42 protein-coding genes and 1 tRNA gene (1 of these 43 cut by a window edge) are annotated in these 43329 nt (G+C 62.0%); 15 read left to right on the top strand and 28 right to left on the bottom strand.

Translation table 11 applies throughout. The features are described from left to right. Nucleotides 1–127: 127 nt before the first annotated feature. The 6 genes from BerOc1_RS18625 to BerOc1_RS18600 form a co-directional block, all read right to left on the bottom strand. Entirely contained in the window at nt 128–793 is a 666-nt protein-coding gene (locus BerOc1_RS18625; protein ID WP_071547413.1) for an adenylate kinase, read from the bottom strand. Between the two features lie 95 nt (nt 794–888). Next, nucleotides 889–1899 (bottom strand): tRNA lysidine(34) synthetase TilS, encoded by a 1011-nt coding sequence (gene tilS / locus BerOc1_RS18620; protein ID WP_071547412.1) that lies wholly within the window; start codon nt 1897–1899, stop codon nt 889–891. A gap of 1 nt (nt 1900) precedes the next feature. After that, a complete protein-coding gene (locus tag BerOc1_RS18615) occupies nt 1901–2248 on the bottom strand; it encodes a hypothetical protein (RefSeq protein ID WP_071547411.1) in 348 nt (115 codons plus the stop codon). After that, nucleotides 2248–3618: a glutamyl-tRNA reductase gene (hemA, locus tag BerOc1_RS18610; protein ID WP_071547410.1), complete on the bottom strand. Its 1371-nt coding sequence runs from the start codon at nt 3616–3618 to the stop codon at nt 2248–2250. The genes BerOc1_RS18615 and hemA overlap by 1 nt, the downstream gene beginning before the upstream one ends. Next, complete coding sequence (locus BerOc1_RS18605; RefSeq protein WP_071547409.1) at nt 3615–4427, bottom strand: cytochrome C assembly family protein; 813 nt, start codon at nt 4425–4427, stop codon at nt 3615–3617. The genes hemA and BerOc1_RS18605 overlap by 4 nt, the downstream gene beginning before the upstream one ends. Further along, a complete protein-coding gene (locus BerOc1_RS18600; protein ID WP_071547408.1) occupies nt 4414–5091 on the bottom strand; it encodes a precorrin-2 dehydrogenase/sirohydrochlorin ferrochelatase family protein in 678 nt (225 codons plus the stop codon). The genes BerOc1_RS18605 and BerOc1_RS18600 overlap by 14 nt, the downstream gene beginning before the upstream one ends. A gap of 103 nt (nt 5092–5194) precedes the next feature. Between BerOc1_RS18600 and BerOc1_RS18595 the strand changes: the two genes are divergently transcribed. Together BerOc1_RS18595 and BerOc1_RS18590 are read left to right on the top strand one after the other, a co-directional pair. After that, the gene (locus tag BerOc1_RS18595; RefSeq protein ID WP_071547407.1) at nt 5195–6445 is read left to right on the top strand and encodes a glycosyltransferase family 9 protein; all 1251 of its coding nucleotides are present in this window, start codon (nt 5195–5197) and stop codon (nt 6443–6445) included. Between the two features lie 4 nt (nt 6446–6449). Further along, the gene (locus BerOc1_RS18590; protein ID WP_071547406.1) at nt 6450–7721 is read left to right on the top strand and encodes a CgeB family protein; all 1272 of its coding nucleotides are present in this window, start codon (nt 6450–6452) and stop codon (nt 7719–7721) included. Between the two features lie 68 nt (nt 7722–7789). On the opposite strand, the gene BerOc1_RS18585 is transcribed toward BerOc1_RS18590, so the two are convergent. From BerOc1_RS18585 to xerD, 10 genes are all read right to left on the bottom strand, one after another. Continuing rightward, nucleotides 7790–9013, bottom strand: a complete 1224-nt coding sequence (locus BerOc1_RS18585) for a replication-associated recombination protein A (protein WP_071547405.1) — start codon at nt 9011–9013, stop codon at nt 7790–7792. After that, nucleotides 9010–9750, bottom strand: coding sequence for an RsmE family RNA methyltransferase (locus BerOc1_RS18580; protein ID WP_071547404.1), 741 nt, complete (start codon nt 9748–9750; stop codon nt 9010–9012). The genes BerOc1_RS18585 and BerOc1_RS18580 overlap by 4 nt, the downstream gene beginning before the upstream one ends. Before the next feature lie 47 nt (nt 9751–9797). Next, complete coding sequence (gene lysA / locus BerOc1_RS18575) at nt 9798–11036, bottom strand: diaminopimelate decarboxylase (RefSeq protein WP_071547403.1); 1239 nt, start codon at nt 11034–11036, stop codon at nt 9798–9800. Between the two features lie 89 nt (nt 11037–11125). Continuing rightward, nucleotides 11126–11572, bottom strand: coding sequence for a hypothetical protein (locus BerOc1_RS18570; RefSeq protein WP_071547402.1), 447 nt, complete (start codon nt 11570–11572; stop codon nt 11126–11128). A 3-nt stretch (nt 11573–11575) separates the two neighbouring features. Next, complete coding sequence (gene mutS, locus BerOc1_RS18565; RefSeq protein WP_084641780.1) at nt 11576–14182, bottom strand: DNA mismatch repair protein MutS; 2607 nt, start codon at nt 14180–14182, stop codon at nt 11576–11578. 45 nt (nt 14183–14227) lie between these two features. Continuing rightward, nucleotides 14228–15373, bottom strand: a complete 1146-nt coding sequence (locus BerOc1_RS18560; RefSeq protein ID WP_071547400.1) for a tetratricopeptide repeat protein — start codon at nt 15371–15373, stop codon at nt 14228–14230. Between the two features lie 10 nt (nt 15374–15383). After that, nucleotides 15384–15746, bottom strand: coding sequence for a LapA family protein (locus BerOc1_RS18555; protein ID WP_071547399.1), 363 nt, complete (start codon nt 15744–15746; stop codon nt 15384–15386). Nucleotides 15747–15756: 10 nt separating this feature from the next. Beyond that, on the bottom strand, nt 15757–16245 hold the full coding sequence (locus tag BerOc1_RS18550) for an HIT family protein (protein ID WP_071547398.1): 489 nt from the start codon (nt 16243–16245) through the stop codon (nt 15757–15759). A gap of 128 nt (nt 16246–16373) precedes the next feature. After that, nucleotides 16374–19061, bottom strand: coding sequence for a CBS domain-containing protein (locus tag BerOc1_RS18545; protein WP_071547397.1), 2688 nt, complete (start codon nt 19059–19061; stop codon nt 16374–16376). A 25-nt stretch (nt 19062–19086) separates the two neighbouring features. Then, entirely contained in the window at nt 19087–20010 is a 924-nt protein-coding gene (gene xerD, locus BerOc1_RS18540) for a site-specific tyrosine recombinase XerD (RefSeq protein ID WP_071547396.1), read from the bottom strand. 206 nt (nt 20011–20216) lie between these two features. Between xerD and BerOc1_RS18535 the strand changes: the two genes are divergently transcribed. The 7 genes from BerOc1_RS18535 to BerOc1_RS18505 all read left to right on the top strand — a co-directional run bounded on the left by BerOc1_RS18535 (nt 20217) and on the right by BerOc1_RS18505 (nt 26330). Further along, nucleotides 20217–21383: an LL-diaminopimelate aminotransferase gene (locus BerOc1_RS18535; protein WP_071547395.1), complete on the top strand. Its 1167-nt coding sequence runs from the start codon at nt 20217–20219 to the stop codon at nt 21381–21383. Continuing rightward, on the top strand, nt 21380–21883 hold the full coding sequence (gene folK, locus BerOc1_RS18530; RefSeq protein ID WP_084641777.1) for a 2-amino-4-hydroxy-6-hydroxymethyldihydropteridine diphosphokinase: 504 nt from the start codon (nt 21380–21382) through the stop codon (nt 21881–21883). Before BerOc1_RS18535 ends, folK begins: the two co-directional genes overlap by 4 nt. 24 nt (nt 21884–21907) lie before the next feature. After that, nucleotides 21908–22186 (top strand): transcriptional regulator, encoded by a 279-nt coding sequence (locus BerOc1_RS18525; protein WP_071547394.1) that lies wholly within the window; start codon nt 21908–21910, stop codon nt 22184–22186. A 480-nt stretch (nt 22187–22666) separates the two neighbouring features. Then, nucleotides 22667–24754 carry a tetratricopeptide repeat protein gene (locus tag BerOc1_RS18520; protein WP_071547393.1) on the top strand — a complete coding sequence of 696 codons (2088 nt, stop codon included), beginning with the start codon at nt 22667–22669 and terminating at the stop codon, nt 24752–24754. A 3-nt stretch (nt 24755–24757) separates the two neighbouring features. After that, complete coding sequence (locus BerOc1_RS18515) at nt 24758–25450, top strand: AzlC family ABC transporter permease (protein ID WP_071547392.1); 693 nt, start codon at nt 24758–24760, stop codon at nt 25448–25450. Then, entirely contained in the window at nt 25437–25733 is a 297-nt protein-coding gene (locus BerOc1_RS18510; RefSeq protein WP_071547391.1) for an AzlD family protein, read from the top strand. The genes BerOc1_RS18515 and BerOc1_RS18510 overlap by 14 nt, the downstream gene beginning before the upstream one ends. 162 nt (nt 25734–25895) lie before the next feature. Next, on the top strand, nt 25896–26330 hold the full coding sequence (locus tag BerOc1_RS18505; RefSeq protein ID WP_071547390.1) for a GNAT family N-acetyltransferase: 435 nt from the start codon (nt 25896–25898) through the stop codon (nt 26328–26330). A gap of 105 nt (nt 26331–26435) precedes the next feature. Here the strand turns inward: BerOc1_RS18505 and BerOc1_RS18500 are convergent, their stop codons facing one another. Together BerOc1_RS18500 and BerOc1_RS18495 are read right to left on the bottom strand one after the other, a co-directional pair. After that, a complete protein-coding gene (locus tag BerOc1_RS18500) occupies nt 26436–28091 on the bottom strand; it encodes a SulP family inorganic anion transporter (RefSeq protein WP_071547389.1) in 1656 nt (551 codons plus the stop codon). A 182-nt stretch (nt 28092–28273) separates the two neighbouring features. Continuing rightward, complete coding sequence (locus BerOc1_RS18495; RefSeq protein WP_071547388.1) at nt 28274–29788, bottom strand: response regulator; 1515 nt, start codon at nt 29786–29788, stop codon at nt 28274–28276. Between the two features lie 400 nt (nt 29789–30188). Here BerOc1_RS18495 and BerOc1_RS18490 point away from each other — a divergent pair, with 400 nt between their 5' ends. Next, nucleotides 30189–30857 carry a nucleotidyltransferase domain-containing protein gene (locus BerOc1_RS18490; protein ID WP_071547387.1) on the top strand — a complete coding sequence of 223 codons (669 nt, stop codon included), beginning with the start codon at nt 30189–30191 and terminating at the stop codon, nt 30855–30857. A 70-nt stretch (nt 30858–30927) separates the two neighbouring features. Here the strand turns inward: BerOc1_RS18490 and BerOc1_RS18485 are convergent. The 5 genes from BerOc1_RS18485 to rimI all read right to left on the bottom strand — a co-directional run bounded on the left by BerOc1_RS18485 (nt 30928) and on the right by rimI (nt 33844). Next, nucleotides 30928–31014, bottom strand: a tRNA-Leu gene (locus tag BerOc1_RS18485). A 16-nt stretch (nt 31015–31030) separates the two neighbouring features. Further along, a complete protein-coding gene (gene secG, locus BerOc1_RS18480) occupies nt 31031–31381 on the bottom strand; it encodes a preprotein translocase subunit SecG (RefSeq protein ID WP_071547386.1) in 351 nt (116 codons plus the stop codon). Between the two features lie 41 nt (nt 31382–31422). Next, nucleotides 31423–32178: a triose-phosphate isomerase gene (tpiA, locus tag BerOc1_RS18475; RefSeq protein ID WP_071547385.1), complete on the bottom strand. Its 756-nt coding sequence runs from the start codon at nt 32176–32178 to the stop codon at nt 31423–31425. Then, complete coding sequence (locus BerOc1_RS18470; protein WP_071547384.1) at nt 32178–33377, bottom strand: phosphoglycerate kinase; 1200 nt, start codon at nt 33375–33377, stop codon at nt 32178–32180. The genes tpiA and BerOc1_RS18470 overlap by 1 nt, the downstream gene beginning before the upstream one ends. A gap of 11 nt (nt 33378–33388) precedes the next feature. Then, nucleotides 33389–33844: a ribosomal protein S18-alanine N-acetyltransferase gene (gene rimI / locus BerOc1_RS18465; protein WP_071547383.1), complete on the bottom strand. Its 456-nt coding sequence runs from the start codon at nt 33842–33844 to the stop codon at nt 33389–33391. Between the two features lie 86 nt (nt 33845–33930). Between rimI and BerOc1_RS18460 the strand changes: the two genes are divergently transcribed. Continuing rightward, nucleotides 33931–34467, top strand: a complete 537-nt coding sequence (locus tag BerOc1_RS18460) for an NUDIX hydrolase (protein WP_071547382.1) — start codon at nt 33931–33933, stop codon at nt 34465–34467. Here BerOc1_RS18460 and BerOc1_RS18455 read toward each other — a convergent pair. Both BerOc1_RS18455 and BerOc1_RS19390 read right to left on the bottom strand, forming a co-directional pair. Then, nucleotides 34464–35258 carry an inositol monophosphatase family protein gene (locus tag BerOc1_RS18455; protein ID WP_071547381.1) on the bottom strand — a complete coding sequence of 265 codons (795 nt, stop codon included), beginning with the start codon at nt 35256–35258 and terminating at the stop codon, nt 34464–34466. The genes BerOc1_RS18460 and BerOc1_RS18455 overlap by 4 nt on opposite strands. Before the next feature lie 66 nt (nt 35259–35324). Beyond that, nucleotides 35325–35528 carry a DUF6485 family protein gene (locus tag BerOc1_RS19390; protein ID WP_071547380.1) on the bottom strand — a complete coding sequence of 68 codons (204 nt, stop codon included), beginning with the start codon at nt 35526–35528 and terminating at the stop codon, nt 35325–35327. A gap of 277 nt (nt 35529–35805) precedes the next feature. On the opposite strand from BerOc1_RS19390, the gene BerOc1_RS18445 reads away from it, so the two are divergent. Beyond that, complete coding sequence (locus BerOc1_RS18445) at nt 35806–37542, top strand: hypothetical protein (RefSeq protein ID WP_071547379.1); 1737 nt, start codon at nt 35806–35808, stop codon at nt 37540–37542. A 21-nt stretch (nt 37543–37563) separates the two neighbouring features. Then, a complete protein-coding gene (gene gcvT, locus BerOc1_RS18440) occupies nt 37564–38649 on the top strand; it encodes a glycine cleavage system aminomethyltransferase GcvT (RefSeq protein ID WP_071547378.1) in 1086 nt (361 codons plus the stop codon). Between the two features lie 132 nt (nt 38650–38781). Here gcvT and BerOc1_RS18435 read toward each other — a convergent pair whose 3' ends face one another. Then, on the bottom strand, nt 38782–39429 hold the full coding sequence (locus tag BerOc1_RS18435) for a lysophospholipid acyltransferase family protein (RefSeq protein ID WP_071547377.1): 648 nt from the start codon (nt 39427–39429) through the stop codon (nt 38782–38784). 165 nt (nt 39430–39594) lie between these two features. On the opposite strand from BerOc1_RS18435, the gene yedF reads away from it, so the two are divergent. Beyond that, nucleotides 39595–40209, top strand: coding sequence for a sulfurtransferase-like selenium metabolism protein YedF (yedF, locus tag BerOc1_RS18430; protein ID WP_071547376.1), 615 nt, complete (start codon nt 39595–39597; stop codon nt 40207–40209). Nucleotides 40210–40219: 10 nt separating this feature from the next. Beyond that, complete coding sequence (locus tag BerOc1_RS18425) at nt 40220–40975, top strand: pseudouridine synthase (protein ID WP_071547375.1); 756 nt, start codon at nt 40220–40222, stop codon at nt 40973–40975. On the opposite strand, the gene lolA is transcribed toward BerOc1_RS18425, so the two are convergent. Together lolA and BerOc1_RS18415 are read right to left on the bottom strand one after the other, a co-directional pair. Continuing rightward, nucleotides 40972–41664 carry an outer membrane lipoprotein periplasmic chaperone LolA gene (lolA, locus tag BerOc1_RS18420; protein ID WP_071547374.1) on the bottom strand — a complete coding sequence of 231 codons (693 nt, stop codon included), beginning with the start codon at nt 41662–41664 and terminating at the stop codon, nt 40972–40974. The two genes, BerOc1_RS18425 and lolA, sit on opposite strands and share 4 nt — an antisense overlap. 14 nt (nt 41665–41678) lie before the next feature. Continuing rightward, nucleotides 41679–43329, bottom strand: partial view of a DNA translocase FtsK gene (locus BerOc1_RS18415; protein WP_071547373.1) — the 3' portion only. Its footprint extends 602 nt past the window's final position; the window shows 1651 of its 2253 coding nt (coding positions 603–2253); its start codon lies off the right edge, out of view; the stop codon is at nt 41679–41681.

The following is a 43329-nucleotide window of genomic DNA, read 5'->3' as shown; positions in this document are numbered from 1 at the left end:
GAAGGGGGAAAGGGAAGCCCTTTACAAAGGGTTCCCTTTCCCCCTTCCCCCGGCCGCCGGAGGCGGGTGACAAAAAAAGCCCCTCCGGATCGGCCGGAGGGGCTTTTTAGAGTCGATCAATCAGCGGCTAGTCGAGCTGGCTGATGAGGTATTCCTTGATCTCGTTGATGGACTTCTCGCCGTCGAGTTCGATGTACTTGAAGTCGGCGTCCTTGAGATTCTTGAAGTAGTTGCAGGCGGCCATGGTGCCTGTCTTGTCATCGTAGTAGATGTTGTGGCGCACGTCGATGGCGCCCTCGTCCTGGTCGTCCTGGCGGGCGGTCAGGGCACCGCCGCAGACGCGGCACTTGTCGCCGTCGGGAGCGATGGCCGGGATGCCGACGTTGTTGGGGTGGTTCGGGTTGTTCTCACAGAGACGGCGGCCCATGATGCGGCCCTTGGCGATCTCGCGGGGCAGCTTGATCTCGATGACGTAGTCCAGCTTCACGCCGTCCTTCTGCAGGGCTTCCCAGAGCTTTTCGCCCTGAACCAGGGAGCGGGGGAAACCGTCCAGGAGCCAGCCGCTCTTGGAGTTGGAAAGCACATCCAGGACCATGGGAATGGTGATATCATCAGGAACCAGTTCGCCCTTGTTGATGTACTCCTTGGCCTTCATGCCCAGCTCGGTGCCGCCGCCGATGTGCTTGCGGAAGATGGCGCCGGACTCGATGTGGTCCAGTTTGTACTTGTCCTTGGCGATGTCGCCCTGGGTGCCTTTACCGGAGCCGTTGGGGCCGAAAATCAGAATATTCATAGTTCCTCCTGATGATAAAAAAGCGAAATGCCGACTGGCCATTCCGACACATTGTGCAAAAGATCACATGCTCTTATACCGGGCCAGCCAGGAAGTCAATGCTTGGGGGAGAAAACCACGCCCGATGCGGTGATGGTGGCGGTCTTGTCGCCCGGAAACTGGAAGACGGCGGAGTTGCGCTTTTCTCGCCAGGCCTCGTCCAGCTTGAACAAAGTGTCGGCCAGGGCCTGACCTGGTCCGAGGCGGTCCAGGCACGCCTTGTACAGGTGCAGGCGCTCGGCCTTGTGCAGGGACTTAAGGCGGGTATTATCCAGATTTTCACAAGCGCCGGACTCAAGACCGTCCCAGAAATCCTGTTCCACGCGGCCGATGCGCCACAGCCGGGCCACGGACTGCCAGAAGGCCGGGTTCTCCTTCTCGATGAGCGGCAGAATTTCGTTGCGCACGCGGTTGCGGGTCATGGTCGGATCGGCGTTGGACGCGTCCTCGCGCCAGCCCGTGCCCACGTGGGTGACGAACGCCCTGAGCGTGGACTTGGGGATGAGCAGCAGGGGGCGGATCAGGGCGCGCAAAGGATCGTAGCCGGGCATGCCGGACAGGCCGGGCCAGCCCGCGCCCCGGATCAGACGCATGAGCACGTCCTCGCTCAGGTCGTCCAGCTGGTGGCCCAGAGCCACATAGTCGTAGCCGCCGGATTCGCGCAGCGCGGCGTAAAGGCGGTAGCGCGCCTCGCGGCCGGCCTCCTCGAGTCCCACGCCGCGCTCCTCGGCCAGCCGGGCCACGTCGCATGATTCGACCACACAGTCGATGCCGAGGTTCTCGCACAGGGAGCGGGCAAAGGCGGCGTCTCCGGCGGATTCCGGGCGCAATTGATGGTCGAGATGGGCCGCGCCGACCGTGAAGTCCACGCGTTTGGAAAGATAGTGCAGGACCAGCAACAGGGCGGTGGAATCCACGCCGCCGGACAGGCCGACCAGGACACGGCGTCCATCCAGGTCGATACCAAGTTCCTCTTCGACGAACCGGCCCGCGTACAGGCAGAAATGCGCCCACTTGGGCAGGAGGTCCTGCAGGGTCTGAGGGATGTCGGCGGGCGCGCTGGTCATGCTACACGGAGACTTCCAGCTCCTCGATAAACTGGTCGAGGTATTCGATCATGTGCCTGCGCTGGGCCGAGTCGGCGTAGGACACGCAGGAGCAGCGGATCTTGTTCCGGGCCCGGACGAGCAATTCCATGCGCAGACTGTTCTGGTCCGGCGACTCCACGGCCTCCAGGGCCATGAAATAGGGGCCGCATTCGCCCAGGTGAGCCTTCTGTTCGCCCTGGAGCAGGTCCTCGGGCAGGGGCAGGTAGTAGATGCCGTCGATGGAGCCGCGCAGGCCGAGTTCGTCAAATGCGGCGAGGACGGTCTTGTAGTCCTTGTCGTTCAGGTCGTCGATGAGATAGGTGCGCATTATTGCTCCTTTTTCGAAATCTCGATGTACTGCTCGATGTCCTCGGGGGCGCAGGACGCCGGCTTGCGGTCCAGGTGGGCGTTGTCCGGCACGGACTCGTCGTCCAGGTTGAACATGCGCCGCGCCAGGTCGATGAACCGCTCGGCCGAACCTTCTTCCTGGGTGCGGCGCTTCAGGAAACAGATGGGCTCGTGCAGGGACTTGTGGGCGATGGACAGGACCAGGCGCTCCAGGGCGTTGCGGGTCTTGTCGTCCACCGGGCCGATCTTCTTGAGCGTCTTGGCCAGCTCACGCATGGCCACGTCCTCGGCATTGCCGACCAGATCCACGATGGTGGGCTGGATGTTCAACGAGTTGAGCCAGTTGCCGAACGTCTCGGTCTCAAGGTCCACCACTGTGCGGGCCTTGGAGGCCTCTTCCTGGCGCTGGGCCATGTTCTCGTCCACCACTTCCTTGAGGTCGTCGATGTCGTAGAGATAGACGTTGTCCAGGGTGTTGACGTCAGGGTCGATATCGCGCGGCACCGCGATGTCGATGAAGAACATGGGCTTGTTCTTGCGCTTGCGGAGCACGGCCTTGACGTCTTTCGCCTTGATGACGGACACCGGGGAGCCGGTGGAGGAGATGACGATGTCCACCTCGTGCAGCCGGTCCGGCATGGCCTCGATCTGGATGGGCTCGCCCCCCAGGCTGGCGGCCAGGGCCTTGGCCCGGGACAGGGTGCGGTTGGCGATGATGATTTCCTGGACCCCGTTACGCAGCAGGTGCATGGCGGCCAGCTCGGCCATCTCGCCCGCGCCGACCAGCATGGCCCTGGTGGGCTTGAGGTCCCCGAATATCTTGCGGGCCAATTCCACGGCCGCATAGCTGATGGACACCGCGCTCGAGGCGATGGCCGTCTCGGTGCGGATGCGCTTGGCCACGGAAAAGGACTTGTGCAGCAGCCGGTTGACGATGGTCTTGGCCGTGCCCTTGTCCACGGCGGCCCGGTAGGCGTCCTTGAGTTGGCCGAGAATCTGCGGCTCGCCCATAACCATGGAGTCCAGGGACGAGGCCACGGTGAAGATGTGCCTGACCGCTTCCAGGTCGGCGTACTGGTAGATGTTGTCCATCAGCTGCTCGGGCCGGCCGTTGCACGCCCCGGCCCAGTACTGGACCACGGCGGCCATGGCTTCGGCCACCGGCCCTTTTTTGACCACGGCCACGATCTCCACCCGGTTGCAGGTGGACAGGGCCATACACTCCTGCACGGGACAGTGGACCATGAGGCCCTGTTCGAAATTCTCGACGTCGGTCAGGGCGAATTTCTCACGCACTTCCACGCCCGCCGTGCGGTGGTTCAGGCCAATAAGGATTATCTGCTTGTTCATGGTGCCGCCCTGAAGGTGATGGCGTGGTGAATGAGAGAGACGCACATCCCGGCAAAGACCCAGATGGCCAGGATGGCCGGTTTACGTCCACGCCAGCCGAGCACCACACGCTGATGAAAGAGGAAGGCGTAGAGGAACCAGACCGCCAGGGAGCCGATCTTCATGATGTCCCAGGCGAAGGGCTTGAACGGGGCGATCAGGTACCAACTGAAGGTGGAGAAGATGCCCAGGGTGTAGAGCGGGAACCCGATCAGCACGGCCCAGCGGTTGACGGTGTCGAACTTGTCCAGGGACGGGACGGCGTTGCCCATGGCCGACAGCCCTTCCTTGGTCTTGAGCTTGCGGTTGTAGTAGAGGAAGGCGAGGCCCGCGCCGAAGGCCATCATCAATGCGCCGAGCGTGAGCACGAGCGAGCCGATGTGCAGGCCGAAGAACAAGGCGGTCAGCCTCGGCGGCCAGACGACCCGGATGCCGCCCATGGCCAGCGAGGCGATGAACAGCAGCAGAGCGAAGGGCAGGGCGGTGATGGCCAGGTATTCGAGGCGCAGCCGCCACCAAAGGAAGAAATACAGGGCCAGGGCGCACCAGCCGATGATGTTGAAGTAGAAATTGCCGCCGCCCAGAACGGCCGGATCATGGCTCAGGGTCAGCCCCAGGTCCACGGTATTGAAGGTGAAGCCGAGGACGGCCAGCCAGATGGCGATGCGCTTGAGCCTGTCGTTCTCCGTGAACACGGAGGTCAGGAACAGCACGGTGCCGAGCGCGTAGAGCGCCGCGATAACGATGTGGAGCGATTCAAACAAGCCCATCAAGCAACTCCGGAATGTTGTCGTGCAACGGGTCGGGCAACGATTCTTTAAGAATTTCCGTGGCCGCGTCAAGGTCGTGACCCTTCAGGGCGTCGAGCAGAGCGGAATTGACCAGGGAGCGGAAGACCGCCGTGTTGTCGGCCGTGGTCAGGCCCAACGAGAGCATGAGCGGCCGGATGCGGCCCATGGCGGTCAGCAGGTTGGCGTACTCGTCACCGAAACTCTCCTGCAATTCCTTGCGGATGCGCTTGGCCATGGCCGGGCTGCGGCCCGCCGTGGAGATGGCCACCGTCAAATCCCCGCGCTTGACCGTGGCGGGCACGATGAAGCTGCACTTCTCGGGCTGGTCCACGATGTTGCACAGGATGCCCCTGTCACGGCACAGATTGCTGATGCGCCAGTTGACTTCCTCGGAGGAGGTACAGGCGATGACCAGAAATTTCCCGTCCAGGTCCGTGTCCGCGAACTCGCGGCAGAGGAAATCCACGTTGGGCAGGGCCGTGACCGAGTCGAATTCCGGCCCCGGCTCGCGGGTGTCGATGATGGTCACGCGACCGGCCCCGGAATCGATCAGGGACTGGATCTTGCGCTTGCCGACCTCGCCCGCGCCGACCACCAGGCAGCCCTTGTTTTCCAGGTTCACGAAGATGGGGTAATATCGCATGGGTCTTGATAACCAATGCGCGCAATCATGTAAAATGGGAAATTGTCCGGTTCTTGCAAGAATCACAGGAATTACGCTAGTGTTTTGACGCGCGCGACACAACATGAAGAATTACCTCGTCATACAACTCGCCCGGTTCGGGGACCTGATCCAGACCAAGCGGCTGCTGGGGACCCTTGCGGCACGCCCCGGGGCCACGGTCCACCTGTGCCTGGACGCCTCCCTGGCACCCCTGGCCCGGCTGGTCTATCCCGACGTGGTCCTGCACCCGATCACGGCCCACGGCACGGGACTGAGCGACGGCCAGGCCTCGCTCAAGATGCTCCTGGACAACCGGCAGGTCTTCGCCGACCTGGCGGCCATGGACTTCGAGACCATCTACAACCTGAATTTCTCGGGCCTGAACTTCCGCCTGGCCGCCATGTTCGATCCGGAAAGGGTGGAGGGGTACGCCTGGCGCAGCGGCCAGGAGATCATCGGCCGGTGGCCCGCCATGGCCATGCGCTGGTCCGGTTTCCGCCGACTGGGCATGAACCTGGTGGACTTCTGGGGCGCGTACTGCCCGGACATGCTCCCCGCGTCCGCGATCAACCCCGAGGCCACGCCCAAGGGCGGCGGCATCGGCGTGGTCCTGGCCGGACGCGAGTCCCGACGCTCCCTGCCCGCGCCGCTGCTCGCCCGGATCGCGGCCACCCTGGCCGGTTCGCGCAAAGCCCGGTCCATCAAACTCCTGGGCGGACAGGCCGAACGCGCGGCAGGGCAGGCCGTGACCAAGGAGTTGCCCGCGAACCTGCAATCCATGACCGAGAACCTGGCCGGGAAGACGGACTGGCAAGAGCTCGTAAACATCGTCGGCGGCCTGGACCTGCTGATCACCCCGGACACCGGAACCATGCACCTGGCCGCCCACCTGGGCACGCCGGTGACCGCCTTTTTCCTGTCCTCGGCCTGGTGTTTCGAGACCGGCCCCTATGGCCTCGGGCACACGGTTTATCAGGGAGTGACCGACTGCCTGCCGTGCCTGGAGACCGCGCCGTGCCAGGAAAACGTCAAATGCCTGAACGGGTTCGCGGACCCGGGACTCCGCCGCTTCCTGGTCACGGGCAAGGCCGAGCACGCGCCGGAGGGGATTCTGGCCCTGCACACCGCCTTCGACGGTCTGGGCCAGACCTACGTGCCCTTTGCCGGGACCGACGCGGACGCGTCCAGGCGGACCGTGCTGCGCGATTTTCTCCTCCACCACCTGACCGGCGCGGAGCCGCGTTTCGACCGGCTGGAACAGGCCTTCGCCCAGCAGCTCTACCGGGAAAAGGATTGGATGACCGCTGAACAGCCCTCGAAGACACAGGAATAACCGTATGCAAACGTTGCGCATTCTCGTCGTTCTGCCGCTCTATGGCGGCTCCTTGCCCATCGGCCGGTACGTGGCCTCGGCCCTGAAGCAGGAAGGGCATCTGGCCGAGGTCTTCGAGGCCCCGGACTTCTACCCGGCCTACACCGCCCTGAACGATCTCAAAGTGACCACGGACCGTTTGGATTACTTGCAGAATTCCTTTCTGAACGTGGTCAGCCAGGCCGTTCTGGCCAAGGTCGAGACCTTTGAGCCGGATCTGGTCCTGGCCATGGCTCAGGCCCCGCTCAATCCCCAGGCCCTGAAACGGCTGCGGCGCGACGGGGTGGCCACGGCCATGTGGTTCGTGGAAGACCACGACCTGTTCACCTACTGGAAGTCCTTCGCGCCCCTGTACGACGTCTTTGCCGTGATCCAGAAAGGGCAATTCTTCGAGGATCTTGCGGCCATCGGTCAAAATAACGCGCTGTACCTGCCCCTGGCCGCCCAGCCGGATTTCCACCGACCCATGGAGTTGAGCCCGGTGGAGCGGCGCAAGTTCGGCTCCGAAGTCTCGTTCATGGGCGCGGGCTATCCCAACCGGCGCAAGGCCTTCCACGAACTGGTCAATTTCGATTTCAAGATATGGGGTACGGAGTGGGAGGGCGATCACGTGCTCGAGCCGCTGCTCCAACTCAAGGGCGCACGCGTAACTCCCGAGGAATGCGTGAAGATTTTCAACGCCACCGCCATTAATTTGAACCTTCATTCGTCCATCCAGGCCGACGAACTGGTCACCTTCGGCGACTTCGTCAACCCGCGCACCTTCGAGCTGGCCGCCTGCGGAACGTTCCAACTGGTGGACAGGCGCACTCTCATGGACGAGGCGTTTGCCGAGAACGAGTTGGCGATCTTCTCATCCATTGAAGAGCTTATCGAAAAGATTGAATATTTTTCCTCGCGGCCCGAAGAACGCCAGGCCTTTGCCGACCGGGCGCGGGCCCGAGTCCTCAAGGAGCATACCTATGCGCAGCGCATGCGCACTCTGCTGAAATTTACTGCCGAGCGGATTCCTGGCTGGCCCAAACGCCGCGAAGGCTCCCCGGTTTTCGGCCAGGACTTTCCGCCCGAATTGCAGGCGGACATCCGGACGCTCCTGGCCCGGTTGGGACTGCCCGAGGACGTGGCTTTCGAGGACCTGGTCTGGGCCGTCCGCCAGCAGCAGGGCAGGCTGGACGATCTGGATACGGCCATCCTCTTCCTGGACGAGTGGCGAAAACTGTACAGGAAACAGTCCTGAAAAAGCTAAGGTTGTTCATGAAGAAAAAACCTAGTTGAAAATTCAACCAGGCTTTTTCATTGCGGAAATTATCGCTGCTTCTTGAACTGCCGTAGCCATGCGTTGAGCCGGGGTTCCTCGCCCTGATCCTTGGGATGGTAGAACTTGCGGCCCAGCAGTTCGCTCGGCAGATAGTCCTGGTCCGCCCATCCCTTGGGGAAGTTGTGCGGATAGAGATAGCCGCGCCCGTAGCCCCATTCCCGTTGCAGGGAGCTGGTGGCGTTGCGCAGGTGCAGGGGAACCGCCCGGGTGCCGTTCTCCCGAACCTCCTTCTGGGCGGTGCGGTAGGCGGCGTAGGTGGCGTTGCTCTTGGGCGCCAGGGCCAGGTACACGGTGGTCTGGGCCATGGGGATGAGTCCTTCGGGCATGCCGATGGCTTCCACAGCCTGATGGCAGGCCACGGCCTGGTTCAGGGCGAACGGGTCGCCGAGCCCCACGTCCTCGGTAGCCGAGATAATCAGCCGCCGGGTGACGAAACGCGGGTCCTCGCCGCTCTCCAGCAGACAGGCCAGATAGTACAGGGCCGCGTCCGGGTCTGAGCCACGAATGGACTTGATCATGGCCGAGACTAGTTCATAATGGGAGTCGCCGTCGCGGTCGCCCCGGACCACGATCTCGGGCAGGGACTCGCGCAGGCACTCGGGGCACCGCCTCTCCTTGGGCAGCTCCGCCGTGTATTCCAGTAAATTCAATAGAGTTCGAGCATCGCCCCCGGCCATGGCCGCGAGCATCTTGTGGCTCTCTTCCTCGAGCTCCACGCCCAGTTCCTGAGCCCCACGATGGGACACGCCCACCAGTTCCTCGCGGCTGAGCTGGCGCAGGCGCAGGACGTGCAGCCGGGAGAGCAGCTGCCGGGTGACGCTGAAGGAAGGGTTCTCGGTGGTGGTGGCCAGCAGGGTGATCTCGCCGCTCTCCAGGATGGGCAGAAAGAAGTCCTGCTGGGCCTTGGAGAAACGGTGCAGCTCGTCGAGGATGAGGATTTCCTGGCCGGGCAGCATCTTGCGCAGGGCGGTCAGGCCTGCCTCGGGCGCACTGACCCGCAGGTATTTCTTGCCCGTCAGCTGGGCCAGAAGCAGGGCCAGGGTGGACTTGCCGCAGCCGGGCGGGCCGAAGAGCAGGAGGCTGGGCATGCGCTTGGACTGGGCAAAGGCGTCGATCCGGTTGCGGATGTGGCCCTGGCCCACGAAATCGTCCATGGTGGCCGGACGAATCCTGTCGGCAAGCGGTTGGCTTTCTTCTATTTCCAGCTTCATGACCTGTCCTGTGCGCCGAACATGGCGAGACTCAGGCAATATACGGCGGCGGTCTCCCAGCGCAGGATGGAGGGCCCGAGCGTCACCGGGACGAATCCGGCTCCGATAAGCCTGTCCGCCTCGGCCGGGTCAAAGCCGCCTTCCGGTCCAACTACTACAAGAGTGCGTCCTTTGGAAAGCATGTCGGGCGCCAGGGGCGTGTCGGCCTCCCCAGCCTCCCAGGCCAGATAACAGTGGTCGAACCCCCCGGCCAGTGCCAGGAGCCCGCCCACGCCGCCGGACACGGTCTCGAGTTCGGGCAACCGGACGGCCCCGCATTGCTTGGCCGCCTGGATGAACTTTTCGTTCCAGGCCGCCTTGGGATCTTTGGGCAGCCCCCCCTGGCTGCGCACGGCCTGCCAGAAGATCACGCCGTTTCCCTGAAGTTCGACGATTTTTTCCAGCAGATAGTCCCGGCGCTTGGACTTGCCCCAGCCGATGGCCAGGGTCAGGCCGCCTTCGGGAGCAGGGTGCTCGGCCAGTTCCACGGCCTCGAGATCGGCCCGGTTTTTGGCGATGTCGCGCACCGTGAAGAGCCCGTCGTGTCCCTGCCCGTCAAAGAGCCGGACCGTCTGCGCCTTTTCCGTGCGCAGGATGGTGCCCATGTGCCGGGCTTCGGGGCCGCTCAGGCGAACCACGTCGCCCGCGCGGGCGGGCCATTGGTCGGGGGGCAGGAAAAATGTGTTCAGTCGCGCCATATTTAGACCCGAAAAAAAAGGCCGGGGGGAACCCCCGGCCGGTTAGGCTAGAGTTCGTTCATTATGAGATCATCATACGTCTCTCGCCTGCGGGCGACAATGACCTTGTCGCCGTCCACGAGCAGTTCGCAGGCGCGCGGCCTGGAGTTGTAGTTGGACGACATGGTGAAGCCGTAGGCCCCGGCCGAGTAGCAGACCAGCCGCTCGCCCTGTTTCACGGCGGGCAGCTCACGGTCGCGGGCCAGGAAGTCGCCGGACTCGCAGATGGGACCGACCACGTCAAAGACCTTGGGCTCGCGGCCCTTTTGCTCCACTTCCTCGATGCGATGGTAGGAGCCGTACAGGCTCGGCCGGATCAGGTCGTTCATGGCCGCGTCCACGATCAGGAAATTCTTGGTCGGGTTGGACTTGGTGTAGACCACCTCGGTGACCAGGATACCCGCGTTACCCGCGATGACCCGGCCCGGTTCCAGGATGACCTTGAGCTGCAGCCCCTTGAGCTTGTCGCTCAGCGCCTTGCCGAACTCGGCGGGGTGTGGCGGCTCCTCCTCGTTGTAGGGGATGCCCAGGCCGCCGCCCAGGTCCAGGTACTTGATCTCGATGCCGATGTCCTTGAGCCGAGCGTGGAAGGCCAGAAGCTTGTCCAGGGCCTCAAGGAACGGGTCAAGGCTGGTCAGCTGGGAGCCGATGTGGCAGTCCATGCCCACGGGCTCGATGTTCTCGAGTTCGGCGGCCCGCTTGTAGGCCTCCATGGACAGGTCGATGTCCAGGCCGAACTTGTTCTTCTGCATGCCGGTGGAGATGTACGGGTGGGTCTGCGGGTCCACGTCCGGGTTGATGCGGAAGCTGACGCGCGCGGTGGTGCCCATTTCCCCGGCAACCTGGTTGATCCTCTCCAGTTCGGCCATGGACTCCACGTTGAACATGAGGATGCGGGCCTCCAGGGCATCGCGAATCTCGGAGTCACGCTTTCCCACGCCGGAATAGACGATGCGGCTGGCATCCACGCCGGCCTGAAGGGCGCGGTAGAGTTCGCCGCCGGAGACGATGTCCATGCCCGCGCCTTCCCGGGCCAGCATCTTGAGCACGGACAGGTTGGAGTTGGCCTTGACCGAAAAGCAGGTCAGATGGTCAAGCTCGTCAAAGGCGGAATCAAAGGCCTTGAAATGGCGCTTGAAGGTCGCCGCGGAATAGATATAGAGCGGGGTGCCGTACTGCTTGGCCAGTTCCGTGACGCTCACCTCTTCGGCAAACAGCACGCCGTCCCGATGTTCGAAATGATGCATATGATTCGATCTCCTGATAAAGATGTATGGGGATCAATACGCCTTATGTAACGATATCATCCAATACTTTTGCCATATAAAAGAGCGGCTCACGGTTCGGCCATGTACACGTCGGTGTACTGCATCCGCATGGTCGGAATCTCGCTCTTGCCGGACACCTGAAAGCGGTACTCCACGCCGGGTTCGAGCCCGCAGATGCCCAGTTTCAGGACATTGCCCTGAAGGTCGAAGCCCTGCTGGTCGCGGGTGAAATGTTTTGCCTCGCGGGGGACGAACGGGCAGCCGACGCAGCCCTGGCCCTCTTCATCTCCCACGGGTTCGTAGAGCACGCTGGCGCGCCACAGGCGTTCCACCGCGCCCGACACGCCCACCCGCAGGACCAGGCAGTCGTCAATGCGCTCGCCGTCCATGAGCTTCAGGTTGAACCTATCCTCGCTCCGGGTGGCCTCGGGCCACTGCTTGCGGCCCAGGGCGCACCCGGCCAGCACGGCCAGGGCGAAAAGGAGCAGGGTGGTGGCGGCAACGGATTTACGCATGGGTCAGTCCTTGATCATGTCCTTCCACTGATTGAGCAGCATCAGCGCCTGGATGGGGGTCATGTCGTCCACGTCCAGGTCCGTGAGCTGGGTGATGATCGGGTGTTCGCACAGCTCGCGGTCCACCTTGATGGGGGGCGCGCCGAAGCCGGGCAGCAGGGTCTGGGACGCCCGGTCCACGGCCCCGCCAGCCTGGCTATCCTGCGATTTTTCTTCCAGTTCCGCAAGGATTTCCCGGGCGCGCTCGACCACGGGGCGGGGCACGCCTGCCAGGCGGGCCACCTCGATGCCGTAGCTGCGGTCGGCCGGACCGGGAACAAGCCTGCGTAAAAAAACAATATCCCCTTTCCATTCCTTGACCGCGATGTTCAGGTTGCGCAGCCCTTCGATCTTGCCTTCCAGGCCGGTCAACTCGTGGTAGTGGGTGGCGAACAGGGTGCGCACCGAGCCGCCCGCGCGGGTGGACAGCTCCTCGACCACGGCCCAGGCAAGGGACAGGCCGTCGTAGGTGCTGGTGCCGCGCCCGATCTCGTCCAGGATGACCAGACTCCTTTTGGTGGCCTGCCGGAGGATACGCGCTGTCTCGGTCATCTCGACCATGAAGGTGGAGTGGCCCTGGGCCAGGTTGTCAGAGGCCCCCACGCGGGAGAAGACGCGGTCCGCCAACCCGATGCGCGCACTGGTGGCCGGGACGAAAGAGCCGATCTGGGCCATGATGGTCATGATGGCCACCTGGCGCAGGACCGTGGACTTACCGGCCATGTTCGGGCCGGTGATGAGCAGGATGCGGCGGCCCTCGTCCATGCGCAGGTCGCCGGGGATATAGTTGGACGCGCCCATGGCCGCCTCGACCACCGGGTGACGTCCCTGCTCGATCTCGATGTCCAGTCCCTCGTGCAGGACGGGGCGGGTCCACTCGTTGACCCGCGCGGCCTCGGCCAGCCCCTGCCAGTAGTCCAGGGAGGCGACCACGTCGGCCATGAACAGGAACCGGGAGCGGGCTTTGGCCAGGCGTTCGCGCAGCTCCTGGAACAGCTTGTATTCCAAGCTCTTGCGTTCTTCAGACGCGGAGATGATCCGGTCCTCCATCTCCTTGAGTTCCGGAGTGATGTAACGCTCGCTGTTGACCAGGGTCTGGCGGCGGATGAAATGGTCCGGAACCTGGCCCTTGTACGCCTTGGAGACCTCGAAATAGTAGCCGAAGACCTTGTTGAAGCCGAGCTTCAGCTTGGGGATGTCGTTCTTGGCCAGTTCCGCTCGGTGCAGGGCCTTGAGCCGGTCCTCGCCGTGCTCATTGAGCTCGATGAGTTCGTCGAGCACCGGGTCGTACCCCTTGCGGAACAGGCCGCCGTCCGTGATCACGGGCGGGGGGCTGTCCACCAGGGCGGCGTCGAGCAGGGAGCACAGGTCGTCCATGGCGTCCCACTTGCCAGCGATGCGCTTGAGCTCCGGGGCCGCGTCCAGGTTCTCCCCGTCCAGCAGGGTGTGGAGCAGGGGAAGCTGGGACAGGCTGCGGCGCAGGGCGATGAAATCCTTGGGGTTGGCCCGGCCCAGGAAGATGCGCGTGGACAACCGTTCCAGGTCATAGACCGAATCCAGGCCGTGACGGATGTCGGCGCGCAGCCGGTCGCGCTCGAACAGGAAGGCCACGCACTCCTGGGTCTTCTCGATGGGCGCGAGGTTGCGCCACGGCTGGCGCAGACGGGCCTCGAGCAGGCGGCCGCCCATGGGCGTCATGGTCCGATCCATGACCTGCCACAGGGTACCGAGCCCGGTCCGGCCGTCAAGCCGCCGAAAAATTTCGAGATTGCGCTCGGTGACCTCGTCCAGCAGCAGATGCTTGCCGAGGTTCAGCGGCTTGAACTCGCCCAGGTGGCCGAACTCGCCCTTCTGGGTCTGGTCCAGGTAGGTGAGCAGGGCGCCGCAGGCCCGGACCAGTTCGTTCTTGCCCGCCAGGCCGAGGCTGTCCAGGTCGACCGCGTGCTGGGCCTCGAGGATGCGGTTGCGCGCCCCGGCCAGGTCGAAGAAGGTGCCCGGGGCCACGCCCGTGACCTGTCCCGCCAAGTCGCCGAACTGGGGCGGGACCTTGACGCCCTGGGGCAGGAGCAGTTCGCTCGGGTTGATCTTGACCATCCACTGCCACAGCTCGGGCTCCTTGCGGCTGTACAGCCCGGACCACTGGCCCGTGGAGAAGTCCAACCAGGCGATGCCCCCCGCGTCCTTGGCGCTGTCCCAGTAGAACGCGCCCAGGTAGTTGTTGGCCTTGGACTTGAGGTTGGAATCCTCGACCACGGTGCCGGGCGTGAGTACGCGGGTCACGTCGCGCTTGACCAGCCCCTTGGCTTCCTTGGGGTCTTCGATCTGATCGCAGATGGCGATCTTGTAACCCTTGTCGAGCAACTGGCTCAGGTACGGCTCCACCGAATGGTGGGGCATGCCGCACATGGGAATGGGGTTCTCGTCGTTGGGGTTGCGGCTGGTCAGGGCGATCTGGACCGCCCGGGACACGACCTCAGCGTCCTCGAAAAACAATTCGTAGAAGTCGCCCATGCGGAAGAACAGCAGGCAGCCCGGATTCTCCTCCTTGAAGCGGAGGTACTGCTCGAGCATGGGAGTCAGTTTTCTTTGTGCCACGAGATAGTTGATGCGCTGTCTTTATTCGGTGATGTCGGTTCGAAAGGCAATGGAATGCCAGCTGTGGCAGCGCGGACAGTTGAAGAATACCTGGTCGCGCTTCAGGCCGCAGTGGCGGCAGAAGAATCGCCGGACCCGCCGGGCCCGGCCGAGGAAAAAGGAAAGCTGCTCCTTGAAAAAGGGCGTCAGCGTCTGGTCGGCCCTGGAGAGGTCGAAAAGCTCCAGGCGGGCCTGCCAGAAATCGGCGTTGAGCATGAGCGCCTTCTCGCACCAGGACCGGGCGTTGTCCGTGTCCTCGACCCGCAGCAGGAGCATGGCACCGTAATAGAGCAGCAGAACGTCCGGCTCCTGGGTCTCGATGACGGGCACCACCGCCTCGACCACCTTCTCGTCCGGGCACGCCCTGGACCACTCGGTTTCCTCGCCGAAGGAGTTGACCCGGGCCTTTTCCGCCTGATCGAGGGCCAACAACAGCCCTTCGAACAGGACGAAGCGCAGTTCCGGGGCCAGACGTTCCAGGGCCTGGGCCAGGACGTCGCCGACCTTGCCAGCATTGCCCGCCTTGTAGGCCTGGGTCATCTGCTCGAGCCAGGCCTCCACCGAACCGGGATAGGCCCGGATGGCGTGACGCAGGGCGCGGTTGCCCTGGGAAACGTTGCCCTCGGCGAAACGGTCCTTGGCCAGGCGGACCAGATAGTGCGCCTGGGGCAGGGGCAGGTCGAGCTGGCCGTAGGATTCGGCGGCCTTCTCGAAGTCACCGCGCTCGGCCGTGAGCCGGGCCATCTCCCGGTGGATGGAGATGGGGTCCTGCCCCAGGGAGCGAGCCTCGTGAAAGGCCTTTTCCGCCCGGTCCAGGAACCCGGCGCGACGGAAGTCCCGGCCCAGTTCGAACCAGGCGCGGGCCTTGAACTCGCGGTCCAGCCCCGGCCTGACGATAAGGCTGTTTCTGATCTGGATGGCGCGCTCGATCTCGCCCTGTGAACGGTACAGGCTGCCGAGCGCGAGGTAGATTTCAACCGCTTCGGGGTCGTTCTGGACGACCTTGCTGAGTTCCTCGATGGCCGCGCGGGTGTCCTGCACAGGGGGAGACTCGCCGTTGCCCGACATACGGACCCGGTCCAGGAGGGCGCCTTGCGCCTTTTTGCGGTTGAAGATGTTCCAGCCCATGAAGTGCCGCCTAGAGGGCGTCCTCTTCCTTAGTGGTTTCGGTGGAGGCGTAGGAGGGCTCCTCGCTGATAGGCATGTTGCGCAGGGAATTGAGCTCCTGCTCCAGGCTGGCCATGCGGGTGCGGCATTCCTTGAGCTTGGAGGCGCCGCGGAACTTGTCCACCGCGAAATAGATCAGGGTCAGCAGCGAGCCGGCCACGAAGGCGAGCAGGATCAGGAAGCCGAAGGGCAGGGGAATGGAGTGCAGGGTGGCCACATAGGGAATATCGAGGATCAGCGTCAGTTCCTGCAGCAGGACATCGTTGTTCTGGCTGAAGAAAAAGATGGAAAAGACGAAAAGCGCTAACAGAAACAGGACCTTGATAAAACGCATGCGGTTCTCCTTAAGCGGTGATTGCATCGAACAGCGGCTTGAGGCGGCTGTAGGTTGAGGACAGGTGTTCGGGGATGACCGTGGTCTCGCCGAAGACGGCCATAAACGAAGCGTCCCCGTTCCAGCGGGGAACAATCTGAAAATGCATGTGCTGGGCGATGCCGGAGCCGGCCGCCTCGCCCAGATTGAGTCCCATGTTGATCCCGTGGGGGGTGAAGGCGTCTTCCAACACCTGGACGCTCCGCCTGATCCACAACATGCAGTCGTTGGACTCTTCCAAAGTCAAATCCGTCAGGTTGCTCACATGACGGTAGGGGGTGACCATGAGGTGCCCGTTGTTGTACGGGAACTTGTTCATGATCACGAAACAATGCTCGCCACGGGCGAGAATGCACCGCTCCTCGTCCTCGTCCGTGCCCTCGGGAATACAGAATACGCACTCCTCGGGTTTGGGTCCGAGAATATATTCAAGACGCCAGGGCGCCCACAAGACATCCATGATCCACTTCCAGTTACAGTTCAAGCCGGTCGCGGCGTTTCGGCCCGAGGTCGAACAGGTCCGCGCATACTTACCAACATCTTGATTTTCTACACGGCTTGCCAGCCGAGGGCAAGAGGGGAAAGCGTCTAGTCTCCGTTCTCGCTCTCAAGACTCGCCGACAATTCCTTATTCAATTTTTTCGCCAGATTCAATTGGTCGTGGCGGGTTTCGGCCCGGCCGTCGATCTTGGCGGTCATCAGCCTGTCCAGAATGGTCGTGTAGATCGGTCCGGGTTCGATGCCGATATTCTTGAGATCCTTGCCGTTGACCTCGATGTCGACATACTGCAACCGCGCGAGGTATTGGGAAATATTGCGCCGGATGTATTCCTTGCGGCTGCGCGCCATGAGGAACAGGATGCCCTCCACCGGGATGGGATGGAGGATCTTGTACAGCCGGCTCAGGCGCGAATGCCCCTCCTTCCAGCCCATGAGCTTCATCAGCGCCTCGCCGATCATGTCACGCAGATGGAGGAAGTCCCGCTCCTCCTTTTGGGTGAAATGGAGTCGCCCGGTCACCTGGCCGATCTCGTCCCGCTTGATGCCCGCGGTCATGCCCAGGATGTAGAGTTTCCACGGGACCACGGCCGGGTCCAGGTAGAGGAGCTTGTACCAGTTGTGGACCTTGACCAGCTCGGTCAGGATCTGAATCCGCTCCCTGTCCAGGGAAAGCAGGGGGTGGATGGCCTCCATGATGCCCAGTTCCTGCATGCGCAGCAGACAGGCCAGCGGGTCGCCCTCGTTCATGATCGACTGCAACTCGTGCATGACCCGGGTCCCGGAGAGCTTGCTGAACAGCTTGAGGCCGAGCGCATTTTTGATCAGCCGCATGGTCTGGCCGCCGATCTGGAAGTCGAAGCGCCGCTCGAAACGGATGGCCCTCAGGATACGGGTGGGGTCCTCCACGAAGCTCAGGGAATGGAGCACGCGGATGGTCCGGTTGCGGATGTCCCGCTCGGCCCCGAAAAAGTCCACCAACTGGCCGTAGCGGCCCGGATTGATGCGCAGGGCCAGGGCGTTGACCGTGAAATCGCGGCGGTACAGGTCCATCTTGATGGACGAGAGCTCAACCGTGGGCAGGGCGGCAGGGTATTCGTAATATTCCAGCCGGGCCGTGGCCACGTCCACCCGCTGGCCGTCGTCCAGGATGACCACGGCGGTCTTGAACTTGGAGTGCGCCTTGACCCGGCCCCCGAGCTTGGCCGCGAACCGCTTGGCAAAGGTGATGCCGTCGCCCTCGACCACCAGGTCCAGGTCCAGGTTGGGCCGACCCAGCAGGATGTCGCGCACGAAGCCGCCCACGGCGTAGACCTCCCAGCCGATCTCCGCACCCAGTTCGCCCGCTTCCTTGAGCAGATCGAGCATTCGCTGGGGCAGCCGGTTCTTGACCTGGGCCGCGATGTTCCGCTCCCTGCGGTGGTCCGGCATGAGCGAATCCGGGATGCGCGCGGGCTCCTCGATGAGCATGTTCATGAGGTCCGTGCGGGTGATGACACCGACCAAGTCGCCGTTTTCCACCACGGGCAGCATGCGCTGGCGGTTGCTCAGGATGATCTCCATGACCCGGTAGAGATCGGTCTTGGCCTCCACGGTCTCGAACGTTCTGGTCATGTATTCGCTCAACCCCACGCCGTCCAGGTGGTGGGAGACGGCCTTGTCCGCGATCTGCTGGCCGATGATGCCGATGCAGCGCATGCTGTCCCTTTCCACCACGGGCACGTCCTTGAGCCCGTAGCGGCTCATCAGTTCCAGGGCGTCGGCCATGGTCTTGTCGCCCTCGATGACCACGGGCGGCCGGGACATGAGGGATTCTACCACGATCTGCGGATTGATCTGGGAGTAGAACAGGGCGAACAGGTCGTCGCGCACCTCGGCCAGGGTGCGGTCCTTGACCGTGGCCGAGGCCGCCGCGTCGTGCCCGCCGCCGCCCAGGGACGAACAGATGCGGCCCACGTTGACGTCCGGGTTCTTGGACCGGGCCACCAGGTGGATGCGGTCGGCCATGCGTCCCAGGGCGAAGACCACCTTGATCTTTTCCATGTCCATGAGCTTGTGGACCAGCAGGGCGAAGTCGGGCACGAACTTGTCCGTGGACATCTCGGTGATAACCACGTCCACGCCGTGAATGTCGTAGGTCTTGGCGTTCTTGAATAATTCGCCGAGATAGGTGACCTGTTCGGCGGACAGTTCGTGGGACAGCAGGTCGGTGATGACCTCGATGTCCATGCCCTGGGACTTGAGCCAGCCCGCGGCCTCGAAATCCCGGGGCGTGGTGGTGTTGAAGCCGAAGGAGCCGGTGTCCTCGTAGATGCCGATGCCGAGCAGGGTGGCCTCTTCCGTATTCAGGGTCAGGCCGCGCGCCATGATCTCGTGCGTGATGATGGTCGTGGTGGAGCCCCACTCGCGGACCACGCTCTTCTCGGCGGGCAGGTCCTCTTCGCTGTCCGGGTGGTGGTCGTAGAGGTGGATGCGCAGCCCCTCGTTGTCCAGCACGGAGCGGACGTGGGGAATGCGCGACCGCTGGCGGGTGTCCACGACCACCAGCAGCTTCACGGACTCGGGCTCGATGTCCTTGAAGGCCTTGAAATTGAAGAGATAGGTTGTGCTCTCGATGAAGAAGTTACGCAGGCTGGATTCCTGGCTGCCCGGGAAGATGAGCACCGCGCCCGGATAGAGCTTGCTGGCCGCGACCATGGCCCCCAAGGCGTCGAAGTCCGCGTTGGCGTGGGCCGTGATCACGGTCGGAGCCTGTATCTTTTCCTGCTTATTTTTCATTTTGTATTCTGCGTTGTTGAGATGATCACATGGATGATCGCGGGTGGAACTTCCGGTGCAGGGTCTTGAGCCGGTTGGCCTCGACGTGGGTGTATATCTCGGTGGCGCTGATGTCCGCGTGGCCCAGAAGGATCTGCACGGTGCGCAGGTCCGCGCCGCCCTCCAGCAGGTGGGTGGCGAAGGAGTGGCGGAAGGTGTGCGGCGAGATGGACCGCTTTATCCCGGCGGCCTCGGCGTATTTCTTGATCAGCTTCCACACGCCCTGGCGGGTCAGCCCCTTGCCCGATCGGTTCAGAAACATGAAGTCCTCGCGCGGCTTGAAGCCGGGGCGGGTGAACTCAAGATAGCGGTTGAGGAAATCCTGGGCCGTGTAGTGGATGGGAATGAGCCGGTCCTTGGATCCCTTGCCGAAGACCTTGAGCATGCCCACCTGCGGATCGTAGTCCAGGACCTTCATGCCGATCAGTTCGGAGACGCGCAGCCCCGCCGCGTAGAGCAGCTCCAGCATGACCTTGTCGCGCATGCCGAGCGGGGTGGAGGTGTCGGGCAGGGCGAGGATGCGGGAAATCTCCTCGCGGCTGAGAAATTCCGGGAGCTTGCGCGGCAGCTTGGGGTTTTCCAGAAGCTGGCCCGGGTCTTCCCTGTACCATTTCTCGCCCACGGCGAAGGCGAAGAACCCGCGCAGGGAGGAGAGGTGCCGGGCCAGGGAACGGCTCTTCAGGCCTCGCGCCCGCAGATGGGTCAGGTAGAGGAACAGGGTTCTGTCCGTCAGATCCTTCAGGGCGAAGGACTTGTCCTCCAGGAAGGCGAGCAGGGACCCCAGGTCGTTGGCGTAGCCGGTCAGGCTGTTCTCGGACAACCCCTTTTCGATCAGCAGGTGCTCAAGATACCTGTCCACCCACGGGTGGCTGTACTCATTGATGTTTTTTTCTTTGTCTGGGCGCGCCATGATCACTGCCGGACCGGTTTGATACTATTAAAGTATTGGATAATATCCACGGGAAAAGGGTATCTGCCACACTGCATGGAAACCGAGCACGGCTGCCTCCATCCTTGCTAACAAGGTGAGGGTCAAAGCGCAATGGTTCGCATTGACACAGGGTCATGCCCCCATTATGAAAGTGCTTCAATATCGGATTCAAGGAGAGACCGTACATGTCTGAATTCAAGTTGGCCGACCGTCTGTCGGCGCTGCCTCCGTATCTTTTCGCCGCCATCGACAAGGCCAAGGCCGAAGTCGCCAAAAAGGGCATGGATATCATCAGCCTGGGTATCGGCGACCCCGACCTGCCCACCCCCGAATTCATCATCGAGGCGCTGTACGAGAGCGCCAGGAAGCCCAAGAACCATCGTTATCCGGACTACGTCGGCATGCTGGCCTACCGCCAGGCCGTGGCCGACTGGTACAAGGAGCGCTTCAACGCGGACCTCGACCCCGAGACCGAGGTGGTCAGCCTGATCGGCTCCAAGGAGGGCATCGCCCACTTCCCGCTGGCCTACGTCAACCCCGGCGACACGGTCCTGGTGGCCACGCCGAACTACCCGGTCTACGGCGTCGCCACCGAGTTCGCCGGGGGCAGGGTGGAGTATTTGCCGCTGCTCGAGGAGAACGACTTCCTGGTGGACCTGGACGCCATCTCCGACGAGACCTGGGCCAAGGCCAAGATGATCTTCGTCTGCTATCCGAACAATCCGACCGCAGCCACGGCGACCAAGCCGTTCTATGAGAAGCTCATCGAAAAAGCCAAGGAATTCAACGTAATCGTCATCTCCGACGCGGCCTACACCGAAATCTACTACGATCCGGACAACAAGCCCATTTCCATTATGGAGTGCGAGGGCGCCAAAGACGTCTGCATCGAGTTCCATTCCCTGTCCAAGACCTACAACATGACCGGCTGGCGCATCGGCATGGCCGTCGGCAACAAGAGCCTCATCGCGGGCCTGGGCAAGATCAAGGAAAACGTGGACTCCGGCATCTTTCAGGCCGTCCAGGAAGCCGGCATCGCCGCCCTGAGACAGGGCGAGCCCTTTGCCGAGGGTTTCCGGGCCATCTACAAGGAGCGTCGCGACGTGGTCAGCGCGGCCCTGACCAAAATCGGCATCAAGCATCGCGTGCCGGACGCCTCCTTCTACCTGTGGTGCAACGTGCCGGAAGGGTACAAGTCCGCGGATTTCGTGACCAACGTGCTCATGAAGACCGGCGTGGTCCTGACTCCGGGCAACGGTTTCGGCACCCCCGGGGAAGGGTACTTCCGCATCTCCCTGACCGTGCACAACGACAAGCTCGAGGAGGCCGTATCCAGAATTTCGAAACTGTGACCTGCTACGTGAGCCTCGGCTCGAACGTGGGGGACACTGAAGACAATCTGCATGAGGCCCTGGTCCTGCTCGAGGACTACGGCGACGACATACGCCTGAAAAAGGTCTCGGACTACTACGAGACCGAGCCCCAGGGAGAGGTCCAGGATCAGCCGTGGTTCACCAACCAGATCATCGAGCTTGAGATCGACGCCGAGATTTGGTCGCCGCCCGGTTTCCTGTCCACTTGCACGGCCATTGAAGCCAAGATGGGCCGGACCCGGGCCGTACCCGGCGGCCCCAGGCCCCTGGACATGGACATCATCGCCTGGGGCGACACGGTCATGGACATGGATTTCTTGACCTTACCGCATCCGCGCGCCAAGGACAGGGCGTTCGTGCTCGTGCCGCTCAAGGAGATCGCCCCGGATTTCGTTTTCCCGGACGGAACCACCGTGGACGAGGCCCTGGCCGCCATCGACTACCGGCAGGAAGGGCGCAAGCTCTGGCAGGACTCCTGATAAAACCAAACAACGAGGCTCCCCATGCTTAAATTCCTGGTCATCGCCGCGGCACTGTTTCTGGTCTACAAGCTCTTCATGGGCGACAAGCGCAAGAAGGACATGCAAAACGACAAATCCTTCAAGCAGAAGGTGGCCTCAGGCGAAATGGTCAAGGACCCGTCGTGCGGCACCTACGTCGACAAGGACGGTGACATCCGCGTCCGGGAAGGGGACAAGGTCCATGTGTTCTGTTCCTACGAATGCCGGGACAAATACCTGAAGCGGATCGGCGCCTCGGCCCCGCAAAAAGACGAAGAATAGGCTTAACCGCCACATGACCGATTCAAAGGCCCGACCCAGGGCCTTTTTTTCGCCCAAATTTCGAGCGTGAGCCATTTGGTATCCCAAGACGAAGTCCAATTCAGCAAAGCACCAAAAATGCGGCACAGACGATTTGTCGTCGCCCATGCGCGGAACGAGTCATCGGGAAGCCATCGTAAGCGACGACTGAATCGACAAGGCCAAACAGCATGAAGAAATTTATGCAAGTTTCCAGATGGTTATATAATTGTCTCATAATGTAAATTATGTAAACTTTTAACAACGAGAAGCGAAAACGGGCTGATCGTCACCGTGAGGATTTGCCCTTCCCGTTTTTGCAGCTCGCTGATTTCCTGGACGCGAATGAATGTCCGGATCAAGGAAACGGACATGCTTCCCATTGAGCATTTTTTTTGCTGCTGATAAGGATGCCCCATCACAAACAGACAAAAGGGCCGCTACGGCTGATTTTGAGGAAAAATGAAATCACGCATCGCATTTTCGCTTCTGACGGTTTTTATGGCCCTGGCCGGATTGACCCCCGCCCTTGCCGCGGAAAAACAGTCCTTTCAGGAATGGCTTGAGCACTACCGCGCCTGGGACCGCCTGGAAAAGGAATATGCCCACGAGTCCGCCGTGGACACTCCCGAGGCCGTGCTCAAGCGCGCTCAAGTCTATCTGAATCTCAATTCTCCCGAGAAAGCACTTGAAATCATTGAGATGACCCCGGCTTTCACCGGCAAGGACGAGGCCGACCGCCTGTGGCTGGGCGGCCAGGCCCACCGGGGGCTCGGTGACCTGACAAAGGCCGTGCTCTGGTATACCCAGGCCACCAAGTTCCTGTCGGACGACCAGATCCGCGCCCGTTTCAAGGAAGAATCCGCCTTGGAATCGATCTGGCACGACGTCTGGCTCAAGATGTACTGGTCCTACCTGGCCAACCACACCCTTTCCCGGGACTCACAGAAGGAAGCATTGGACATGATCCTGAGCGTGGGTCGCAAAGTGTGGAACAACGACTTCTGGAACAAGGTCAATTTCCTCATGAATCCCCAGTCGTTGCCTGCCGGGCCCCCTTCGGCCAACGGGTCCGGAGAAACGCCTGCCGCGCCACTGGTGCAGCCTGCGGACACGCAGCTGATCGCCCGGGCCATGGCATCGGTTTCCCTGGAAAAATTCGAAGAGGCCGCAAGCTACATATCCCAGGTTTCCAACGAGACGGTACGCACCTTCTGGGCATCGGCGCTGTCCTTCCTGAGTAGCGGCAACACACCGGGAACACTTGAAGTACTTCTTCAAGGCAACTACCTCAAGGCGCACGCCTTCTGGGCGGGCAATGTTCTGGCCCCCTATTCCAAGTCCCGCAGCGAGTGGTTCCTGGGCAATCCGGACTCCGCCGCTTGGACCAAGTTCCGCAACAACATCCTGACCATGGCCCCGGAAGAAGCGGAAAAGGCCATCGACAACGAACTCGGCTCCATGCTCATCTCCGAGCAGACCGCGACTTTGCTGCGCAACTTCAAACTGGCCCTGGCCCTTTCGGGCGGCAATGAGCAGGTTTCGACAACCACTTGGAATTCAATAGATAAGAGGACGCTTCCCATCTGCCTGAGGTTGGCTGGCATACTATCCTTCAAGGAGAGCTTGAACAACGTGCTGCCCGAGAAACCGGCCCAGGCCTTTGCCCTGTACCCGGTTCTGGCCGCCCTTTCCGGAGCCGCCGGCGAGAACGTCCATCCCGAGACCGAGGCCCCCTTCTGGACCGCCGCACCGGCCGACAAATTGAAAGACCTGTCCGCCGGACAGTATCCCCTGGACCGCCTGCTCCTCCTGGCCTACTGGCAGCAACGTTTCGAGGCCAAGCCGTCTCCGGAGCTGGCCAAGCGCGCCGCCTACCTATTCGACGATTCCTCCTTCGGCATCCGCAGCCTGATCTACCTGGCCGACGACGCGGTCAGGGCCAAGGACCTGCAACTCGGGGCCTTTTACCTGAACCGCATCGACGAACCCGCCCTGCCGCCCGAACTGCGCACGGCCTGGCTGGACATCAAGACCCGCCTGGAGCTCGAGGCCGGGCATCAGGGACAGGCTCTCGAAACCTATCAGGAAATGACCAAGACCGGCGAACCCGTCCCGGTGATGACACGGCTGCGTATGGCCTTGCTCTACCAGCAGCGCCGTGAGTACGAAACCGCACAAAAGGAACTGCTGGCCATGTGGGATGCCAGGTCGACCATGACCACGGCCCTGCAGGCCGAGACCCTGTTCTGGCTCGGCGAGGGCGAACAGGCCATGCGCAATCCTGACAAGGCGTTGGATTATTACCTTAAGTTGGCGTGGCAGTATCCCCAGGAAAACATTTGGTGCCTGACCGCCATGTACCGCGCCTCGCTGATCTACGAAAAGCGCGGCAAGTACGAGACCGCCAAGCGGCTGCTCGGCACCGTGGTCCGCAACGCCTCCCGCAAGGAACAGCGCGTGGCCGCCCAGGCGCGCATCGACGCCATCGACAAGAAGATGGGCACGGAAAAGGACGAGGACAAAAGCACGCTCGTCTACCCGTTCTAAGCCGTGGACGCCCGACTGACATTGGAATCCGCCCGGCAGGGTGCCCTGCGCACCCTGCCGGTGGCCTTCAGCGTTTTCGCCTACGGCATGGTCTACGGCCTGCTCACCCGCCAGGCCGGGCTGACTCTGGCCGAATCCGTGCTGTCCAGCGGCCTGATCTTCGCCGGCTCGTCCCAGTTCGTGTCTCTGGACATGTGGTCCCATCCGCTGCCTGTAACAGCCCTGGTCTTCACCACATGCGTCGTCAACCTGCGCCACGTGCTCATGAGCGCCTCCCTGACGCCCTGGATGCGCGGGCTGCCCTCCCGGTCCACCCTCCCCCTGCTGTTTCTGCTGTCGGACGAGAGCTGGGCCATGACCTATGGGGCCGTGAGCCGGGGCAAATCCGACCTGGGTTTCCTCCTGGGCAGCGGGTTGCTCATCTGGGCCGCCTGGATGGCGGCGACGATCACCGGCAGGTTGGCCGGGGCCGTCATCCCGGCCCCAGAAGCGTTCGGCCTGGACTTCGCCTTCACCGCCGTGTTCCTCTCGCTGCTGGCCGGATTGTGGAAAGGCAAAGGGGACATCCCGCCCTGGGTCGTGGCCGCCGTAACCGCCCTGCTTGTCGACCATTTTCTGCCCGGCAAGTGGTATATCGTGATCGGCGGCCTGGCCGGCAGCCTGACCGGCCTGTGGGGGAACAATGCGGATAGATAGCCTGATCGCCATTCTCGGCATGGCCGCCGTGACCTACCTGACCCGCATCAGCGGGCCCTGGCTGGTGCGCCTGGTCCAGGGGAACCAGCGGGTGGAGGCGTGCCTGTCCCGCCTTCCGGGCTCCATCCTGGCCGCGTTGCTCGCACCGCTGGTCTTTGCCGTGGGCACGGCCGAGGCCGTGGCCTCGGGCATCACTCTGCTTGTGGCCCTGCGCTTCCGCAACATGCCCCTGTCCCTGGTCGCGGGCGTCGGCTCCCTGGTCGTCCTGCGCCACCTCCTGTGACCGCCAGTTTCCACCGCCAGGAAAACGGGCATATCAAACAAGTCATCACAAACTATTACCGGCAACACAAAGCCTGCTATGTTTCGACAGCCCGATACTCTTTCCCCCTTTCCGCATCGTCGACCGATTGCCGGACCTTCCCAAAACGGCTATGTCTTACGCATGTACATTGAAAAGGCCCGGAAACGGGATTACCCCGAACTGCTCCTGGTCTGGGAGCGCTCTGTCCGCGCGACCCATCATTTTCTGACCGAAGAGGACATTTTATCCCTGCGGCCGTTGATCCTGGGCCAGTATTTCGATGCGGTGGAACTGTGCTGCGTTCGGAACGATGAGGAAAAAATCGTCGGATTCTGCGGTGTTGCCCACGGCAACCTGGAAATGCTCTTCGTTGCGCCTGACAGCCGGGGCCGGGGTATCGGTACGGCCCTATGCCGCCATGCCGTGGACCATCTCGGCGTGACCAGGGTGGACGTCAACGAGCAAAATCCGCAAGCCCTGGGATTCTACGAGCACTTCGGTTTCAAGGTCGTGGACCGCTCTCCCCTGGACGGCCAGGGCAACCCCTTCCCCCTGCTCCACCTGACCTTGCGCTGAACTGGTCCGGCCTGATCTCCAGGCGATCATGCTCCGCAAAAACAAAAGGGTTACGGTCGGATGACCGCAACCCTCTCGTGATTGCCCAAGGTTCGGGACAAAGGCCTAGGTGGCCGCTCCGCTGACCCTCGGGATCAGGTTTTCCGGACGGTTGCGCCCCGCCAGAAGCTTGCGCGCTGCGGCCAGAACCGCTTCGTGACTCGCATAGTAGGCGTCGGGAGAAAGGAGCTTGTCCATGCCCAGCTTCTGCAGGCTCTCGCGCTGCTCGGTGGTCACCGCCAGCAGCACGGAGATCCTGGCCGCCTGGAGCTTCTCGATGATCTCGCCCAGGGCGAAGACCGCTGAAATATCCATAAACGGCACGTCCAGGCAGTTGACCACCAGGACCCGGGTGCCGAGCATGGAGGAGAACTTGTCCTGCATGTTGGCCGTGGTGCCGAAGAAGAACGGGCCGCGGATGGTCACCACCTGGATACCGTAATCCGTCTCCCGCTGAATGGCGTCCTCGGCCAGGCTGTCCTGGGGGCGGCCCTCCACTTCCGAGACGGACACACTGCATTGGCGGGCGGTGCGCACAGCGACCATGGCGGCGGCCAGGGTGACGCCCACGCCCACGGCCACAATCAGGTCGATGAAGACCGTGACCCCGAAGACCACGATCATGACAAGCAGGTCGGTGCGCGGCGCACGCTTTACCAGGGAGAGCAGGCGGTAGTCGATGATGTCCACGCCCACCTTGACCAGGATGCCCGCGAGCACGGCCATGGGGATGTGGGACGCCAGGGGGCCCAGCCCCAGCAGGATGGCCAGGAGCAGCGCGGCGTGGATCACGCCCGAAACCCGCGTGGCGCCACCTGCCTTGATATTCACGACGGTGCGCATGGTCGCGCCCGCGCCGGGCAGGCCGCCCAGGATGGCCGAGACCATGTTGCCGATCCCCTGCCCGATGAGCTCGCGGTTGGAATCGTGCTTCTTGCGGGTCAGGGAATCCGCCACCACCGAGGTCAGCAGGGAGTCGATGGTGCCCAGCACGGACAGGGCCAGGCCGAGACCGATGATCCGTCCCATCTGCGAAGCCTCGAAGTCCGGCATGGTCGGATGGGGCAAGACGGACGGGATGGAGCCGATCATGGCCACGTCGAAATGTCCTTCCCATGCGATGACCGTGCCGACCAGCAGGGCGATGAGCGGGGACGGGACCACGCGGGTGATCCGGGCGGGAACCAGGAAGACGATGGCGATGGTCAGCCCGCCGAGCATGAGCGACTGCATCTGGATGTGCCCCAGGGCGGTGCCCAGTCCCAGCAGGGCGACCATGGGCGAGCTGACCGAAGGCAGGCCGAGGAGCGGCTCCAACTGGAGCAGAATGATGATCACGCCGATGCCGTTCATGAATCCGGACACCACGGGATACGGGATAAACCGCACAAAGGTCCCAAGGCGGGCCGAACCGAGCACGATCTGGCCAAAGCCCGCGATCAGGAACACGGCGATGATGTACTGCGGATGGCCGGGGAATGCGGCCACGGCCGAGGCGGCCACGATGGTCATGGGGCCGGTGGGGCCGGATATCTGGGTTCGGGTGCCGCCGAACACGGCGGCGAACAGGCCCAGCGCGATGGCCCCGTAAAGGCCCGCCGCCGCGCCGGCGCCCGAGGCCACTCCAAAGGCCAGGGCAAGGGGCAGTGCAACGATACCGGCCGTCAATCCTCCGCAGACATCTCCACGGAGATGCTTGAAATCATAGTTTAAGACTTTCACACTCTTATCCTTTGAAAACAATTCGAATCGATTCGATCAAAACGCGTTTCCCGTTCCGGCCCGCCATGCGCCCCCTCTATCGTCCACTGGACCGCAGGCAGCCCGACGGAGGAGCGGAAGCTACTCCCACGATGATACAAAGGCCAGTTATTTCCACGTGGTTTCAATGATGGCCGCTCGGGTCACGGACAGGAAATCGACCGGGACTTTTCACAGGCGGCCCGGATGGTCTCGCTCAGGGCGGCGGTATTCACCGGCTTGTTCAGGCAGGCAAAGGCCCCCAGGTTCATGCACGCCTCTCGATCCTGCTCTGCCGCCCGGTCGGCCAGAACCAGGACCTCGGTTTCCGGGTGATCCAGCTTGAACTGCCGCAACACGTCGGTTCCGGCCGAGACCGGCATGTCGAGCAGGACCACCTCGGGCTCGTGTTCGTCCATGGTGTAGAACGCGCTCTTCCCGTCGTACAGGGCAAAGGAACGCGCTTCGCCGCCATGACGCAGACGCGGGGAAAGGGTCGGGACAAACTTGCGCTTGTCGTCCTCGAGCACGGCCAGGCACCGTTCCCGGCGGATTCGAGCGCAGGCAGCGCCCTGGTGATATTCCCGGCCGACGCCGAATTCGACGCTCGAAACACCGTCGATGCCCGTGGCCAGTCCGCAGACGCGCCGGGCCATGCGCTCCAGCAACTTGCCATGATCGTTGACGGCCAGAGAGACGAAACCGTCCCTGACAAATACGGACACGGCCCAGTTTTCATAGGGAAGATGGGCACGGATGGTTTCGGCCAAGACGGCATCCTCGCCACATGCCGATGTGCATGCCGCGTCTTCCAGTGCCTCTTCGCCACGATACGGGCGAACAAGAGCCGCCCGCTGAAAAACATCGTTGGGGTTGTAGCGCTGGCCCGTGCCGATCTCCACGCCCCGGACCCCTCTGAACTCGGAGACTTCGTCGAACAGACAGCGGGTACCGTTCTTCAGGGTCGAGTCATGACTCTCCAGGCTCAGGGTCAAGGTCCCGCCCTGCGCGGACACGGCCACGTCGTGCCCGTGGCGCGCCAGTTCCGCCTGCACCTTGGCCGCCAACCGAAAGTCTTCCATGCGCGCACGGCTGGCCGCCGTATCCCGGACCACGGCTTTGGCCAACTGCTCGACGACAAGATAAGCGCTCTGCCTGGCACCGAGAGCGCCCACCGGAACGATCATGTCATACAAGGTTTCGGACCACGGATCGTTGCAATCCGTAACGCCGACGACCCACTCTCCGCGCATCCGGTCGTCCGCAGCCATGACCTCTCGCGCCTCGGACTCGGTGCGCTCGCCGTCCCGGCAGGCCGTCCACAGGCGGTCGTTGGTCTCGTTGACCAGGCATACGCTCAGGATGCTCGTGCAATCCCGAGGGGCCAGCAATGCCGTAATTCCCCACAGCACCAGATTCTTCTCGGCGGACAGCTTGCGGGCCACGGCGTACCGCAGCCAACTGACAACCTGATTCCGGTCCGGCCCGCTCATGCCGAAATCGCCCCCTTCCGCGCTGAATATCCCGGCGATCATCGCCTTGTTCAGGCCGGAGAGCCAAGCGGCATCGGCAATGATCTCTCGGTCTTCAACCAAGTGATACCCAGTGATTTCCGCCACACGCTCGACCACAGGCCGAGCATCGCAAAAACATCCGTTGAATATTGTAATGGCTGTCATGGTGTACCTGTGGCTTGGGCCTGATCCCGTCAGGCGGTTGTTTGCGACATGCTGGCGATGATCCGCCCCATCCCGGTTGTTGCCTTTTGCAACATGAACCTGGTTCTGCTAGGGAAACCGGTCTCCGACGCCCGAATCCATTTGCCGAGTTAGCCAATTATTAAAACAGGTTAAAAGCCGAGCTATGACAACGGCTTGCCTTTACAAGCAGGAAGCGTTCCACCCGCCCTGTCTTGGGGGCTTCAACTCGATGAAATCCTTCTCGAAAGGCCTTTGGTTTGAGTCCTCTCGACGTCGCCCTCACAATGGCCGCAAGACGGCAAGCAGTGCCATGTTTGGCTGGCGTCAGGCTGCGGCGACTGATACACCTTCGCTGCACTCAACCCACAAGGAGCACTATATGATTGAAGCTCAAACCTGGGTGTCCGAGATCCTTTCCAAATTACGGGAGGCGTTCGGGACCCGATTGCGATATCTCGGATTGCAGGGCAGTTATCGGCGGGAGGAAGCTTCCGAATCGAGCGACATTGACCTGGTGGTCCTGCTCGACACGGTGGAACTGGACGACCTGGACGCCTACCGCGCCGTGGTCCACACTATGCCAGAGGGGCACAAGGCATGTGGTTTCCTGTGCGGCGTCCGGGAGTTCGCCGCCTGGCCGCCCCATGAACTGTTCGCCTTCGCCAAGGATACGGCCGACCATTTCGGCAGGCTGGATGACTACCTGCCGCCGATCACCCATGACGACGTGCGCCATGGTGCGAAGATCAACGCATCCGCCCTCCTGCACATGCTGACCCATAGCTACCTCTATGCCGACAAGGAGTCCACGCGGGCCCTCCTGAAGGAGGCCTTCAAGGCGGCCTTCTTCCTCATGCAGGTGGTTCACTATCTGGATTCTGGACAGTACCGCGCGAGCAAGCGGGAACTGCTCGCCGACCTGGACGGCGCACAGCGGGAAATTATCGAAGCGGGAATGGATTTCCCCGGCTGGCTGGAGGCCCGTTCGGAACGACAGGCCTTTGAAATGCTCCTCGGCTGGTGCCGTGACGTGATGTGCGAGGCCTGATTCACGACGCTCCAGTACTTATAAAAAGAGGAAGGGTTGCAACCTGTTGGCTGCAACCCTTTTGTATTCGTGGTGCCGGGGGGGGGATTCGAACCCCCACGGAATTTCTTCCACTGCCCCCTCAAGACAGCGTGTCTACCAATTCCACCACCTCGGCACGATATGCTTTGAACCTATTGGTTCTTGGCGTCGTCTCCGGTATCCTTGAAGGTCACTCCGGGCTTGGCCGGTTCGGCCGGTGCCGTGGTCTCCGCCGCAGGCGCATTCTGCTGCAGCATGATGGAGTCCTGAGTGGATACCTTGTTCCCGGTCAGGATGTTGTATCCGAGGGAAGTGATCAGGAAAACCGTTGCAAGTCCAGCGGTTACCTTAACCAGGAGGCCGCCTGCGCCGGTGCTGCCGAACATCGTGCTGCTGCCGCCGCCGAAGATGACTCCCATCCCCTCGTGACCGGACTGAAGCATTACAGCGCCGATCAAAAAGATGCAAGCCAAAACATGGATGACTATGACTATGGTTTCCACAATTAATCCCTTTTCTTAGAAACTTCTTTCCGCTTGCAAAATCAAGCCAGTACGATCTCGCTGAAGCTTTGTCCCTGCAAGCTCGCGCCTCCTACCAATACTCCGTCGACGTTGTCAAGCGCAATAATCTCGGCGCAATTGCCCGGCTTGACACTGCCGCCATATAATATCCTCATTTCATTTGCTTTTTTCCAAAAGATGGAAACAAGAATTTTCCGGGTGAACTCGTGCGCCTCGACGATTTCCGCCGGCCCGGCCACTTCGCCGGTGCCGATGGCCCAGACAGGTTCATAGGCCACAGACAGCCGCTCGGGGTCGATGTCCGTCGGGACGTCCTTGAGCCCGGCCCGCAGCTGGCGCTCGAGAACCTCATGGACGCGGCCCGCCTTGCGCTCCTCGATGAGCTCGCCGATGCACAGGATGACCTTGAGCCCTTCCTTGAGCCCGTAGGCGGTCTTGGCCCCCACATATTCATCGTTCTCGCCGAGCACGTGTCTGCGCTCGGAATGACCGGTCAGGCCGAAGGAAGCGCCCGCGTCCTTGAGCATCTTCGGAGCGATCTCGCCGGTGAAGGCGCCCTCCTCCTGTATATAATAGTCTTGGCCCCCGGCCGAGAACCCGGCCACCGGGCCTAAGACGTCGCCCACGGCTTTGAGTGCGGTGAAGGGCGGAAAGACGAGCACCTCGCGGTCCGCCGGGAGCTTTCCCGCGGCCAGGCCGACCAGCTCTTCCGCCGTGCCCCGGGCTTCGTCCCAGGTCTTGTACATCTTCCAGTTGGCTGCCATCAACTTTTTCATTATTTCATGCACTCCTTTAAGGCTTTGAAGGCCGGAAGCTCCTTGCCTTCGAGGAATTCCAGGAAAGAACCGCCACCTGTCGAAATAAAGCTAAACTTATCATCGAGTTGCATCATGTGCACCACCGCATCCGTGTCCCCGCCGCCGACAATGGTCAGGGCGTCATCCAGTCCGGCGATGGCCTTGCAGACCGCCAGTGAGCCCTTGGCGAAAGCCGTGGTCTCGAACAGCCCCATGGGGCCGTTCCAGACAATCGTCTTGGCCCGCTCAAGCACGGCGACAAAGTCGGTGATGGTCTCGGGCCCGATATCCAGGACCAAGGCGTCCGCCGGGATGGCGTCCGCCTTGCAGACCCCTTCGGCCTGCTTGGCCTTGGGCGTCTTGGCATAGCGGAAGTCCACGGGCAGGTGCAGGGTCGAGCCCATGGACTTGGCCTTGGCCATGATCCCTTTTGCCGCGTCCACCAAATCCGGTTCCGCCAGGGACTGGCCGACCTCATGGCCCTGGGCCAGCAGGAAGGTGTTGGCCATGGCTCCGCCGATGATGATGTCGTCCACCTTGCCGAGAAGATTATTCAATATTCCCAGTTTGGTTGAGACCTTGGCGCCGCCGGAGACGCAGACGTAAGGCCGCTTGGGATCCTTCAGGGCCTCGCCGAGATATTCGTACTCCCGCTTGAGCAGGAACCCGGCGCAGCAGACCTTGGCGAACCGGGGCACGTCCACCACCGAGGCGTTCTCGCGATGGGCCACGCCAAAGGCGTCATTGACGTAGACGTCGGCCAGGGAAGCCAGCAGCTTGCCGAAATCGCCCCGCTCTTCCGGGGTCTTGCCGGTCTCCTCGGGATTGAAGCGCAGGTTGTCGAGCATGATCACCTGGCCCGGCGCTAAATCGGCGGCCATCTTCACGGCCTGATCGCCGATGCGGCCCGGCACCAGGGCCACCCCCCTGCCGAGGAGTTCGCCGGTGCGGTTGGCCACCGGCCCCAGAGAAAGTTCGGGCACGACTTTGCCCTTGGGTTTGCCCAGATGGGCGCAGAGGATGACCGAGGCACCTTTGTCCAGGGCGTACTGGATGGTCGGCAGTGCCGCCCGGATGCGGTTGTCGTCGGTGATCACGCCGTCCTCGATGGGGACGTTGAAGTCCACCCTGAACAGTATTTTTTTACCAGCGATATCAACCTGATCGATAAACAGCATACGTCAAAACCTCATGCTTCGTGTTGTGGGAAGTCGTACCGGAGCAACAGTGCGTCTTCCTTGGTGTCCGGGTAATATTTCTTTCTTACGCCAATCTTCTTGTATCCGAACTTGCGGTACAAAGCCAAGGCCGGATCATTGGAGATCTTCACATCCAGAAAACTCTTGGTCGTGCCGTTGGCCTCGCTGATCTCAAGGCTCCTGGACAGCAACGCCTCGCCCAGTCCCTGCCTGCGGTATTCGGGGTGCACGGCCAGGTTGAGGATTTCCATTTCGTCCGCAATGAGGGAAAAGGCCATGTACCCCGCGAGCACGCCGTCGCGGCGCACACCAATAACCTTGAACGCCTCTCCCTCCAGGCCGAGCAGGAACTGCTCCCTGGTCCAGTGGTAGGCAAAGCACAACGCTTCGAGCTCCATGAGATCCCGGATATCCGGTTCCCCCAACCCGACCACCTCGTCCGTCATCGCGCCTCCGCAGCCATATGGGGCTGGATATGTTGAAACATTACGTGTATACAGAATTTGCACAACAAACAAAAGAGCCTGCGCCCATGACCTTTCAGCAAGACACCCTCGAACGCGACACGGATCACCTGATCGAAGTCATCGACCGGAGCAACCGCCCGCTGGCCGTGCTCTCCAAGCGCACCGTGCACCGGCAGTTGCTGATGCACCGTTCGGTGCAGGTACTCGTCTTCAATCCCGAAAAAAAGATATTTCTGCAAAAACGCAACTCCAACAAGATGTTCTTTCCCGGCCGTTGGGACATCTCCGCCCGGACACACCCCCGGGCCGGGGAATCCACCTTTGACGCGGCCGTCCGAGCCCTACGGGAGGAGCTGAACCTGGAGATCGACCATCCACAGCTCGTCCGGGAACTGCCCGCCGGGCCGGAGACCGGCTTCGAGCATGTCTCCCTGTTCGAGGTGACCAAGAACACCCTGCCCGTGGTGCCCAATAGCGACGTGGTCTCCGAAGGATTCTACTATTCGCGGGAAGAACTGACCTGTCTGATCAAGGAATTCCGCGAGCTGCTCACGCCCAACCTCGTCATCCTCTGGGAATCCGGCCTTCTGGTCCCGGCCTAACCCCGGGTCAGCAGTCCGCTCAGTTCCCCGTGAATCCGGCCGTTGGTGGCCAGGATGCAACGCGACTTGAAGGAGTACGGCACGGCCGCGTCGTACTCGGACACCCTGCCGCCCGCCTCATTGACGAGCAGCAGTCCGGCCGCCGTGTCCCAGGGGTTCAGGGCGCGCTCGTAAAAACCGTCAAGCCGCCCGCAGGCCACGAAGGCCAGGTCCACGGCCGCCGCGCCAGCCCGCCGGATGCCCTGCGTCCGGGGCAGCAGGGTTCTGAGATTCTTGAGAATATCTTCGAGATGCGTGTCGATGTCATAGGGAAAGCCCGTGCCCAGCACGCATTGCTCCAGGTCCGCCTCGCCGGTCACTGCAATGGATTTTCCGTTCAGGAAGGCCCCCTGCCCCGCCACCGCGGTGAACCGCTCGCCCGTGAGCGGCATGTTGACCATGCCCAGAACCACCCGGTCGCGACGCCACAGGGCTATGGAATTGGCCACGAAGGGCAGGCCGTGGGCGAAATTCGTGGTCCCGTCCACCGGGTCGATGATCCAGGTCAGTTCCCCGGGCTCCGTGTCCTTGGCCGTCTCTTCGGCCAGAAAGTCCGATCCGGGCAACAGCGCGGCCAGTTCGTCCTTGAGCATGGCCTCCACGGCCAGGTCGGTTTCGGTGACCAGATCGATGCGCCCCTTGTGGCGGACCTTATGCCCATGGGCCGCGCCTTCGCGAACGATGTCGCCGGCCCTGTCCGCGATGGCGGCCACCCCCTCCATGATGCGTGCGGCATCGAAATCACGGGTCATACGCATTGCTCCTCAAAGAAAAAGGGCGGTCTCGACCGCCCTCATGGATGTTCCGTTGGCGCGGGATCAGCTCCTGCGCTGGATGAAGAATTCCACGGACCGGTTATAGGTCTTTTCCTCTTCCTTGGTAAAATAACAGCCGGGCAGCTCGCCCCGTTGCCGATGGTAATGCAGACACTCGCAACAAATGCCGTGCTTGTCGCAATTATAGGTGCAGGTACAATATTGCTCGTTGATTTTCGATCGCGGGCATTGATCCTTCTTCTTCATGACGACCCCTCTGGTCACGGAAACGTGCGGTTCTGTTGTGTCTCAAAAGCCCTGATACAGTAGCCAACAGCGGTCAGAGAGTCAATAATTCTGGCGCATTGTTTCGCAATGGAGCGGCTATGGCGCCCCTGATCGACCGATGGACCTCCACAGCCTGTTCGATGTGATTATAATGCGCTAATCATTGTATTTCATGGCGGATGGGTATAGACATATACGATGATCACATGAGGCTCTGACGCCTCTCCCCCTCTGACTCGACCCGGAACCGCTTTCAATGTGGAAAAAAGCATTCAGCCAGGCTCCTGGCTACAAGAGAAAAGGGAAGAAGAAATCCCGCATCAGGATTGAAACCCTTGAGGAACTCAAGGAGTTCATCGACTATGAGCACATCAAGCACTGCCTGATGAGGCCGTATTTCGAAGAGCAGGACTACCCCCTGGTGGAGGCGCGGGAGCTGCTTCCCTCCTTCGAGGTCGATCTTTACGAGCACAAGAACCTGCCCGGCTTCTCCATGGTCGCCTTCGAGCGGCAGCTCAATTCCTTTCAGGAGATATTCCAGTTCGACGCCCTGCACTCGCCCTCGGACTGGGAGGAGATGCTGGTACAGGACTCCTGCGCGGTTGAGGACAATGCCCGGGGTACCAACATTCGTACCTTCCTGAGCCGCCTCCCCAAGCGGTATCACCATGAATTCCTGAATAATTTCGAATCCTGCGACATCTGCACCATCCGAGACTACGACCGGATGCTGCCCTTTTTGCTGCAGCTGGAGCGGGCGCACGTCCTGGCCCTGAATTCGGCCGGGGAATTCACCCTGCAGGGCGTGTACGCCTCCCTGCCCTCCAACCTGGACAGCGAACTCAAGCAGTTCGGACTCAAGATCGGCAAGTTCAAGCCGGGCAACAACCTGCTCTACGAGTGCAACCGGTTGTTCGTGTATCAGTACATGATGGAATTATACGGCTTCCCCATCGTGTCCGAGCGGCGCACCTCCTCGGCCATGTTCGCCATCCGCCTGCTGCGCCAGCACGAGCGGTTCATCGTCCGCGTGCTCGGCCAGAGCGACCGGACCATCACCACGCTGATGTCGCCGCCCAAGGGCACGCCCAGGCGGTCCATCAAGTATCCCAAGGTGGAGAAGATCGCCCTGGTCCAGGTCAACGAGAACCAGAAGGAGCTCTGCGAGGTCCTCGATGACCAGGGATTCTTCATCGACCGCAAGAATCGCGTGGTCATCCTTCGGGTCTCCTACCAGCAGCACGACTACAACCCCCGCAACGTGCGCGAGGACCGCGCCCTGTCCGTGCTCAGGCAGGAGATCATCCACCCCATAACCGGGCGGATCATCGAGGGCATGAACATCATCCAGAACGTGCGCAACATGCTTCTGCGCCTGAACGACATCGTGCGCGGCGAATACCGCATCCCGGTGAACTACAAGCGCCAGGAGCTGATTGAAAACACCGAGACCCACGAGAACCGGCTAAAAGTGCTCTTTGTCTGGCTTTCCAAGCACATGCACCGCATCGTGGACTACTCGGACGACTACTACGCCCAGTTGGTCCGCGTCCTGGACGCCTACCTGCTGGCCCCGGACAACTACAAGATTTTCAACGAACTGCACGATCTGCACCAGGAGGTCTGGTCCAGGTACGGACAGATCCAGCAGGCCAGGAAGATCCGGGTGCTTGAAGATTTACGCTATCGCAAGTACAAGGGCGAAGCCATTTCGTACAAGCGGATGCTGGAACTGACGACCGGGATTCTGAATGATCTCAAGTTTGAAATCGTCAATTATTTTGACAAACTGGTCGTGAAAATCCTGATCATCGGCAACGACATGGTGTCCGACGCCTACCTGCTGCGCAAGTACGTGCAGCAGGACGACAAAGACCTCTCGCCTTATGGGCGGGACATCAAGAAACTGTACCAACAGCTGGTTATGCTGCTCGACGAGTTCCGGTCCATCCGGAAATCCCGCGTGTCGAGCCAGGCCGGTTCGGGACAATAGCAACACCGCAAGGAGCATACATTGGAAAACCTGGAAACCACCCCGCTCACCCAGTGGCACCGGGAAAACGGTGCCAAGATGGCCCCGTTCGCCGGTTTCGACATGCCGGTGCAGTATAAGGGCATTATTATCGAACACAAGCATACCCGCGAAAAGGCGGGTATCTTCGACATCTGCCACATGGGCGAGTTCAAGCTCTCGGGCAAGGACGCCAAGGACGGGTTGAACAAGATCGTCAGCCACGACCTGGACACGCTGGCTCCGGGAAAATGCCGGTACGGCTTCCTGCTCAATGCCTCGGGCGGCATCAACGACGACCTGATCGTCTACTGCCTGGCCGAGGACGAGTACATGCTCGTGGTCAACGGCGCGTGCCGCCAGAAGGACTTCGACCACATCGCGGCCAACCTGCCCGGCGGCCTGTCCTTCACGGACATCAGCGACGGGACCGGCAAGATCGACGTGCAGGGTCCCGAGAGTCTGGACGTGCTCAACGACCTCTTTGACTCCAAATGGAATCATCTGAAATATTTCAATTTCGAGCAGACCGAGGCGCTCGGTTTCCCGATGATCGTCAGCCGCACCGGGTATACGGGCGAGCTGGGCTACGAACTCTACCTGCCCGCTGACAAGGCCCTGGGCATCTGGGAAAAGCTCATGGCGGACGAGCGCGTGGAGCCGGTCGGCCTGGGCGCGCGCGACACCCTGCGCCTGGAAATCGGCTATCCGCTATACGGCCAGGACCTGGACGAGCAGCGCACCCCGGTTGAGGCCGGCGCCGGCTTCTTCCTCAAGAAGGAATCCGGGTACATCGGCAAGTCCGGCCTGGGCCGGGTGGACGAGACCCTGATCCCCCTGACCATCGATGGCCGCCGCACGGCCCGGCACAATGACGAGGTCTGCCTGCCCGGCGGCGAAAAGACCGGCATCATCACCAGCGGCTCCTTTGCCCCGAGCCTGGGCCATTGCATCGCCCTGGCCTATGTGCGGGCCGAGGACGCGGACAAGGACACCTTCATCATCAAGACCGCCCGCGCCGAACTGGAAGCGAAAAAGACGGCCCTGCCCTTCTACAAGGAAGGCACGGCCCGCATGAAGACCGAGTAGGCGACCTCTTCCAAACGACAAAATGCAAGCCCCCGCCTCCCCGAGCCGGGGGCTTTCTTTCGCGCTTGCCACCCGCGAAGCGGCAACAAAGAGTTTAGGAAGGAAAAGAGGATGGGGGTCCGGCGGCCGGGGCTATTGCTCCGGCTTCAACTCGTGCATGCGGGCTTCGAGGCGGGCGGTTTCACGGGCCATGACCTCTTCGGTCAGTTTCTCAGTGGTCACGGCCATGGGCTCGCCGATGCGGACCGGACAGCGGGTGAACGGCATGGGCAGGACGAACCGGTCCCAGGATTTCTCGAAGACCTTTCGACGTTCGGGAAAGGCGCGAATGGGAACGATCTTGGCCCCGGCCCGCTGGGCCAGGAAGATGACGCCGTCTTTGGCCTTGTGCCGGGGGCCCTTGGGCCCGTCTATGGTGAACACGGCCATGCGGTTTTCCTGTTCCATGATCCGTTTGGCCTTGAGCAGGGCCCGCACCCCGCCCCGGGTGCTTGACCCGCGCACCGTGGTATGGCCGATCCGCTCCAGCATCCGGGCAATGACCTCGCCGTCCTTGGACTGGCTGACAAAGGTGACCAGATGCGTGGTCAGGGTATGGCCGAAGGCGGTCACCGGGAAGATTTCGCCATGCCACAGGGCAACCACCAGGGGCTGGCCCTTCTTGTTCAACTCGGCGAATTCGGTACAACCCTCCGGCTCGAAACGGATGGTCCGCACCCACAACTTGAACAGCCAGGCGATGAGGGGCGCGAACGCGGCGGGATCAATCGGTATTTTCATACAGGAACGCTCTGTTACGGATTTTCCTTTCTCTACCGGCTAGCGACCCGGAGGGCAAGTGGTGAAAGACAATGAACCAATCTATAGTTAGCAGAATTTCGATGCATCTTATCGATTTGACCAAGCGGCGCATTCTGTGCAGCATTTCAAAATCAAGGAGTAGACATGACTGACATTTCCCTCGATTGCAAAGGCCTCCCCTGCCCCCAGCCCGTGCTCCGCTGCAAGGAGACCGTGGAAAAGGACGGCCCGGCCCGACTGGTGGTCATCGTCGACAACGAACCGGCCAAGGAGAACGTCTCCCGTTTCCTGACCATGCAGGACTACGCCGTACAGGCGGAAAAGTCCGGCCCGGATTTCATCGTTACCGGCCTGCGCGAACACGGGGCCGAATGCGAGGAATGCGCGGTCATGACCGAGGCCGAGCTCGAGAATGTGGACAAGGACAAGATTCTGGTCTTCGTACCCACGGACGTCATCGGCTCGGGCGACGATACGCTGGGCGGCAACCTGATGTACAATTTCATGGTCACCCTCAAGGAGCTGGGCGACGAGCTGTGGCGCATCATCCTGGTCAACGGCGGCGTGAAGCTGGCCGTGCCCGGCAGCCGCTGCCTGGAGGAACTCCAGAAGCTCGAGCAGAGCGGCGTGTCCATCCTGGTCTGCGGCACCTGCCTGGAGTTCTTCGGCCTGACCGACAAGCGGGCCGTGGGCGACGTGACCAACATGCTCGACGTGGTCACCAGCTTCCAGCTTGCCACCAAGTCCATTCAGGTCTAGAAGACGGGGCATGCCCAACGCCCCTTCCGACACCATACGACTGAACAAATTCATCGCCCAGTGCGGCGTCGCGTCCCGGCGCGGCGCCGACGACATGGTCTTTGCCGGACGGGTGACCGTCAACGGCAAGACCGTTGACTCCCCCGGGCTCCAGGTCGATCCGGCCACCGACGCGGTGGCCGTTGACGGAAAAACCATCGGCCTGAAGACGAGCGCTGGCGAACTGACCCTCATGCTCCACAAGCCGGTGGAGACCGTGACCACGGCCAGCGACCCCCAGGGCCGCCAGACCGTCATCGACCTTCTGCCCCCCGAAATCCGCAGGAAGCGCCCCTTTCCGGTGGGCAGGCTGGACTTCTTTTCCGAGGGGCTGCTCCTGCTGACCACGGATGGCGACCTCTGTTACCGGCTGACCCACCCCAAATACCACCTTCCCAAAGTCTATGTCGTGACCATCCGGGGCTCGGTACCGCAAAAGGCGGTGCAGGCCATGCGCAATGGCATGACCCTGAAGGAAGGCGAAAAGCTCGCCCCGGCCAAGGTGCGCCTGAAGAAGCCCATTGCCGGAACGCAACAGCTTGAGATTACGCTTATTCAGGGCGTGAACCGGCAGATTCGCCGAATGTGCGACGAGTTCGGGCTGACCATCCTGCGGCTAAGGCGCGTGCAGCAGGGGCCGGTGACCCTCGGCAGCCTCAAGCCCGGCGCGTGGCGCGAGCTGACCGCCGAAGAAACGGCGGCTCTGAAGAAAGAGGTCGGCCTCTAGAGCCCCTGGGTGTTGTCCTCCACCTGCGTGCCCTCGGGCGGGGTGAAGGAGAACATGTCCTTGGCCAGGTCCACGTCTATCTCCACATTGGACAGCTTGACCTCGTTGCCGTTGCCGTAGAAATCCACGATCATCACCTGCCTGAGCAGCCCCGTGGCCGGTTCCACGCCGACAAAGGCCAGGACCATGCCCGGCTCGGCCTCCTTGGGCACCAGCTGCAGCACGGTCAGGTCTTTGCCCCACCGGGACCGGACCTCATCCGCGCCCGGCCATTCGGTCCGGACCACGAAGTCCTCCTTGATGTTGGCCTGGCCCGAGAGGAAGCGCAGGATGGTCTTGGAATCGAGCAGCGCCGTGACCCCGTACTTGATGGCCAGTTCCTCGTCCGGGATGTAGTCCCAGGCGAACTTGGGCCCGACCACGAGCAGTTCCTTTTCCGGGGCCGTGGTTTCCCAGCGTACCTGGGAAGGCTGGCGGAACCAGATCTTGCCCTCGCGCTTCTCCACCTCGCCGCTGGCCACATTGGTCAGCTCCTGGGTGAAATCGGCCCGAAATGTTTTAAGGGTCTCGTATCGCTTCTGAATCAAATCCGGCAAATCCTGGGGCGGAATCGCTTCGACCGCTCCGGTAAAGGCCGGGACCAAGAGCAGGGATACCATGGCGAAAAGGGCGGCGAAAAATCTAGACATATTGCTTACTCCAATTATTCCGGCTTGATGACCTTGCGAGGCTTGCTTCCATCCTGAGGGCCGAGGATGCCGTCCATTTCCATCTGCTCGATGAACCGGGCCGCGCGGTTGAACCCGATGCGCAGCCTGCGCTGCAACAGAGATATGGACGCCTTGCCCTGGGAGAGCACGAACTGTACCGCTTCGTCGTAAACGGGATCACCCGAGTTGCCGACCCCGCCGGGACCCGCTTCATTGCCCGCATTGGGGCTCCAGTCGCTGAAATCGAGATCGAATTCCTGGGGCACGGCGTCCTTCCAGAAATCGACCACATGCGCAATTTCCGTCTCGTCCACGTACGCGCCGTGCATCCGCTTGAGCTTGCCGCCGCTCGGCTTGAAGAGCATGTCGCCCTTGCCCAGCAGCCGCTCCGCGCCCACGGCATCAAGGATGGTCCGGGAGTCGAACTTGGAAGTCACAAAAAAGGAGATGCGCGTGGGGAAGTTGGCCTTGATCAGGCCGGTGACCACGTCCACGCTGGGCCGCTGGGTGGCCAGGATCATGTGGATGCCCGCGGCTCGGGCCAGCTGGGCCAGGCGCACGATGCACTGCTCCACGTCTTTGGCCGCAGTCATCATCAGGTCGGCGAGTTCGTCGATGATGATGACCAGGTACGGCATGTGGGTCATGTGCTCGAATTCCTCGGGCACGTTGTCGCCAAACTCCTCGAGCTTCTTGTTGTATCCCTCTATATTGCGCACGCCGAGCTGGGCCATCTTCTCGTAACGGCAGTCCATCTCGAAGACCGCCCACTCCAGGGCGCTCTTTGCCATGTTCATGTCCGTGACCACGGGGTGGACCAAATGCGGCAGGTCCGCATACGGTGCCAACTCGATGCGTTTGGGGTCCACCAGAAGAAGCTTCACATCCTCGGGTCCGGCCTTGTACAGCAGGGAAAGAAGGAACCCGTTGATGCCCACGGACTTGCCCGCGCCGGTGGCGCCCGCCACCAGCAGATGGGGCATACGCGCCAGGTCGGCCACCTTGGTGGCCCCTTGGATGTCCTTGCCCAGCGCCAGGGTCAGCGGGGATTTGGAGCCGGTGAATTCCTTGGATTCCAGGATTTCGCGCAGGTAGACCATCTCCCGCTCGATGTTCGGAATCTCCACGCCCACGCTGTCCTTGCCCGGGATGGGGGCCTCGATGCGCACGGACTCGGCGCGCAGGGCCAAGGCGATGTCGTCGGTCAGCCCCTCGATCTTGGAAACCTTGATGCCGGGCGCGGGCTTGAACTCGAACATGGTCACCACCGGGCCGGGGACCACCCGCTGCATCTCGCCCTGGACGTTGAAATCGTTCAGGCATTCCTTCAACCGGTCAGCCAGGGGCTGGAGCACGGCCGGGGTCTGGGAGGTCTTCTGGGCGGGCGGCGCGGTGAGCAGCTCCGGGCTGGGCAGGCCGCCCGGGCCCGCCGGCGCCTTGGCCGCCGCCGGTTTGGCCGGGTCGGGCTTGGACTTGGGCTTGGCGGGTTGGACCGATTTGGGTGCCTTGACAGGACGATCCTCCTCCCCGGCATCGAGGTCCACGAACTGAAGGCCCATGTCCTCTTCCACAGATTCCGGCTCCTGCTCCCTGGCCAATTCCTTGGCCTCGCGGCGCTCGGCCCGTTTCTCGGCCCACTTTTCG

This window comes from Pseudodesulfovibrio hydrargyri, from assembly GCF_001874525.1.
Taxonomy (GTDB): Bacteria; Desulfobacterota; Desulfovibrionia; order Desulfovibrionales; family Desulfovibrionaceae; genus Pseudodesulfovibrio; species Pseudodesulfovibrio hydrargyri.
This window is presented reverse-complemented; position numbering and strand designations above follow the sequence as displayed.

Coding starts and splice junctions, on each gene's coding strand:
- BerOc1_RS18625 (WP_071547413.1), bottom strand. CDS start 793: ATGAATATTCTGATTTTCGGCCCCAACGGCTCCGGTAAAGGCACCCAG.
- tilS (WP_071547412.1), bottom strand. CDS start 1,899: ATGACCAGCGCGCCCGCCGACATCCCTCAGACCCTGCAGGACCTCCTG.
- BerOc1_RS18615 (WP_071547411.1), bottom strand. CDS start 2,248: ATGCGCACCTATCTCATCGACGACCTGAACGACAAGGACTACAAGACC.
- hemA (WP_071547410.1), bottom strand. CDS start 3,618: ATGAACAAGCAGATAATCCTTATTGGCCTGAACCACCGCACGGCGGGC.
- BerOc1_RS18605 (WP_071547409.1), bottom strand. CDS start 4,427: ATGGGCTTGTTTGAATCGCTCCACATCGTTATCGCGGCGCTCTACGCG.
- BerOc1_RS18600 (WP_071547408.1), bottom strand. CDS start 5,091: ATGCGATATTACCCCATCTTCGTGAACCTGGAAAACAAGGGCTGCCTG.
- BerOc1_RS18595 (WP_071547407.1), top strand. CDS start 5,195: ATGAAGAATTACCTCGTCATACAACTCGCCCGGTTCGGGGACCTGATC.
- BerOc1_RS18590 (WP_071547406.1), top strand. CDS start 6,450: ATGCAAACGTTGCGCATTCTCGTCGTTCTGCCGCTCTATGGCGGCTCC.
- BerOc1_RS18585 (WP_071547405.1), bottom strand. CDS start 9,013: ATGAAGCTGGAAATAGAAGAAAGCCAACCGCTTGCCGACAGGATTCGT.
- BerOc1_RS18580 (WP_071547404.1), bottom strand. CDS start 9,750: ATGGCGCGACTGAACACATTTTTCCTGCCCCCCGACCAATGGCCCGCC.
- lysA (WP_071547403.1), bottom strand. CDS start 11,036: ATGCATCATTTCGAACATCGGGACGGCGTGCTGTTTGCCGAAGAGGTG.
- BerOc1_RS18570 (WP_071547402.1), bottom strand. CDS start 11,572: ATGCGTAAATCCGTTGCCGCCACCACCCTGCTCCTTTTCGCCCTGGCC.
- mutS (WP_084641780.1), bottom strand. CDS start 14,182: ATGCTCGAGCAGTACCTCCGCTTCAAGGAGGAGAATCCGGGCTGCCTG.
- BerOc1_RS18560 (WP_071547400.1), bottom strand. CDS start 15,373: ATGGGCTGGAACATCTTCAACCGCAAAAAGGCGCAAGGCGCCCTCCTG.
- BerOc1_RS18555 (WP_071547399.1), bottom strand. CDS start 15,746: ATGCGTTTTATCAAGGTCCTGTTTCTGTTAGCGCTTTTCGTCTTTTCC.
- BerOc1_RS18550 (WP_071547398.1), bottom strand. CDS start 16,245: ATGGATGTCTTGTGGGCGCCCTGGCGTCTTGAATATATTCTCGGACCC.
- BerOc1_RS18545 (WP_071547397.1), bottom strand. CDS start 19,061: ATGAAAAATAAGCAGGAAAAGATACAGGCTCCGACCGTGATCACGGCC.
- xerD (WP_071547396.1), bottom strand. CDS start 20,010: ATGGCGCGCCCAGACAAAGAAAAAAACATCAATGAGTACAGCCACCCG.
- BerOc1_RS18535 (WP_071547395.1), top strand. CDS start 20,217: ATGTCTGAATTCAAGTTGGCCGACCGTCTGTCGGCGCTGCCTCCGTAT.
- BerOc1_RS18525 (WP_071547394.1), top strand. CDS start 21,908: ATGCTTAAATTCCTGGTCATCGCCGCGGCACTGTTTCTGGTCTACAAG.
- BerOc1_RS18520 (WP_071547393.1), top strand. CDS start 22,667: ATGAAATCACGCATCGCATTTTCGCTTCTGACGGTTTTTATGGCCCTG.
- BerOc1_RS18510 (WP_071547391.1), top strand. CDS start 25,437: ATGCGGATAGATAGCCTGATCGCCATTCTCGGCATGGCCGCCGTGACC.
- BerOc1_RS18505 (WP_071547390.1), top strand. CDS start 25,896: ATGTACATTGAAAAGGCCCGGAAACGGGATTACCCCGAACTGCTCCTG.
- BerOc1_RS18495 (WP_071547388.1), bottom strand. CDS start 29,788: ATGACAGCCATTACAATATTCAACGGATGTTTTTGCGATGCTCGGCCT.
- BerOc1_RS18490 (WP_071547387.1), top strand. CDS start 30,189: ATGATTGAAGCTCAAACCTGGGTGTCCGAGATCCTTTCCAAATTACGG.
- tpiA (WP_071547385.1), bottom strand. CDS start 32,178: ATGAAAAAGTTGATGGCAGCCAACTGGAAGATGTACAAGACCTGGGAC.
- BerOc1_RS18470 (WP_071547384.1), bottom strand. CDS start 33,377: ATGCTGTTTATCGATCAGGTTGATATCGCTGGTAAAAAAATACTGTTC.
- rimI (WP_071547383.1), bottom strand. CDS start 33,844: ATGACGGACGAGGTGGTCGGGTTGGGGGAACCGGATATCCGGGATCTC.
- BerOc1_RS18460 (WP_071547382.1), top strand. CDS start 33,931: ATGACCTTTCAGCAAGACACCCTCGAACGCGACACGGATCACCTGATC.
- BerOc1_RS18455 (WP_071547381.1), bottom strand. CDS start 35,258: ATGACCCGTGATTTCGATGCCGCACGCATCATGGAGGGGGTGGCCGCC.
- BerOc1_RS19390 (WP_071547380.1), bottom strand. CDS start 35,528: ATGAAGAAGAAGGATCAATGCCCGCGATCGAAAATCAACGAGCAATAT.
- BerOc1_RS18445 (WP_071547379.1), top strand. CDS start 35,806: ATGTGGAAAAAAGCATTCAGCCAGGCTCCTGGCTACAAGAGAAAAGGG.
- BerOc1_RS18435 (WP_071547377.1), bottom strand. CDS start 39,429: ATGAAAATACCGATTGATCCCGCCGCGTTCGCGCCCCTCATCGCCTGG.
- yedF (WP_071547376.1), top strand. CDS start 39,595: ATGACTGACATTTCCCTCGATTGCAAAGGCCTCCCCTGCCCCCAGCCC.
- BerOc1_RS18425 (WP_071547375.1), top strand. CDS start 40,220: ATGCCCAACGCCCCTTCCGACACCATACGACTGAACAAATTCATCGCC.
- lolA (WP_071547374.1), bottom strand. CDS start 41,664: ATGTCTAGATTTTTCGCCGCCCTTTTCGCCATGGTATCCCTGCTCTTG.